The sequence below is a fragment of the Ancylobacter moscoviensis genome (genome assembly GCF_007559435.1).
GTDB lineage: Bacteria > Pseudomonadota > Alphaproteobacteria > Rhizobiales > Xanthobacteraceae > Ancylobacter > Ancylobacter moscoviensis.
Window position 1 is genome coordinate 336282 of the sequence record NZ_VMBP01000004.1, and the last position, 54430, is coordinate 390711.

A 54430-nucleotide genomic window follows, 5' to 3' on the forward strand; every position below is an offset into this window, starting at 1 on the left:
GCAGCCTCGGAGCCAACATTCTCGAGGTCGAGCACAAGCGCCACTTCCTCGACGTCCACGCCAAGGGCGCCCGTCTCGACGTGACGGTCGAAACCCGCGATCGCACCCATGCCGACGCGGTCTACCGGGCGCTGATCGAGAACGGCATGGATGTCGAGCGCATCGACTGGCGCAGCGGCAACTGACGTCCCGATGGCCGTCGTGGAGCGCGGCGGGGCTTGTTCCCGCCACGCTCCACCACCACCTGAGGCTCGCAAGGAGACCGGCATGTCCGACGCGCAGTATTATGGCGAGCCCAAGCCCTACGCCTTCAGTCCGGTGTCCGAGCCGGAGTACTTCGAGGGCGTGCTGTTCCGCCGCTTCGTGGCCTTCCTGATCGATGCGCTGATCATCTGCGTGCCGATCGGGCTGGCGGCGCTGCTGATCTTCGTCCTTGGCTTCGTCACCTTCGGCGTGGGCTGGTTCCTGTTCGGCCTGCTGAGTCCCGGTTTCGTGGTGTGGGGGCTGGTCTATACCGGCCTCACTCTCGGCGGCCCGCACTCGGCGACGATCGGCATGCGCACCATGGGCATCGAGATGCGGCTCTGGTACGGCGCGCCGATGTATCCGCTGCTCGCCGTGGTCAGCGTCGTGCTGTTCTGGGTGTCGACGAGCGTGCTGACGCCGCTGGTCGCCATCGTCGGCCTGTTCAACAGCCGTCGCCGGCTGCTCCACGACCTGATCATCGGCACCGTCGTCACCAACACCGAGGAGCGGGCGGCATCCCTGCGCCGCTACCGCTGACACGAAAGCGCGAACGGGAACAAAAGGGGCTTTGACGTCCGGGCCGGCTCGCGCGATCCTTGGCGCAGCCGCTACGTGAAGCACCCGTGACAGAGCACCCGCGCGATACACCGCAGTTCTACCTCACCGCACCGTCGCCCTGCCCCTATCTGCCGGGGCGCTCGGAGCGAAAGGTCTTCACGCATCTCGTGGGCGAGCGGGCGACCCAGCTCAACGACGTGCTGACCCATGGTGGCTTCCGCCGCAGCCAGTCGATCGCCTATCGTCCCGCCTGCGAACAGTGCCGGGCCTGTGTCTCGGTTCGGGTATGCGTCGACGATTTCCACGAGACCCGCAGCTTCCGCCGCGTGCGGCAGGCTAATGAGGACCTCATAGGCGATATCCGCGCCGCCGTGCCGACGGCCGAGCAGTACTCGCTGTTCCGCGCCTATCTCGACAGCCGCCACAGCGATGGCGGCATGGCCGACATGACCGTGCTCGATTACGCGATGATGGTGGAGGACAGCCACGTCCGCACCCGTCTCATCGAATATCGCCGGCGGGGCCCGGCCACCGCCGTCAACGGGCGCGGCCAGGGGGCGCTCCACGCCGTGGCGCTGACCGACGTGCTCGCCGACGGATTGTCGATGGTCTACTCGTTCTACGATCCCGACGAGGCGGCGCGCTCGCTCGGCACCTTCATGATCCTCGACCATGTGACCAAGGCCAGAGCGATGGGCCTGCCCTATGTCTATCTCGGCTACTGGGTCGAGGGATCGGACAAGATGGACTACAAGCGTCGCTTCCTGCCGCAGGAACGGCTCGCCCCGGCCGGCTGGATACGCGCCGACGAATAGGCAGCGGCCGGCGATGGCATGGGGTGTCATGCCCCTGTGATCGGACGGGCCTAGCAAGTTGGAAGACCTCTAATCCAGAGATGTCCAGACTTGCCGGAGCCCTGCCATGACCGACGATACGCTCGATCCCGTCCCCGAGTCGCCGTTCCGCACCAGCCTGCTCGAAGAAGCGGAAGGTGACGGCAGCAACCCGACGGTCAACCCGACGATGGGCGAGCTGATCTCGATCCGCTTCTCGCGGCGTGGTCTGCTGAAAGGCTCGCTCGCCGTCTCCGCCATCGCCTCGACCGTCGGTCCGATGGCGCTTCTCTCCGCCGAGAAGGCCCGGGCGGCGAACAATTCCGCCAGCAGCGGCTCGGCGTTCAGCTTCGTCGAGGTGGAAGCCGGCGTCGACGAGACCCATCACGTCGCCGATGGTTATGACGCCGACGTGCTGCTGCGCTGGGGCGACGGGCTGTTTCCCGATTCGCCGGCCTTCGACCCGAAGAACCAGAGCGCCGAAGCCCAGCGTCGCCAGTTCGGCTACAACAACGACTATGTGGGCTTCATCCCGCTCGACGGCTCGTCCGAGCACGGGCTGCTGGTGGTGAACCACGAATACACCAACGAGCACCTGATGTTCCCCGGCATCGTCAGCGTCGCCGAGGGCAAGCTGAAGGTGGCGCCGGCCGATCTGAGCCGCGTCGACATCGAGATGGCGGCCCATGGCGGCACCATCGTCGAGATCCGCAAGGTCGACGGCAAGTGGCAGCCGGTGCGCGAGGGCAAGCTGAACCGTCGCATCACCTCCACCACGCCGATGCAGCTTTCGGGCCCCGTCGCCGGCCATGACCGCGTGAAGACCAAGGACGACCTGACCGGCAAGCAGGTGCTTGGCACGCTCAACAACTGCGCCGGTGGCGTGACGCCCTGGGGCACCTATGTGATGGCCGAGGAGAACTTCCACGGCTATTTCCTCGGCCAGCTGCCGGAAGGCCACCCCGAAGCCGCCAACTACAAGCGCTACGGCGTGCCGGAAGGCACCTATGAGTGGGGCAATTTCTACGACCGCTTCGACCTCTCGAAAGAGTCGAACGAGCCGAACCGCTTCGGCTGGATCGTCGAGGTGGACGTGAACGACCCCAATTCGGTGCCGAAGAAGCGCACCGCGCTCGGTCGTTTCAAGCATGAGGGCGCCGAGTCGATCGTGGCCAGGGATGGCCGCGTGGTCTTCTATCTCGGCGACGACGAGCGCTTCGACTACGTCTACAAGTTCGTCACATCAGGCACGTTCAACCCGAACGACCGCGCGGCGAACATGGACCTGCTCGATTCCGGGACGCTCTACGTCGCCAAGTTCGAGGCCGACGGCACGCTGAACTGGCTGCCGGTGGTCTTCGGCGAAGGTCCGCTGACCGCCGCCAACGGCTTCAACAGCCAGGCCGACGTGCTGATCGAGACCCGCCGCGCCGCCGACCTGCTCGGCGCCACCAAGATGGACCGTCCCGAGGACATCCAGCCGAATGGCGTGAACGGCAAGGTCTACGTCATGCTGACCAACAACACGAAGCGCAAGGACGAGCAAACCGACGCCGCCAACCCGCGCGCCAAGAACGCCTTCGGCCACATCATCGAGATCGCCGAGACCGATGGCGATTTCGCCGCGACCAAGGGCAAGTGGGAAGTGCTGCTGAAGTGCGGCGATCCTTCTGTCGCGGCGGTCGGCGCCTCCTTCTCCACCGACACCACCCGGAACGGCTGGTTCGGCATGCCGGACAACTGCGCGGTCGATTCCGCCGGCCGACTGTGGGTGGCGACGGACGGCAACAACCCGAAGGATACCGGTCGCACGGACGGGCTCTGGGCGGTCGACGTGGACGGCGAAGCGCGCGCCACCTCCAAGCTGTTCTTCCGCGTGCCGGTCGGCGCGGAGATGTGCGGCCCGCTGTTCACGCCGGACGACCGCACCGCCTTCGTCGCCGTCCAGCACCCGGGCGATGGCGGCACCGACTGGGCGCCGTTCGGGCGGCCCTCCTATTACGAGGACCTGTCGACCCGCTGGCCGGACTTCAAGAACGACATGCCGGTACGCCCGGCGGTCGTCGTGATCACCAAGAAGGACGGCGGCAAGATCGGCGTCTGACGGCGCCGGAAGCCGACCAGCCTGAAAGGATGCCGGTCGACCCGCATGGGCCGGCCGGGCGTTGCGTCCCCCGCCGGACCGAAGACAACCTGGCCGCCGGCCTTACGCCGGTGGCCTTTTTCATGCGAATTTGTTGTTGCGGGGGAAGCCCTTGGGCGGCAGGCGGCCGGCCCCGGCGCGCTCGCCGCGCCATTCGGTGAGATCCGTCACCGTCCAGGTGCGGCCGGAAGTGTCGGTCCAGGTCAGCCCGTCGGCCGCGGCGAACACCTTCACATCGCTCATCGCGCCGTCCTTGTAGCGCTGCAGCCGCACGCCGCGCCCGCGCGCCATCTCCGGGATCTGCGACAGCGGGAAGACGAGGAGCTTGCGGTTCTCGCCGATGACCGCGACGCTGTCGCCGACCGCCGGCACCACCGTGGCGGCGTCCTGCCCATCGACGCCGAGCACCTGCTTGCCCTTGCGGGTATTGGCGAGGCAATCGTCCTCGGCGACGACGAAGCCCCTGCCCTCCTTCGCCGCGACCAGCAGCTTGCGCCCGCCCTGATAGGGCAGCACGTCGACGATGTCGGCCTCCTGCTCGAGGTCGATCGACAGGCGCAGCGGCTCGCCATGGCCGCGCCCGCCCGGCAGCTTGGAGGCGTCGAGCGTGTAGAAGCGGCCGTTGGTGGCGAAGACCAGAAGCTTCGAGGTGGTCTCGGCGAAGAAGCTGATCTTCAGCTTGTCGTCGCCCTTGAAGGCCAGTGTCGAGAGATCCGCGACATGGCCCTTCAGCGCCCGCACCCAGCCCTTTTCCGACACCACGACCGTCACCGGCTCGCGCTCCACCAGCGCCTCGATCACCGCGTCGGCGTCATGGGCGGCTGCCTCGCCGAAGCCGGTGCGCCGGCGGCCGAGCGGGGTGTCGGGCGCGAACATCTTGCGGGTCTCGCCCAGCTCCCAGGCGACGGTCTTCCACTGCTTGGCCTCGGAGGCCAGCAGCTTCTCGATGCCGTCCTTCTCCTTGGTGAGGGCGTCGTGCTCCTTGCGGATCTCGAATTCCTCGAGCTTGCGCAGCGAGCGCAGGCGCATGTTGAGGATCGCCTCGGCCTGCACGTCGGTAAGCTCGAAACGCGCCATCAGCGCCGGCTTCGGCTCGTCCTCCTCGCGGATGATGCGGATCACCTCGTCGAGGTTGAGATAGGCGATGAGGTAGCCGCCCAGCACTTCCAGCCGGTGCTCGATCTGCGCCAGGCGATAGCGCGAACGGCGCAGCAGTACCTCGCGGCGATGGTCGACCCATTCGCGCAGGGCTTCCAGCAGGCTGACGACCTTCGGCACCTGCCCGCCGACCAGCACGTTCATGTTCAGCGGGAAGCGCGTTTCCAGCTCGGTGAGCCGAAACAGGCTTTCCATCAGTAGCTCGGCGTCGACATTTCTCGCGCGCGGTTCGAGCACCAGCCGCACATCCTCGGCGCTCTCGTCGCGCACGTCGGCGAGCAGCGGCAGCTTCTTCTCGTTGAGGAGGTCGGCGATCTTCTCGACGAGGCGCGACTTGGGCACGCCGTAGGGGATCTCGGTGACGACGACCACATAGGTGCCGCGCCCGGTCTCTTCCTTGTGCCAGCGCGCGCGCAGGCGGAAGCCGCCGCGGCCAGTGGCATAAGCATCCGCCATCGAGGCCGGTGACTCGATGATGACCCCGCCGGTCGGAAAGTCCGGCCCCTTCACGAATTTCAGCAGGTCGTCGGTGGTCGCCTGCGGGTTCTCGATGATGTGCAGGCTGGCGTCGATCAGCTCAGCCGCGTTGTGCGGCGGGATCGAGGTCGCCATGCCCACCGCGATGCCGGTGGAACCGTTGGCGAGCAGGTTCGGGAAGGCGCCGGGCATGACGACCGGCTCTTCGGTCGTGCCGTCATAGTTGGGGCGGAAGTCGACGGCGTCCTCATCGATACCGTCGAGGATGAGCCGGGCCACATCGGTCAGGCGGGCCTCGGTGTAACGCTCGGCGGCAGCGTTGTCGCCGTCGATGTTGCCGAAGTTCCCCTGCCCGTCGACCAGCGGATAGCGCTGGGAAAAATCCTGCGCGAGGCGGACCATAGCGTCGTAGATCGCCATGTTGCCGTGCGGGTGGAACGAGCCCATCACGTCGCCGACGATCTTCGCGCTCTTGCGGAAGCCGCCTCCCGGATCGAGGCGCAGGAGGCGCATGCCATAGAGGATGCGCCGGTGCACCGGCTTCAGCCCGTCACGAGCATCCGGCAGGGCGCGATGCATGATGGTCGAGAGCGCATAGGCAAGGTAACGCTCCTCGAGCGCCGCCTTCAGGCCGATCGGTTCGATCGTGCCGTCATCGGTCGGAATCGGTGGCTCTCCCATGTCCTCTGGCTACATCGAAGCGATGCCGGGAACAAGACGCGAACGCGCAAGGCGGCGCCGTTGTCCGCGCACGATTTGCATGGCGCCACATTTCAAAGCCCGATCCCAAAGGACAGCAGGAGCGCCAGAGGCGCGAATGAAAACCACGCTCCGCTTCCCTCGGCATTCGTTCGGCATGAAATGAAACAATTTCTAATTTGAAAATAGATTCTAGGCAGAGTGCCGGACTCACGCTAGGGTTGCTGCACGACTATTCGGGGGAACAGTCGCAGTGAGAAAGACGTCTGTCTTCGGACTGGCCGTCGCGCTTGCCGGATGGTCGATCCTTCCGGCAAGCGCCCAACGGCCGACCTATCAATATCTCGGCCTGCGCGAGCAGGTGATTCAGGAACTACGGGAGCCGCAGGTCTCCACCGGCTGGATGAACGTCTGCCGCGAACGCCCTGTCATCCGGCAGGACTGGCGGGGGCAGCCGGTCCAGGTCCAGGTTCCCATGTGCAACATGGTGTGGGTCGGCAAGCGCTACTTCCACAACGGGAACTATTATGCCGACCCGAATTTCATGACGCCGCTCAACTAGCGTCCAGCCGGTGCAATGCGGCGATCAGCGCCGCGCGGGAATCCGGCAGGGCCGTGCCACGCGGCTCAAACACGCGCCGGGCGAGGAAGTGGCCGGTCAGTTCCAGCGCCGCTTCGACATCGTGCCGCGACGGGGGCTCGGCGACCTCCCCGATGAGGAAATAGGGCAGTTCGAAGAGCTGCGTGCGCCACGGCTCGCCGGCATCGCGGCTGACCGCCCGCCCCGATTTCGGGGAGACATAGAGCAGGTCGTTGCGCCCGCCGGTTGCAGCGCAGCGGTCGAGATCGAGCCCGAAGCCGAGTTCCGACAGCATCATCAGTTCCAGCCGGGCGATCAGCATGCCGGTGAGGCGCGGTTCGTCGAGATGCTCGACCACGGCGACCAGCGTTTCATGCAGCCCGGGATGCGGGTCGCGCTCCGGCAGCATGCGCACGAGGCTGCCGACATGGCTCAGCGCGAAGGCGGAATGGGCATAAGCCATCAACCGCCCCGCACGCGGCGCGACGACTTCCAGAGCGAAGGTGCCGAGATGCTCGTCAAGCCGCGCCCGCCAGACGACCCGCACGCCGTTGCCGGGCTGCAGGGCGGCTGCCTGCCGGCGCGAGCTCCCCCCGCGTACGAGGCCGAGATGCCGCCCGTGCGCGGCCGTCATCAGCTCGACGATGGCATTGGCCTCGCCGTGACGGCGCAGGCCCAGAATGATGCCCTCGTCGGACCACTCCATGGCGGCCTCAGTCGGATTGCGGGAAGTCGAGCCCCATCTCGCGGTAGCGTTCGGGGTCGTCGGCCCAGTTTTCGCGCACCTTCACGAAGAGGAATAGGTGCACCGGCGCCTCGACGATTTCGGTCAGCTCCTTGCGGGCGGCCATGGAGATCGCCTTGATGGTTTCGCCGCCCTTGCCGAGCACGATCTTCCGCTGGCTTTCGCGCTCGACGAAGATGGTCTGCTCGATGCGCACCGAGCCATCCTTGCGCTCCTGCCAGCTATCGGTCTCGACCGTCGAGCGGTAGGGCAGCTCCTCATGCAGGCGATGGAACAGCTTCTCGCGGGTGATCTCCGCCGCCAGCGAGCGCATGGGCGCATCGGAAATCTGGTCTTCCGGATAGAGCCAGGGACCGAGCGGCAGTGTCTGCGCAAGCCATTCGCGCAGCTCCTTGAGGCCGTCGCCGTTCTGCGCGGAGACCATGAACAGGCGGTCGAAGCTGATGAGCTCGGCCACCTTGGCGGCCAGCTCCAAGAGGCTGTCGCGCTTCACCAGGTCAATCTTGTTGAGCAGGATCGCCCGCGGCCGTTTTACGTCGGCGAGCCCCTTGATGATGGCCTCGACATCCTCGGTCAGGCCGGCACGCGCGTCGATGAGCAGCACGACGGCATCGGCATCGCCGGCCCCGCTCCAGGCGGAGCGGACCATGGCTTTCTCCAGCCGGCGCTTGGGGGCGAAAATGCCGGGCGTGTCGACGAGGATGATCTGCGTCGTGCCTTCGAGCGCGATGCCGCGCACCAGCGAGCGCGTGGTCTGCACCTTGTGCGAGACGATCGACACCTTGGTGCCGACCAGCGCATTGGTGAGCGTCGACTTGCCCGCGTTCGGCGCCCCGATCAGGGCAACGAAGCCGCAGCGCGTCTCTTCGGTGGTTTCGTTCATGAAGTAACCCGTTCGAGGAACGCCGCGGCGGCGGTCTTCTGTGCATTCTGCTTGGAGGTGCCGGTCGCCTCGACAGGCTCGTAGCCGGGCACCTCGACGGCAATTCGGAACTCGGGATTATGGTCGGGTCCCGAGCGATCGACCAGCCGGTAGTGTGGCGGCGGCAGTCCCCGCCCCTGCGCCCATTCCTGCAGCGCCGTCTTCGGATCGCGGGCCGAGCTGCCCGGAGTCGCCAGCCGTGGCCGCCAGAACCGTTCGATCAGCGCTTCCGCCGCCGGAAAGCCGGCATCGAGATAGACCGCCGCCAGCACCGCCTCGGCGACATCGGCGAGAATGGTGGAGCGATCGCGCCCGCCGGAACGCTCCTCGCCGGCGCCGAGGCGAAGATGCGGGCCCAGCCCCATCGCGCGGGCGACCTCGGCGCAGGCGTCCTCGCAGACGAGATCCGCCAGCCGCCGCGAGAGTTCGCCCTCCTCCGCATGCGGATAGGCGCGGTAGAGCATGTCGGAAACCACCAGCCCCAGCACGTGGTCGCCGAGAAACTCCAGTCGCTGGTAGGACCGCACGCGAGCGCGCGAGCCCTGAACCTCCGTCACGGAGCTGATATGGGTCAGTGCGAGACGCAGATGCGCGCGATCCGCGAAGCTGTGCCCGAGAGCCTCTTCGAGCGCGTCGAGGCCGATGTCGTCGGCGGGCCGCGCCTTGCTGCGCGTCATCGCACGAAGGAGAAGATGCGGTCCCAGCGCACCGTCCAAGGCCACTTCCAGAACTGCCAGGCGGCGTCGCCTTCCTTCACCGAGAAGAAGATGACCTGCGCCCGGCCGATGAGGTTCTCATAGGGCACGTAGCCGACCTGGCTGAGCACGCGGCTGTCGGTGGAGTTGTCGCGGTTGTCGCCCATCATGAAGTAGTGGTCGGCCGGCACCTTGTAGACCGGGGTGTTGTCGTAGAAGCCGTTGTCCACGAGATCGAGCGTGTAGTAGCTCACGCCGTTCGGCAGGGTCTCGGTCCAGCGCTTCACGCGCTCGACACGCCCGCCGCCCTCGTCGTCCATCCAGTAGCCGGCATCCTCGCGCTTCACCGGCTGGCCGTTGATGTGCAGCACGCCGCCGATCATCTGAATCTCGTCGCCGGGCAGGCCAATCACGCGCTTGATGTAATCGGTGCTCTCGTCGCGCGGCAGCTTGAACACCACCACGTCGCCGCGGTTCGGCGTCGAGCCGAGGATGCGCCCGTCGAAGAGCGGCGGCGAGAAGGGCAGCGAGAAGCGCGAATAGCCATAGCTGAACTTCGACACGAACAGATAGTCGCCGACGAGCAGCGTCTCCTTCATCGAGCCGGACGGGATGTTGAACGGCTGGAACAGGAAGGTGCGGATCAGGATGGCGATCAGGAACGCCTGGATGATCACCTTGACGGTCTCGCCGAGGCCGCCTTCCTTCTTCTTCGGTTCGGTCGTCGAAGTCATGTCGCCTTCCGGTGCGCTCGCGGCGCGGCATGCGCCGCGCAAGGCGGCCGTGCGGCTCCTATAACCGCTTGGCGAGGTCGCGGCAACGCGCGCCGCTCACGATCGCACGAGGTGACAGTACGTCAGCCACCGTCTTTTTTCGGTACGGCGCTGATGATGACGAAGGCCTGGGCCAGCGGACCGTCATCGGTGATGGTGAGGTCGATGCGCGCCTCGAAGCCTGCCGGCGTGATGGCGTCGAGCCGCACCTTCGCCCCGCCGGTCAGTGCCATGGTCGGCCTGCCGGACGGCATGTTGACCACGCCCATGTCCTTCCAGAACACGCCCTGCGCGAGGCCGGTGCCAAGCGCCTTGGCGCAGGCCTCCTTGGCGGCGAAGCGCTTGGCGTAGCTTTCGACGCGCCGGGCCCGCCGGTCGGATTTTGCGCGCTCGATCGGCGTGAAGACACGGTCGAGGAAACGCTCGCCATGGCGCTCCAGCACCTCGGCGACGCGCCGGGCGTCGGTGATGTCGGAGCCGATGCCGATGATCACGAGCGCCTCACGCCGCCTGCGGCGCGCCGAGACGCGCCCGCCCGCGCGACATCGCCTCGCGCATGTGCCGGATCGATTCCTCGAGCCCAGTGAAGATGGCCTCGCCGATGAGGAAGTGCCCGATGTTCAGTTCGCGCACGGAGGCGAGAGCGGCGATCGTCTCGGCCGTGGCGTAATCGAGGCCGTGGCCGGCGTGGATCTCCAGCCCGAGCTCGCTGCCCTGCACGGCCGCGCGCCGCAGACGGGTGAACTCGGATTCCGCCGCGTTCGCTTCGCCGGCAGTGAGGAAGTCGCACCAAGCTCCGGTATGAAGCTCGACGACCGCCGCGCCGATATCGGCTGCACGGGCGATCTGATCCTCGTCGGGGGCAACGAAGAGCGAGACGCGGATGCCGGCATGGCCGAGCTTCTCGACCTTGCGGGCGAGGTCGATGCCGCCGCCCAGCACGTCGAGGCCGCCCTCGGTGGTGCGTTCCTCGCGTCGCTCCGGCACGAGGCAGCAGGCATGCGGCTTCAGTTCCAGCGCCAGAGCGACCATCTCGTCAGTCGCCGCCATCTCGAAATTCAGCGGAACGGTCAGCACCTCGCGCAGGCGGCGCATGTCGGCATCGCGGATATGGCGACGATCCTCGCGCAGATGCGCGGTGATGCCGTCGGCGCCGGCCGCGCAGGCGAGCTGGGCCGCGCGCACCGGATCGGGCAGCGCACCGCCGCGCGCGTTGCGCACGGTCGCGACGTGATCGACGTTCACTCCGAGACGGATCGGCGGGACGATACGGGTCATGGCGGCTACGCCTTCGCGCCCTGGATGCCGCGGCTGCCGGGCTTCACCGGCGGCAGCGCCGCGAGTTCCGGCGGCAGGGCATCGGCCGGATAGGCGGGAATGTCGAGCTTGGCCAGCGAGACCAGCGGCACGCCGAGATCGGCCTTGCCGTTCGAGCGGTCGATCAGGCAGGCGGCACCCACGACGTTCTTCGTGTGCTCGGCGATGGCGGCAAGGCACTCGCGGGAGGAAAGACCGGTGGTCACGATGTCCTCGACCATCAGCACCTTCGCCTCCTCAGGGATGGCGAAGCCGCGCCGCAGCTGGAACCGGCCGTCCTCGCGCTCGACGAACACCGCCTTGGCACCGAGATGGCGTGCCGTCTCGTAGCCCGGCACGATGCCGCCGACCGCCGGCGAGACGACGTAGTCGATCTTGCCGAAGGCGGCCTCGGCCTTCTGCGCCAGCGCCTTGCAGAGCCGCTCGGTGCGCACGGGATCCTGGAAGATGAACATCTTCTGGAGGAAGACGGGACTGCGCAGGCCCGACGACAGAATGAAATGGCCCTCAAGCAGCGCACCGGCGGCACGGAATTCGGCCACGACCTCGTCTTGTGTCATCTGAATGCCCGGAAGTTTCTGAACGGTTGGGGTGATAGCCCATCCGCATTGCCGCGTCACGACCGATCCGCCCGGCGGGGCGGGTTCAGCCGTTGACGCGCTCGACGGATGAGACGACTTGGCGGGCCCTCAGATCGGCGATGATGCCATTGAGGTGGCGCAGATCGTAGACGCCGATGTCGATGACCATGCGCGTGAAATCCGCCGAGCGGGAGGACATGCGCAGATTCTCGATATTGCCGTCACGCTCGCCGATCACCTGCGCGATCTGCGCCAGCGAACCCGGCTCGTGGCTCGCCACCACGACGATCTGCACCGGGAAGCGCTGCGGGTCGTCCTCGTCCACATCCCAGCGCACGTCGAGCCAGCGTTCCGGCTCCTCCTCGAAGTCCTGCAGCGCCGGCGACTGGATCGGGTAGATGGTGATCCCCTCGCCCGGCGTCAGGATGCCGACGATACGGTCGCCGGGCACCGCGCCGCCATTCGGGGCGAAGCGCACTGGCAGCTCGCGGTTGATGCCGCGGATCGGGATGGCCGTCTTGGGATCGGGATCGCTCTCGATGCCAGGGATCTTGAACTTGAGGCTCTGGCCCTTCTCCAGCTCGAACCAGCCTTCGCCCTTGAGCGCCGCGCGCTCCTCGGGGCGCGGGCCGGTCCATTCCGGGTAGATCGCCTTCACCACGTCGTCCGAGCGCATCTCGCCGCGCCCGACGGCGGCATAGACGTCCTCGGTCGAAGGGCGCGCCAGGCGGCCGATCGCGCTGGCGAGCTTTTCCTCGGAGAAGACCTTGCCGGCGCGCACCACGGCCCGCTCGACGATCTTCTTGCCGAGCCCGGCATATTGCGCGCGCACCGCCGCCCGGGTGGCGCGGCGGATCGCGGCGCGGGCCTTGCCGGTGACGACGATGGATTCCCATGCCGCCGGCGGTGTCTGGCCGGCCGCGGTGATGATCTCCACCTCGTCGCCGTTCTGCAGCTCGGAAACCAGCGGCGATACCTTGCCGTTGATCTTGGCGCCCACCGCCCGGTCGCCGACGCCGGTGTGGACGGCGTAGGCGAAGTCGATCGGCGTCGCCCGGCGCGGCAGGGTGATGAGGCGCCCCTTGGGCGTGAAGCAGAAGACCTGGTCGTGGAACAGCTCAAGCTTCGTGTGCTCGAGGAACTCCTCCGGGCTCGACCCTTCCGCCAGCAGTTCGATGGTCCGCCGCAGCCATCCATAGGCGTTGGAGTCGCGGGTCAGCACGTCGGGGCCGCCATTGTCCTTGTAGAGCGCATGCGCCGCGATGCCGTACTCGGCGATCTCGTGCATCTGGCGGGTGCGGATCTGCAGCTCGACGCGCTGGCGGCCCGGTCCGACGACGGTCGTGTGGAGCGAGCGGTAGTCGTTCTGCTTCGGCGTCGAAATGTAGTCCTTGAAGCGGCCGGGCACGAGCGGCCACTTGGTATGGACGACACCGAGCGCGGCGTAGCAGTCCTCGACCTTCTCCACGAGGATGCGGAAGCCGTAGATGTCGGAGAGCTGTTCGAAGGCGATCGATTTCTGCTCCATCTTCCGCCAGATCGAATAGGGCCGCTTCTCGCGTCCCCTCACGATGGCGGCGATGTCCTTGTGAGCGATGGCGTCCGAGAGCTCACGCTCAATCGCCGCGACCAGCTCGCCGTTCTTCTCCTTCAGCGCCTGCAGGCGGCTGCGGATGGACTCATAGGCCTCCGGCGAAAGCTGGCGAAACGACAGGTCCTCCAGCTCCTCGCGCATGTCGTGCATGCCCATGCGTCCCGCGAGCGGCGCATAGATGTCGAGCGTCTCCTGCGCGACGCGCGAACGCTTCTCCTCCGGCACCCATTTCAGGGTGCGCATGTTGTGCAGCCGGTCCGCGAGCTTGACCAGCAGCACCCGCACATCGTCGGCGATGGCCAGCAGCAGCTTGCGCAGGTTCTCGGCCTGCTTGGCCTGCTTGGAGACGAGATCGAGCTTCTTGATCTTGGTGAGGCCCTCGACCAGCGCGCCGATCTGCGGGCTGAAGAGCCGGTCGATCTCCTCGCGGGTGGCGTCGGTATCCTCGATGGTGTCGTGCAGCAGAGCCGCGACGATAGTGGCGTCGTCGAGCTTCAGGTCTGTCAGGATGGCCGCGACTTCGAGCGGATGCGAGAAGTAAGGATCGCCCGAGGCGCGTTTCTGCGTGCCGTGGGCGCGCATTGCATAGACGTAAGCGCGGTCAAGCAGCGCTTCGTCGGTATTGGGATTGTACCGGCGCACGCGCTCGACGAGCTCGTACTGCCGCATCATGACAGGGACTCGCGAGAATGGTCGGCCGACAGGGCCGATCCGCTAGATATCATCCGCGGCGCCCGGCCGCGCAAGCCGCATGTCGCGGAAAAGGCAGGAGAACTCGGCTCCAAAACGCAAACGGCCCGGCACAGGGCCGGGCCGCTCGATCGGATCGATGGTCGATCAGCCTTCGTCGTCGTCGCTCGGCTCCGGCGGCACGAGACCCTGAAGACCGGCGAGCAGCTCTTCCTCGGTCATGCGGTCGAGCATGATGTCGGAATCGTCCGCGCCTTCCGAGCCGCCCGAAGCGATCATCGGAACGGTCTCGGGCTCCGGCTCGTCCACCTCGGTGAACTTCTGGAGCGAATGGATCAGCTCTTCCCGCAGGTCTTCCGGCGAAATCGTCTCGTCGGCGATCTCGCGCAGAGCCACAACGGGGTTCTTGTCGTTGTCGCGGTCGACCGTGATCGGCGAACCCGACGCGATCATCCGGGCGCGGTGGCCGGCAAGAAGAACGAGCTCGAAGCGATTGTCGACCTTGTCGATGCAGTCCTCGACGGTGACGCGAGCCATGCCTCGGCACTCCTGACGGTGTAAGGGAAGCGGCCTCCTTAAACCAATGCGGACGATGGAGCAAGCCTTGCGTGCGGCGGCGCATCAACCTGCGCGGCAAACGAGGCGACGGCGGCTTTTCGCTGTCCACCACAAAACGCACGACGGTCCGCCGCTTCGTCTCGCGGGTGCCACAAATGGGCTATGTCTATGGCGGGGGAAGGCGGCGTGCTTCGCGGTGCGCCGCAACATGTTTCAACCCCTCTTGTCCCCGGGTATTGCCTCGTATGGTTCAGGGTATGGAAAAGATCGCGCTTTTCATTGACGGCGCCAACCTCTATTCAGCCACCAAGTCGCTCGGTTTTGATATTGATTACAAGCGTTTGCTGAAGGAATTTCAAGGTCGCGGCTACGTCCTGCGGGCCTTCTATTACACGACGTTGGTCGAGGATTCCGAGTACTCATCGATCCGCCCGCTGCTCGACTGGCTCGATTACAATGGCTATTCGGTCGTCACCAAGCCGGCGCGCGAATTCACCGACAGCCAGGGCCGCCGGCGTGTGCGGGGCAACATGGACATCGAGTTGGCGGTCAACGCCATGGAGCTCGCCTCCCATGTCGACCATATCGTGATCTTCTCCGGCGACGGCGATTTCCGCTCGCTGGTGGAAGCGATCCAGCGCAAGGGCGTCCGGGTCACCGTGGTCTCCAGCATCCACACCCAGCCGCCGATGATCGCCGACGAACTGCGCCGGCAAGCGGACGTGTTCCTCGACCTCGTCGACCTCCAGTCCCGCGTCGGTCGCGACCCGGCGGATCGTTCCGGCCGCATGCAGGAGACACCGCGCTTTCTGGAGCGCCGCGCGGCGCCGCCGGCGGCTGACGAAAACGACGAGATGTCGGATTCCTGACGAAGATGGCCACTCCCGCGCGCGAACGGCTTGCCCCGGCCGAGGCCGAGCCGGACCGGGACTGCCCGCTCTGCCCGCGCCTTGTCGCCTTCCGCGAGCACTGGCGCGCGCAGGAGCCGTCCTGGCACAACGCGCCCGTGCCCTCTTTCGGCCCGGTCGACGGCCGGCTTCTCATCGTCGGGCTGGCGCCCGGCCTGCGCGGAGCCAACCGCACGGGACGGCCCTTCACCGGCGATTATGCCGGCGAACTGCTTTATTCGACGCTGATCCGCTTCGGTTTCGCCACCGGCACCTTCGAGGCGCGGCCGGACGATTCGCTGCGGCTGGTCGATTCGCGCCTCACCAATGCCGTGCGCTGCGTGCCGCCGGAGAACAAGCCGACCACCGAGGAGATGCGCACCTGCCGCCCCTTCCTCGCGGCCACCATCGGCCTGCTGCCGCGGCTCAGCGCCATCGTGGCGCTGGGCAAGATCGCGCATGACCAGGTGCTGGCCGCCCATGGCGAGAAGCTCTCGCGGCACAAATTCGCCCATGGCGCGGTGCACCGGCTCGGCGAGGTGGTGCTTTTCGACAGCTACCACTGCTCCCGCTACAACACGAACACCGGCGTGCTGACGCCGGAGATGTTCCATGCCGTGTTCGCCAAGGTGCGCGCCCATATCGACGCGCTCGGCTGAGCGGCGGAAAACTCAGGGCGCCACGGGCGCCCAGAGTACATCCTCGATCCGCCGCGCACCCGCTGCGAGCATCACGAGCCGGTCGAATCCCAGCGCGATACCCGAGGCTTCCGGCATGACCACCAGCGCGGCGAGGAAGTCCTCGTCGATCGGGTAGCGCTCGCCATAGATGCGCTCCTTCTCGTCCATCCACTGCACGAAGCGGCGGCGCTGCTCGGCGGCGTCAGTCAACTCGCCGAAGGCATTGGCGAGTTCGACGGCGCCGACATAGAGTTCGAAACGCTCGGCGACACGTGGGTCGGTCGGCTTCGGCCGCGCCAGCGCCGCCTCCGAGATCGGGTACTCGCACAGGATGGTCGGCCGCCCAATGCCGAGATGCGGCTCGACCTTCTCGACCATGACCCGGGTGAAGACATCCGCCCAGCCGTCATCCGCCGCCACGCGGATGCCGCGCGCCTGCGCCGCGTGCCAGAGCGTGTCGCGGTCGTTGCCGTCGGCGCCGACGCTTGCCATCAGATCGATGCCGGCGAAACGGTCGAAGGCTTCCGCCACGGTCAGCCGCTCCGGGGCCTCGCCGACATCGCAGACATGTCCGCCGAAATGGAACTCCCGCGCGCCGACCGCCTCGGCGGTGATCGCCAGCAGGGTCGTGCAGTCGCGCATCAGCGCCTCATAGCCCTCACGAGCGCGATACCATTCCAGCAGGGTGAATTCGGGATGATGCAGCGCCGTACGCTCGCCGTTGCGGAATACGCGAGCGAAAGTGAAAAGCCGCCGCTCACCCGCCGCCAGCAGCTTCTTGGCGGTGAATTCCGGCGAGGTGTGCAGATAGCGCGGCGCGCGCGCCCCGTCCGGCCCCTCAAGTTCCGTGGCGAAGGCTTTCAGATGCGTCTCGTTGCCCGGCGAGACCTGCAGGATCGGTGTTTCCACCTCGATGAAGTCGCGTGCAGTGAAGAACGCGCGCAGCGCGCCCTGGATTCGCTGGCGGGCCAGCAGGAACGGGCGCCGGTCGGCGTGGCGCTCGGGCGACCACCAGGGAGAGGCGGAAAGGGACATTGGCGATCCTCCGACAGTTCTCTTCGGTTGGCGCGGGTGGGGTTGGCGGATGGCGGGGGCGCTTGTATAGGAGGCGCCCAACGGAATCCCACGGTGCCCCGCGCGATGTGGCGCACCCAACAGCCAGAGGACCGCAATGGTCAAGGTCATCGCCAGCACGCTGCGCAAGGGCAACGTGGTCGATATCGACGGCAGGCTCTATGTCGTGCTCACCGCCGACAACATTCATCCCGGCAAAGGCACGCCGGTCACGCAGCTCGACATGCGCCGCATCTCCGACGGCACGAAGATCTCGGAGCGCTACCGCACGACCGAGCAGGTCGAGCGCGCCCATGTCGAGGACCGTCCCTTCACTTTCCTCTATTCGGACGGTGAAGGCTATCACTTCATGAACCCCGAGACTTATGATCAGGTCGCGGTGCAGCCGGACGTGATCGGCGACCAGGCGGCCTATCTGCAGGAAAGCATGCAGGTCATGCTTTCCGTCCACGAGGGCAACGCCATCGCCATCGAGCTGCCCCAGCGCGTGGTGCTCGAAGTGGTCGATACCGAGCCCGTCGTGAAGGGCCAGACTGCCTCCTCCTCCTACAAGCCGGCGGTGCTGTCCAACGGCGTGCGTTCGGCGGTACCGCCGCATGTCGGCATCGGTACCCGCATCGTGGTGATGACCGCCGACGGCTCCTATGTCGAGCGCGCCAAAGACTGAGGCTGGTCTCCGACATTTCGAATCAAAAAGCCCGGCCAAGTGCCGGGTTTTTCTTTTGAATTCGGCGTTCTGGGTAGCGCCATGGCCGGGACGACGGCGAGATCGGGCGCCCTCTATCCCCGGTCGCGCATCAGCCGCTGCTTGTCGCGCGCCCAGTCCTTCTCCTTGAGCGCCTCGCGCTTGTCGTGCGCCTTGCGGCCGCGGGCGATGGCGAGCTCGACCTTTGCGCGGCCCTGCTCGTTGAAATAGATGCGCAGCGGCACCACGGTCATGCCCTCGCGCTCCACCGCCTGCCAGAGCTTGGCGATCTCACGCTTGTGCATCAGCAGCTTGCGCGGCCGGCGCGGCTCGTGGTTGAAGCGGTTCGCCTGCAGATATTCCGGGATGAAGGAATTGTAGAGGATGGCCTCGCCGGTCTTGGCGGAGACATAGCTCTCCGCCACCGTCGCCTTGCCGCCGCGCAGGCTCTTCACCTCCGTGCCGGAGAGCGCGATGCCGGCCTCGAACACCTCACCGATGTCGTAGTCGAACCGTGCCCGCCGATTGTCGGCGACGACCTTGCGTGTCTGTGATTTTTTCTCGGCCATCGCTGTTGCTCCGAACCGGAGCGAACGCCCCGATCTAGGTCAGTTGAGCAGTCCGGCGTGGCGCATGGCCGCGCGGACGGTTTCCTTGGTCTTGTCGGTGACGGGCACCATGGGCAGGCGCGCCTCGTCAGCGATCTTGCCGAGGACGCTCAGCGCATATTTGGTGGGGCTCGGGTTGGTTTCAACGAACAGCGCCTGGAACAGCGGGAACAGGCGATCCTGCAGCTCCAGCGCCTTGCTGTAGTCGCCGGCGATGCAGGCGTTCATCAGGTCGGAGCAGAGGCGCGGGGCCACGTTGGAGGCGACCGAGATGCATCCGTCGCCGCCATGGGCCATGAAAGCCAGCGCCGTGGCATCCTCGCCGGAGAGCTGGTTGAAGCTCGGCCCCATCGCCTGACGCTGCATGCTGACGCGGGCGAGATTGGCGGTCGCGTCCTTCACGCCGGCAATGTTCTTCAGCTCGGACAGCCGGGCCATCGTCTCCACCGACATGTCGACCACCGACCGGCCGGGGATGTTGTAGATGTAGATCGGAATACCGACCGCATCGTTGATGGCCTTGTAGTGCTGGTACAGGCCCTCCTGCCCCGGCTTGTTGTAGTAGGGCGTGACGACGAGCACCGCGTCGGCGCCGGCCTTCTCGGCATGGCGCGCGAGGTCGATGGCCTCGATGGTGTTGTTCGAGCCGGCGCCGGCGATCACGGGCACGCGGCCGCGCGCCTGCTCGACGGTCCATTCGACCACGAGCTTGTGCTCGTCATGCGAGACCGTCGGGCTTTCGCCCGTCGTGCCGACGGGCACGAGGCCGTGGATGCCTTCCTCGATCTGCCAGTCGACGAGGTCCCGGAACGCTTTCTCGTCCAGCGCGCCGTCGCGGAACGGCGTCACGAGCGCCGTAAAGGATCCACGGAAGGGCAGCGAATGGGGCATGGAGCGCTCCTGAAGCTTTTCTCGTCGTTCTCGCGCACCATAACCGGCATGGCGCAGCAAAGGGGCCATCAGATATCGCGTCGGCGGCGCCGAAGAAAGAACATTGTTGGCGCACCGACCCGCGGCGCCTTGGCAGAGCCGGCCGGGTGCGGCACCCTGCCCCGGTTTCGCCGGGTTGATCGCCTATTGGCCAAGACAAGCGCAGCGGTTGAGCATAGGCTGGGCGCAAGCGTGGGGTTGTGGTTAGCAATTCGTCAATAAGATCGCGGGACAACAGATAGGTATGGTCCTGCCTGCACCGTCGCAGGATCACACGTCGTCTGTTGGGCGGGAAATGCGAGAACCCATGAGCGAGTCCGAGAACGAATATGCGGTCCAGCGTCGCCGGACGGGCGGCCTGATTCTGCCGCTCGCCGCCGCACTGCTGCTGGGCTCCGCCTCGCTCCTGACACCCGTCGCTTCCTCCGTCGTCCACGCGACGCCGGTGCCGACACCGGCCCCCAAGCCCGGCGCAAAGCCGGTGGCGAAGCCTTCGACCGCCAGCAAGGACAAGGCGAGCGGCAAGACCGCGGCCGCCAAGCCGGCGCCGAAGCCGAGCGCCAAGCCGACGGCCGCCGCGACGCCTGCGGCGAAGCCCACCATCACGCCCTCCCCCAAGCTCACGGCCGCTTCTGCCGCCTCCGCCGGTGCGGCGAGCCTGATGCCGACGCGCGTGCTGGGCGGTGCGTCCGGAGATCTCCAGCAGGCGGTGAGTCTGGTGGAGAAGGGGCAATCCGCCCAGGCGCTGGCCATGGCCGATTCCATGCGCGATCCCGGTGCCCAGGCGCTCGTACGCTGGCTGGCGCTGCGCGTCACCGCGCGCGACGTCGGCTTCGACCGGGCCGTCGCCATCCTGCGCGCCCACCCCACCCTGCCGACGCCCGTCGTGCTGCGCCGCCGGCTCGAATATCTGCTCTACGTCGAGAACAAGGATCCGCAGACGATCCTCAGCTTCTTCGCCGAGCAGGCGCCCTATTCCGGCGAGGGCAAGATCGCGCTCGCCCGCGCGCTGTTCGCCGCCGGCGACCAGAAGGCTGGCGCGGCGTGGCTGCGCAATGCGTGGCAGGAGGATCCTCTGTCCGCCGACACCGAATCGACGGTGATGGTGGAGTTCGGCGGACTGCTGACGCGCGGCGACCACAAGCGCCGGGCCGACAAGCTGCTCTATGCCGAGGATGCCGAACGTGGCCTGCGCGCCGCGCAGCGCGCCGGGGACGACGTGGTCGCCCTCGCTCGTGCCCGTATCGCGCTGGCTTCCGGCAAGGGCGACGTCGCCAAGGCCCTCGCCTCCGTGCCGATGTCGCTGCGCTCCGACCCGGCCTATCTCTATACGCTCGCCAAGGTGCAGCGCCGCAAGGACGACCATGCCGGCGCGGCGCGCACGCTGGCCAGCGCGCCGAAGGACGCCGATGTTCTGGTCGATCCGGATGAGTGGTGGATCGAGCGTCGTCTCGTCGCCCGCGGCCTGCTCGACAAGGGCGATGCCCGCGGCGCCTACAAGGTCGCCCGCGACGCGGCGGTGCCGGATGACGAGCATCTGCGCGCCGAGCAGCAGTTCACTTCTGGCTGGATCGCGCTGCGCTTCCTCAACGATCCGAAGACCGCGCTCCAGCATTTCTCCAAGATCCCTGAGCGGCAGACCCACCCGGCGACCGTTTCGCGCGGCTATTACTGGCAGGGCCGCGCGCTCGAGGCGATGGGGTCCACCGCCAATGCCCGGGCACAGTACGCCGCCGCGGCCGAATACGGCACGGCCTATTACGGCCAGCTCGCCAGCGCGCGGCTGGGCAATTCCCGTGTGCGGATCAATGCCGCGCCGGCAGCCTCGGCCGCCCAGCGTACCGCCTTCTCGCGCGATGAAGGCGTGATGATCTTTAAGCTGCTGGACCGGCTGGACAAGTCCGCGCTGTCGCTCGCCCTTGCCTACGATCTCGCCGAGCGTCTGCCGGATTCCGCCCAGCTCGGCTTGCTGGCCGAACTCGCCAAGCAGCAGGGCGACGCTCGCGCGATGACGACGATCGGCAAGGTCGCGCTCAATCGCGGCATTCCGTTGGAGGCCGAGGCCTATCCCACCATCGGCATCCCGAACTACCAGCCGATCACCACCGACGTGGACCGGTCGCTGGTCTATGCTATCGCCCGGCAGGAAAGCATGTTCAACCCGTCGGCGGTTTCGCGGGCGGGCGCGACGGGCCTGATGCAGGTCATGCCGGCGACCGGACGCACCATCGCCCAGCGCACCGGCGCCGCCTACGATCCCAAGCGGCTGAGCCACCCGACGGTCAACGTCCAGTTCGGCGCCGCCGAGCTGCGCAGCCTGCTGGACAACTACCAGAACAACTACGTGCTGACCTTCGCCGGCTACAATGCCGGACGGGGCAACGTCTCCAAGTGGATCGCCCAGTATGGCGACCCGCGTGACCCCTCGGTCGATCCCATCGACTGGGTGGAGCGCATCCCCTTCTCCGAGACGCGCAATTACGTTCAGCGCGTGATGGAGAACGCTCAGGTCTACAAGTCACGCTTCGGAACGCGCGACACCCTGCAGATCGAAGCCGACCTGCGCGGCTCCCGCTTCTGAGGCGGGACCGATAGATAGGGTAATCAGCCGGCGCGACGCTGCGTGATCACGCGTCGGAGCCAGCAGCCGCCGATACAGCCGACAAGATAGGCCGCCGTCAGCAGAATGGCGACGTCGATGGCGAAGGAGGTCACGATACCGCCTCCTCCGCCTCGACGGGGGCCGCCTTGCGCCGCGCCGGTTTGCAGCCGCCGAACCATCCGGTAACGAGCCCGATGGCGAGTGCGCCGAGGAGATAGGGCCACAATTCGAGCGCCAGGAACCACATCGGCGTCACCTCACGATCAGCTGGATGCCGGGCTCGCCGATACGGCCCGGTACGGTGGCCTGCGCGGCAAGCGCCGGGCGCTCCCCGGTGGCGAGGCGGTCCGGCGCGATGCCGGCGCCCGCCAGATACTTCGTTACCGATTGCGCCCGTCCCGCCGCCAGCGCGGCGCTGGCTTGCGGCTGCCGGACGGCGATCTCGATCATCGAATCCGAGCAGCTGGCCGCGACGGACGCCACATGGTCGAGCAGCCCATAGCTCGCCGGATCGATACGCGTGCCGTCATCGAGAAAGGCGATGGTGCCTTTCTCCAGCAGGTCGTCGATCGCCTTCTGGCAGGCGGCACGGTCGACCATCGGGTGTGGCGCCGCCACCTCAAGACCGACATCGAGCGAGAAGCCCGAGGGAAGCGCCGAAGCCAGCGTCGAACGAATCGACGCCACAGCCGCCGGATAGAGCGCCGCGCCGGTCACTCGCAGCCTGCCGTCATCGAAGCGGGCCTCACCCGTCTCCAGACGCGAGAGCTGGCGCATGGCGGCCATCGCGGCGGCCGTGAAGCCCTGAGGCGCGCCCTGCGCCACGGCCGAGACGTCGTTCACCGGCGCCCCGAGGAACTGTGCCTTTGCCGCGGCGACTAGCCGTTCGTGCTCGGTCGGCGACGGGAAGAAGCCGGAAATCGTCAGCCCATCGGCATCCTTGCGCAGGCTGAAGACATAGGGCGAGACCACTGGGGGGCGCACATCCGCCCGTAGCGTGAAGCCACGCGGCGGTGATTGCGCGAGTGCGGCGAGCACCGTGTTGAAAGCGGCCGAATCCTGCGCCTCGCCGGAAACCGAGAGCGTGGTGCCGTCGCCGCGCACCGCCCCGGTCAGCAGTTTCGAGAGCTGGTCGATGCCGAAGGCCGTCGCGGTGACCCAGGCTTCGGCCGCCGGGCCGCCCGAGGCGATCCGCATTTCGTCGCTCAAAGGCACGCCGGGCAGGTCGCCGCGTACCGCATCGAGCACGAGGCGCTTGGCGTCCTCGGAAGGCGCATAGCCGGTCAGGCGCACGCCGTTGGCGTTGCGCTGAACGCTCCAGATAAACGGGTTGGCGGTCGGCGGCTCCACGGCGAAGCGCGTCAGCGTGTAGCCTTCTGGCACACTGCGGCGCGCGCCGGCAAGCGCGTCATAGGCCGCGAAATCCGGCGCGCTACCCTCCACCGAGATGGTGGTGCCCGAGAGCGAGACCTTGCCGTTCGGCAGCCGCCCGAGCTGGCCAAGGGCGAAGGACACGGCCTTCAGCCAGCCCTCGGTCTGCGGCGCCCCGTCGGCCAGCCGCAGCCGGTCGGAGATCGCCGCGCCCGGCACCGCCGCGCGGACCATGTCGAGCAGGGAGCGACGTGCATCGCCGAGCGGGATGTAGCCAGACAGCGTCACGCCATCCGGCTCGCGCGAGGCCGACCAAACGAAGGGCGACACCGCCGGCGGCAACACCGCGAAGCGCGCCAGCTTGAAGTCGCCGGGCAGTTCGCTGCGCACCGTCACCTCGAGCGCGTCATAGGTCGTGAAGTCGGGCGCGCGCCCCTCGATCGAGAAGGCATCGTCGGAGATCGTGATGCGCCCGGACGGCATCTTGGCCAGTTGCCGGATGCCGAAGGCGACGACGCCGATGAAGTCGCCTGCCGGCACGCCACGGGCACGCACCAGCTCCTGATCGCCGCTCACCACGACGCCGGGCGCCATCTCGGCGGCGGCTTCGGCGATGCGGCGGCGGGCGTAGTTGGAAGGCACATAGCCTTCCAGATGCAGCTTGTTGCCGTCGCGGATGGCGCCGAAGGTGAACGGCCGGCGCTCGGGCAGCAGCGTCGTGCGATCCTCGACCAGACGCACGCCGGAAAGGCGACCGAGCTCGGCGCGCACCTTGATCCGCGCCTCCTCGGACAGCGCCTCGCCTTCGAGCACCGCGCTGCGCCCCTCAAAGCGCGCATGCGCCCAGGATTCGCCGATTTCGGACAGCAGCGCCTCGGCCCGGCTCGTCAGGTCATGCTCCACCGGAGCCCGGCCAAAGAAAATGGCGGCAGCGGCCAGCACGGCAAGGGCCGGCAGCCCCTTCCACCAGGCGCGCCAACGACACATCAGTCTGCCCTCCCGTCCGATGGCCGGATTCGACCGGCCACGAGGCGGCGCGACTTCATCATAGTTCGGCGGCATCAGGAAGCCGCCCGTTCCTGCCGGCGGACCATCAGGCCCATTCGCCCTTGCGCATCACCGGTTCGGCCTCGCCGGACGCGGTGATGCCGTCGACGTCCACCTCGCCGGAACCGATCATCCAGTCGATATGGATCAGGCTCGAATTCGCGCCGCGGGCCGCGAGTTCCTCCAGGGTGAGCGACGAGCCATTGATGAAGCACTTGCTGTAGGACTGGCCGAGCGCGATATGGCTGGCGGCGTTCTCGTCATACAGCGTGTTGTAGAACAGCAGGCCGCTCTTCGAGATCGGCGAGGAATGAGGCACCAGCGCCACCTCGCCCAGCCGGCGCGAGCCCTCGTCGGTATCGAGCACCTTGTTCAGCACATCGGCACCCGTGCGGGCCGTCGCCTCGACGATTCGGCCACCCTCGAACTTCACCGCGATGTCCTGGATCAGCGTGCCCTGGTAGGAGAGCGGCTTGGTGCTCGCCACATAGCCGTGCACCCGGTCCTTGTGCGGGGTGGTGAACACCTCCTCGGTCGGGATGTTGGCGTTGCAGACAATGCCGTTCTTGGCCGTCGAGGCCCCACCCGCCCATTCATGCTCGTCGGCGAGACCGACCGTGAGGTCAGTGCCGGGGCCGCGGAAACGCAACGCGGCATAGCGCCGGCCGTTGAGCCGGGCGGTGCTCGCCTGCAGCTCACGATTATGCGCCTCCCATGCGGCCACGGGATCGAGCGTGTCGACGCGCGAGGCGGCGAAGATGGCGTGCCAGAGCTTGGCGACCGCGATGTCCTCCGGGTCGTCCGGGAACATGGCCTTCGCCCAGGCGGGCGATGCGTAGGAGACGATCGTCCAGTTGATGTCAAAGCCCGCGATCAGCGAGAGCGCCGGCATATACGCCTTCGACCGGGCACGGTTCGCTCGCGAGACCTTCTCGGGATCCTCATGGGCGAGCAGCGAGGGATTCTCGCCGGAGATGGCAAGGCGCGCCGCACCGGACTTGAAAGCATTGGCCATGCCCTCATAGAGCCAGCCGGAGGCCGCGTCGAAGCTGTCGTCCGGCGCGTTGCGGAAGCGCATGAGGGTCGTCTCCTCGTCGCTGAACAGCGTCGTGACGAGGCTCGCGCCGGCCTTGTAGGCATGCTCGGTGATGCGCCGCACCAGCGGCAAGGCGTCGATCGAGGCGGTGATCACCAGTTCCTGCCCCGGACGCAGCCCGAGACCGACATGCACCGCCACCTGCCCCAGCCGGTCCAGCCTCTCCTCATGGGAAGACGTGTCGAGGGGAAACCCGGCGTGCTTGGTCATGTCTGTCTCCGAATGCTTGGCGTCGATCATCGCCATCCCGCGCCGCGTTCGGCGCCGGTCCGCAGCCGTCATTCAAGAGACCCCGGGCACCGCGCGTCAAGGTCGACACGATGCACGACGAAAAGGGCGGGCCGATGGCCCGCCCTTCACGAGGGTGCTGAGCGAAGCGGCATCAACGGCTGCTGCGCTCGTTGATACGCTCCTGATTGATGATGGCCTGATCGCCGGGCATGTACCAGGGATCGGCGTAGCTCGGCTCATAGCCGTAGCTCGGGCCCAGCGGCGCGGTCCGCATATAGCGGTTGCCGTAGACCACGACGCCGCGCGGCTCGGCCATGTAGACGTTGCGCCCCTCATAGACGGGGCCGCGATAGACCGGCCCGCCATACATCGGTTCGCGATATTGCGCCGTCGCGGTCGCCACGCCGGCGGCGGTGAGGATGCCGAGAGTGGCGGTAGCAAGAATCAGCTTGCGCATGATGTGTCTCCGTCTGTCACTCACGAGGCGGCAGGCAAGAAAATGCCCGCCGGTTCATGGGCAACAACGACGTCGGCGCGCTTAGGGTTCCGGTCACGACTTGTTGTGGTGGCGTCGCAGGCCCGAGCGGCTACCAGCCGACGATGCGGTTGACGATGGCGCCAGCGGCAAGCGCCGCCGCAAGACTGACGACGAGAGCGACGGCTACCGCCGCCCGCGTCATGCGCTGGAGCTGGCGATTCTTCACCGCGAATCCCAGCGCTCCCACGGCCTCGGCGATCGCTTCTTCCGCGCTGGCCCGGACCGGGCGGCCATTGGGTACGATCATCAGGTTCTCCGGCCTGCCGAAGTCCTCGATCAGATGTCCGTCACTGTCGCGCCCGTCGGGATTCGGCGGCAACCGCTCGGTCAGTGGGCGTGGATCGTCCGACCACAGGAAGGTCGGTTTGCCCTGCGCTTCCGCGTAGCCGATCTCGAACGCGGTGCCCGGATCCATATGGACGCCGCGAAAGGGCGAGATGTTGGCGACCAGGGCATCGGCCGCGTCGATCATGTCGATGCAGGCCTGACGGATGTCCACGCCCTCGGCATGGAGTGGAAACAGCCCCTCCGCCCCTGCGGCCTCACACAGCGCCACGAGCCGCGCACCCTCCTCGGCGGCGTCGGCACGGAACACTTCGGGTCCGGCGAGGTAGAGGCGAAGGCGTGCGGGCATGAGCTAAGGATTCGCGCGTCGGGGACAGGCGGCAGAGTTAGCCTTCCTGCCCCAAGGGGCGCAACAGCGTGAGCCGCTCGCCGGGAATCAGCCGGCGAGCATCGTCCCGCGCTCGCGCAGCCGCGCGTGCCAGCTCAGTGCTTCCTCGATCACGTGCGGAGTATGCCCGCCGCGCGCCAGTGCTCGCTGGAAATAGTCCGACAGCGCATCCCGATAGCTCGGGTGCACGCAGTTGGCGATGATGACCGCTGCCCGCTCCCGCGGCGCCAGTCCGCGCAGGTCCGCCAGTCCCTGCTCGGTCACTACCACGTCGACGTCATGCTCGTTGTGATCGACATGGCCGACCATCGGCACCACGCTGGAGATCGCGCCGTTCTTGGCGATCGACTTGGTAACGAAGACGGAGAGGTAGGCGTTGCGGGCGAAATCACCGGAACCGCCAATACCGTTCATCATGTGGGTGCCGCCCACATGGGTGGAGTTGATGTTGCCGTAGATGTCGAACTCCAGCGCCGTGTTGATGGCGATGACTCCGAGGCGGCGGATCACTTCCGGATGGTTGCTGATCTCCTGCGGGCGCAGGATGAGTTTCGGCTTGTAGCGGGCGAGATCCGGCAGCACTTCCTGATATTTGGCCTGCGACAGGGTGATCGACGAGCCGGACGCGAAGTCCATCTTCCCGGCATCGAAAAGGTCGAAGGTCGAATCCTGCAGCACCTCGGAATACATGGTGAGGTTGTGGAACGGGCTCTCGATCAGCCCGTGCATCACCGCATTCGCGATGGTGCCGATGCCCGCCTGCAGCGGCTGGAGCGTGTTCGTCAGCCGGCCGAGCTTCACCTCGCGCTTCAGCAGGTCGGTCAGGTGCCAGGCAATGGCCTTCGTCTCCTCATCCGGCGGCAGCACGGTGGAGGACGAATCGAGCTTCGAGGTGACGACGATAGCCGCGATCTTTTCCGGATCGACCGGGATGAACGGCAGCCCGACGCGATTTTCCGGCGCCACGACCGGAATGGGATGGCGCACCGGCCGGCGCGTCGGGATGTAGATGTCGTGCAGCCCTTCCAGCAACAGCGGCTGGGAGAGGTTGATCTCGACGATCACCTTCTTGGCCAGGATGGCGAAGCTCGCCGAATTGCCCACCGAGGTCGTAGGGATGATGCCGCCCTGCTCGGTGATCGCCACCGCCTCGATCACCGCCACGTCGACCGGGCCGAGCTGCTGCGTGCGCAGCAGTTCCACCGTCTCGGACAGATGCTGGTCGACGAACATCACCTCGCCGGCATTGATCGCCTTGCGGAGCGCCGGATCCGACTGGAACGGGATGCGGCGGGAAAGCACGTGAGCCTCGGCGAGTTGCTTGTCGAGGTCGTTGCCGAGCGAGGCGCCGGTGATGAGGGTGATCTTGAGCGGCTCGGTCTTCGCCCGCTGGGCCAGTGCCATCGGCACGGCCTTGGCCTCTCCCGCGCGAGTAAAGCCGCTCATGCCGACCGTCATGCCGTCGCGTATGTGCGAAGCCGCTTCTTCCGCGCTGACGACCTTGGCGAGAAGCGACGGCTGGCGGATACGCTCACGATGCATGACGGAAACCTTCCGTTTCGGAAAAACGACGTTCCGATAGCGCGCAGCCGCCTTGGCCGCGATTCGACTTTGGTGCCCCTCTCCACCCTGTCATGCGCGCGACGCAGGGCTCGCACTGGCCCGTTCCGGCGCGATCATTGGGGAAAGAGGCAGCAGGCGATCGCCTCATGGATCATCGTCCAGCCTACGACATGGCGAGGACGCGGGGCCCATCTTCTCCCGGGCTCGTGACGCCACTCCGGCACCGCTCTTGCCGCCGGCAGCGATTCTGTGCCATTTCATCGCCGCTGTAGCAGGCGTGCAGATTTCCAGAATCGAACATCTGTAACGTTTACACGGCGTCGGGGCATAGCGCAGCCCGGTAGCGCGGAAGTTTTGGGTACTTCAGGTCGCAGGTTCGAATCCTGCTGCCCCGACCATTCGGACGTGCGAAGCTGAGCGGCCCGTGGGGCGAGGGAGCGAAGGAAATGGTGGCACGCATCTACAAGCCGGCGCGCAACGCCATGCAGTCCGGTACGGCGAAGACCAAGCTCTGGGTGCTCGACTACGAGCCCGAACAGCCGCGTCAGGTCGAGCCGCTCATGGGCTACACCAGTTCCGGCGACATGAAGAGCCAGCTTCGCCTGCGTTTCGACACCAAGGAAGAGGCGATCGCCTACGCGGAGCGCCATGGCATCGCCTATCAGGTGCAGGAGCCGCAGGAGCCGATCCGGCGCCGCATCGCCTATGCCGACAATTTCAGCTTCCGCCGCGTCGGCCAGTGGACCCACTGACACGCGTCTGTTGCCGGTGGAGCGGGGCCGCGTAGCTCAGCTGGATAGAGCAGCCGCCTTCTAAGCGGCAGGTCGCTGGTTCGAGCCCAGCCGCGGTCGCCACTGCCTGCCTATATCACGACATGATCGCTCGTTTGCGCGCCGGGACCTTCGCCGACACGTTCCCGTCGAAGCCCGCCAGTGGAAGGTCCTGGATACCCCCTGGGCGCTGTGACGACTTCGGTTAGCCTCCGGCGAACAATCGATGTTCGATACGGTCGCCGACGGCGATGCCCCGTGCTTTCGCCGTGCCCGCTGGCAGTTCCAGCACTGCCCGCACCGGCGCGCCGGAGGAAATCGTGGCCGTCGAGAGGGGGACGGTGTTTGCCGCGATGCTGGCCACACGGCCATCGGAACGGATGAACACCATGTCGAGCGGTAAGTAGGTATTCTTCATCCACATATAGACCGGCTGATCGACCCCGAAGTCGAACAGCATGCCGGCGTTCGGGGCCAGTTCGGTGCGATACATCAGACCCTTGGACCGCTCGGCCGGCGTCACGGCGAGCTCGACCTCGAAGACCACCGGCCCCGCCTTGGTCGAGACGGTCAGCTTCTCGAAGCTGGCCGCCTGGGCGGACAACAGGGCGGCGAACAGCAACGTGACGGCGGCAAGGCCCGCCACGCACTGCCGGAGAAGGCCGGCATGCGGGAACACGGCGGCGCGTGCGCCAGCCACGGAACGGGCGATGATCATGCGGTCAATGGCGCGGCGAGCGCTTCCCTAGTGAGACGACGGCGTGGCGGCACCATCCGGCCGCACTTCGGCAGCCATAAGGCCTTTCGGCCCCGGCCCGAAACGCACCAGCACCATCTGGCCCGGCCGCAGCTCGGTCAGCCCATGGCGGCGCAGCGTTTCCATATGGACGAAGATGTCCTCGGTCCCCTCGCCGCGCGAGAGGAAGCCGAAGCCCCGCAGCCGGTTGAACCATTTCACCCAGGCGCGCTCGAAGCCGCCGACCGGCTGCACCGTCACATGGGTGCGCGCCTGCGGCAGCTGCGAATGATGAAGGGCGGTCGACTCGTCCATGGACAGCACGCGCAGCGCCTGGAAGCCGCGCTCGCGCGCCACCGCCTCGCACACCACCCGAGCGCCTTCCTGCGCCGTGTTGAAGCCGCCGCGCCGCAGGCAGGTCACGTGCAGCAGCACGTCGCCGCTGCCGTCATCCGGCACGACGAAGCCATACCCCTTGGAGACGTCGAACCATTTGATGGTACCGGCGATCTGGACGAGGCCGCCATCGGCACGATCGGCGACATCGGCGTCCTGGTCGAGCGCGTTCCGCGAGACCAGTCCCGTCCGTGGCAGAGAACCGTCCGATACCATCGGCTGTCTACCTCCAGGAACGCTTCGCTCCGCACCAACGGCAGAGACTTATGATTCTGACCGGCCGAGCATAGCATCCGATTCCGCCACGAAAACACCCAAATTGATTCGGGTGCGCGATTGGCCGCGGCGATCAGGGCCCGGTCGCCGCCTCGAACACGTCGCCTATGTCCGCATGGATCACGAGATCGGCCATGTCGTCGAACTCGGTCGGCTCGCGGTTGATGATCACCAGCCGGGCACCGTTGCGCTTGGCCTGCACGGGAAAGCCCGCCGCCGGCCACACCACCAGCGACGAGCCGATGGCGAGGAAGACGTCGCATGCGGCGGTCAGTTCGCCCGCGCGCGTCATCGCCTCGCCCGGCATGGGCTGGCCGAAGGAGACGGTGGCGGTCTTGATCGGCCCGGCGCAATCGAGGCAGTCCGGCGCCGTCTGCGCCCGCGTCTCGAAGCGCTCGCGCACCCAGCCGAGCTCATAGCGCTCGCCGCAGTCGAGGCAGGTCGCATAGGTGCTGTTGCCGTGCAGTTCGACGAGACGGTCGTCCGGCACGCCGGAGGCCTGATGCAGCCCGTCGATGTTCTGGGTGACGATGCCGGCCAGCCTGCCCTCCTCCAGAAGCCGGGCGAGCGCCCGGTGGCCGCGCCCCGGCGTGGCGCCCCCAAAGGCGGCCTCCATCGCGAAGCGCCGGCGCCACGCTTCGTTGCGCATCTCGCGGCTGGTCAGGAACGCCTCGAAATCGATCGGGCGATTGCGCGTCCACAGGCCGCCGGGCGAACGGAAATCGGGAATGCCGCACTCGGTCGAGATGCCCGCACCGGTGAAGGCGACACCCCGCCGCATGCCGGCGAGAATGTCCGTCAGATCGACACACGCCGCCTTGATGTCATCGTCCATCGTCATATGTTGCGCTCCCATCCTGCCGGCCGCGCGGCCGCCGAAGCTTGCGAGAGGACCCATGAAATATCTTCACACCATGGTGCGCGTCACCGACATCGAGGCCTCGCTCGACTTCTACTGCAACAAGCTGGGCCTCGTGGAAGTGCGCCGCAAGGAGGTGCCGCAGGGGCGCTACACGCTGGTTTTCCTCGCCGCCCCCGGACAGGAAGGCCTCGCCGAGGTCGAGCTGACCTACAACTGGGATCCGGAAGCCTATGGCGAAGGCCGCAATTTCGGCCATCTCGCCTTCGAGGTCGACGACATCTACGCAACCTGCCGGAAGCTGCAGGATGGCGGCGTCACCATCAACCGCCCGCCGCGCGACGGCCGCATGGCCTTCGTCCGCTCGCCCGACAACATCTCCATCGAGTTGCTCCAGAAGGGCGACGCCCTGCCGCCGCAGGAGCCCTGGACGTCTCTGCCGAACATCGGCAAATGGTGAAGTGGTGGGGCCGGCTCATACGCCTGTGGACGACACCGCGCGCGACGTCTTGTGCGCCGGCCCGCACGCCCCTATAAGGTCCGCGCCTGCGCGCCCTTCGTCTATCGGTTAGGACGCCACCCTTTCACGGTGGAGAGAGGGGTTCGACTCCCCTAGGGCGCGCCACTTCCGTGCAAAATCGCGACACCCGGTTGGGTGAACCGGTCGGCTAGCACGGCTCTCTCCAAGACTGTCTTTGATCCGTGGATGCGCACGACGTGCTGGTCGACTTCGACCGCGTCGATCAGCGAGCGCAAATAGGCTTTGCGGAACGGTATCCCGCCATTCGTAATGTTTGAACGCATGAGCTGCCCGAAGCGGACTAGCTTGTCCAGATCGAGCCGGCTTGCGGCTGCACCCTGATTCTCGATCCTCTCAAGCGCTGAATGCGCCCGTTCCCGGTCTGCCTTGAGCTTTCCGATCTGCTCCTTGAGCATGTCGTCTGGCTCGGCGATGCCGTCAGCGACGAGTTGGTAGAGCCGCCGGAGCTTGTCTTCCGCTGTCGTCCTTTCGCGAGAGAGTTCATCGATCCGCACCTGAACCTCGGCATCGGCTTTCACCCGCCGGTCGACGACAGATTGCTGCAGCGCCTCCAGTCGCTCGGGCATCAGGACACGTTCGGTCACATGGCGTGTGACCAGATGGCGAGGTTCTCCATCGGCACCGTTCGTCCCTTGCAGGCGGACTTGCCGACCCGGCCGGAGGCGGAGCAACTGTAGTAACGATAGACCCTACTGCGCTTGGATGTGCCGGTGCGCAGCGTCATGGCGCTGCCGCAACAGGTGCAAATCGGCAAGCCCGGTCAGAAGGATCGGGTCGGAGATGACCCGTGGCGGGCTGTTGTGCGGGCCCACTGGCGCCGACGGGACATGCGCTGCTGGACGCGATCCAAGCTCAAGCGACGAACCTCGGCTATTCGATGGTCGACGTAGACGAGTTGGCACGGACCCGGACTTATTTTTCGCAAGGCTGGTTGGTGGACTCAAGCCACGGATAAACTGACGGCAAACGCCCGGCGTCGGCGATGGTTCCGGAGAAATCGAATTGATTTTGCGGTGCGAGGAACACTGCATTCACAACGCCGCCCGCCCTGGCACTCAGCTGGGGCGGGCGGCGAGCAGACGCCCGCGTTAGCGCTGGCCGCCCTTGTGCTGCTGGTTCGGGTCGCGGCGCTCCTCGCCCTGCTGCCTCTGGCCGCCGGGGCTCTGGGTGTGCTGCTTGTCAGGGTTATTGAGCTGGCTCGACTTGTGGCCCTGATCGCCCTGGCGGGTATCGTGGTGCTCGCCCATTCCCTGCTTGTTTTTCGGATCGTTCGTCATTGTCGTTCTCCCTATGCGGTCCTTGCCGCAGCAGTAGAACCGAAAGCCGGCGACTTCGTTCCTGACCATTTCCCCTTCATAGCAACTGATGGACGAAGGCGTTTTCGAGTGTGAGTCCCCCTCCGTGCCAGACGAATCCTGCTGACGTGAAAGCTGCCGATCCCGATCCGGCAAGACGAACAGCGATCCGCCAGGGCTTATAATTCAGGTACCATTTCGCCGGTCGAGGGTGTCGCGCCTGCGTAGATGACGCGATTCCGACCAAGCGCTTTGCCTTCGTACAGCGCCGCATCCGCCGCTTTCATCAGGGAACTCATAGTGTCCCAAGTGGGGGAGCGCGTCGCAACGCCGATCGTAACCGTCAGGCTGATCCTATGACGAGCGACGAACTCGAGTTCGGTTTCGCATCGTCGCCTCAGTCGCTCGGCTATTTCGAAGGCCGCGGCCTCGGTACACAGAGGAAGAATGATGCAGAACTCTTCGCCGCCCAGGCGGCCGACCACGTCGCACGTGCGTACCGATCTCAACATCACCGTTGCGAAGGCCTTCAGAGTCTGATCGCCTACATGATGGCCAAAACGGTCGTTCACGCGCTTGAAGTGGTCCAGATCCAGCAGGAGTACCGACAGAGGATGGTTGCGTGACAGCGCTTCCTTCAGCCGGTCTTGCCCAACCGACAGTGTTGCCTTGTGATTGAAAAGCCCCGTGGGGCCATCCACAGACGCCGCCCGATCGAGCGGTAGGAATAGCGAGCAAAAACTCCAGGTAACGGCCATCGTGAGGGCCAGCACACGCGCCCAGCCGCCGCCGAAAGGGTCTGTGGGATCGATCACACCGAAATAAACACCCACGCCCCGCGCCAGATAGACCGCGGCGAAGAGGGACATGACCCCGGCGCACAGTACCTGCACCCCGTCGAGGCGGTGTACTTTCAAGCGCAGCAACAGGGTCACCGCGAGCAAGGTGTAAAAGGTAACGCCCAGTGAAGAGATCAGGATCCGCTCGGCGGGCTGATCACCGCCGGCAACCGAGACCGCGAGCATTGCTACAGCGACCACAGGTCCAGCAAACAGGAGGCCGAAGCGCGGACGTCGGCCATCAAAGGCCGCGATGCCTCCAGCGATGAGGCCGATCCCGAGGATGAGCAGCCCGCTGCCAGCGACCGAAGGCGCAGAGAGAGGGAGCACGTCGCGCATGGCGAAGAGCGTGCATCCGAGGCAGAAGACGAGATTGGAAGACGCCCAGAAGCGCAGCGCAGCCGTGCGCAGCCGCTTCGAGAGAATGAACTGAAGCCCGGCAATTAACCCGAGAATGATCGCGGCAATAAGAAAAAGGGTGGACGAACTCGGCGTTATCAAGGCGGCTGCAATCCCTTCGGCCGTCATCGCTTCATTGGTCTCGCACCACGCATTGCTCAGATCAGTTTCATTGCGCGTCGCGGTCGCAGGTTGAGAAAGGTTTCGCTGGCCGCCGTCTAAGAAAACGATACGACAAACTCTCGAACTCCGGAGGCGATGAATTGCACCGCGACACATGTAAGCAAGAAGCCCATGATCTTGGTCACAGCTTGGATGCCATGTTCACCGAGGAACTTCGCAAGCCAGTTCGCTGATGCCAAGGCCGCGTAGGCGACCATGATACAGAGGAAGATGCCGATCAGAACGACGACATAGCCGAGTATTCGGTGGTCTGCCGGCACCTGTGATCCATAGCTCATGACGATGGCGATGGATCCCGGACCAGCAAGGCTAGGCATGGCGAGTGGCGAGAAGGAGAAATCGATCTCAGCTTGCTTGATCTCGGCAGGAGCGGACTCGATAGAGGCGGCTTCACCTTCGCCAGCGAACAGCATGCGAAAGGCCAGCACGAGGATGATCAATCCTCCGGCCACGCGGATACCCGGCAAGGAAATGCCAAACAACGCAATGATGCCGTGACCGAGAAAGAGAAAAGAGGCCAGTATCGCGAACGCATATAGCGATGCTCGCAAGGCCTGTTTCCGTTTGTGCTGCACGGACATCCGCTTGGTCAGCGCCAGAAACAACGGCACGGTGCTGAGGGGATTCATGATCGGCAGCAAGCCAATCGCGACAAGTGGGATGTACTTGATAGCGGTGATGAACGTTTCCATCCGCCATCCCTATCAGGCGTTGCCCTTCAGGTGAATGACGCGGGTGCCGGAGCAGCATTTCACGCATGTGCCGATCGTCTGCCCCGGCTTGAGAAACGGCTCGGGCTGGGCCACCCGGACCGTTTCCCCACGGCAGCGGGACGCGAACTCGGCACGACGGCACCTACCGCATCGACAACGTGACGCGGAGCTCCGACCGGAGCTCAGGGTGGACCACCCGGCTAGACGTCAAGCAGCCGCAGGACGGCGCCGAAACGGACAGCCGCAGCGGGTAACGGCCGAACCCCTTCCAACCAACGGAACCTATCCCTGGAGCATCCGCCTCATACTGCCGTCCGGCCTCGAAGCCGTCCTGCCGTTCTTCGGCGACGTGCTCACGATCCCGCCGCGCGCGCTGAAGCCGAGCTCGCGAAGCGCCCGCCGGATCGCCGCGGCGACCTTACTGCCGATGATGTGTGCGGGGTGCGCGGCGCCCCCCTAAGCCGGAGCCGGTGAAGCTGCCGGCCCTCAAGGTCAGCATGGATGCCCTCATCGCCCTGGCGCGGACCTATCTGCCCTTGCGCTCGCGAACGGCCGGCTGGAGCAGGGCCGCGACTGGTATGCCGGCGTGCGCGCCGAGACACGTCATGACCATGGGCTCGGTGCCCACCACCATGGTGGTGGGCTATGCCTCGCTCAGCACCCGCATGGGCGTGGTCGACGCCCAGATCGCCACCATGACCAGGCTGATGGAGCGCTCGATCCGCGCCGACGAGCAGCTTCAGGTGATGCGGACGCAGGCGACCAAGCTGGAAGAACGCCTTGAGCGACTTGAGCAGTGGTGAGCGCGATCGGATAGCGCGCCTCGGCGGGGTGCTGCCGCCCTCCGCCGATGGCGTGCGCGCCGTGCTCGACCTGAATCAGGTTGAGCCGACCGCAGCGGAGATGCCGCCAGCTCAGCCCACCACTTTTGACGTTCTGGTCATGATGGCAATCGTCCCTTCGCGCCTCTGAAAGTCTGAAAAAGATAGGCGGTGTCAAGCGCTCCCTTTCCTTCGTCGACGGGCACCTTCATGACATCGAGGAGTGCCTGCGCGAACGCCGGATCGACACCGAGTTCGCTCGAACAGGTGAGCCACATCCTCGCTCCAGCCAGATCGGTTTGCAGCGCCGACTGCACATTGGCGAAATCCCGCGCCCGAATGGCTTCGCGAAAGGACACCGAGCGCCGGTTCACGTCGGCTGAAAAGGATGGAAGGGCAGCGAAGAAGAGATCGGGGTCGAGACCCGCCGCCTCGCAAATCGCCGCACCGTGCAACATCGCCATAGGCGCCGCGAAGCAGTAGCTGAGGAAGGCGCAATCGAGCATGGTCGGATTGGTGACGTTTTCACCCGCGTAGATCGATTTGCCCGCCAGCGCTACGAGCGTCCCGACATGTGTCTCGAAAGTAGCTGTGTCGCCACCGTAGTAAATCACAGCGTCAGGTCGGCCTATCGTGGCGGGAAAGCAGCAGATTCGGCCATCGAGATAACGGATACCATGTCGCCCGGCCCATTCGGCTAGCTCCGTCGCGTCGGCCGGCAACCCCGTCGCAAGCTGCACGAGCGTCTTCCCCTTCAACGCCTCGATCACCTCCGGTCGGTCGAGGCTGGACCGGGTCGCTGCATAGTTGATCAGGCAGGAAATCACGAGGTCGGAGCGTTCCACCGCATCGACAATACTGTCGGCGAGGTTGGCTGAGGAGGCAAAGGGCGCACCGCGCGCGGGCGAGCGGTTCCACAATGTCGGACGAATTCCGGCCGCGATGAGGGCGCGAGCAAGAGCGCTACCCATGGAGCCAAGCCCCAGTAGAGAGACGGATGACGGCATTGCATTCTCCCGATTTGCCTGGGAACGAATGGCAAGCGCCGTGCCAGCTAGAACAAGGCGCAACATCGCATCGCTGCAGCTTCAAGAAGCGACTGCCGTCGATCAGGCGAACCGCCGAGGGTATGTCAAAAATGAGATTCTCCGACTGCCTGTCTGTGACAGGTGAGACATCTGCGACACGTCAGCCCTTGAGCGCCGGACCGTCGCCAGGATGCGGGCTAACCGGGAATCCGGCTCAATGACACGCACAGCGCTGCCCTGCTGATCCGGGCGGCGTATGAGGCCCCGAAGGGCCATCACGACGCTCCGCCTCCGCCCAAGCGCCGCCCCTCCCAGACGGAATTCGCGCTGGGCGCGCGGGTTGCCGCCGGCCCCTTCGAATATCTTCTCTATCAGAGGGGCATAGCGCCGAATGAGGCCAATGGTGATGATTGATTCCTGCGCTCCGGAGTCACCCTGCCGCCGCCTCCGGAGCCGGAACCACCGGCTCCACCGCTACCACCGCCGCCGGTTCAGACGCCCCTCATTCGCGGGGAGGTTCCCGGCTATGTCCTTACGCCCGCGATGGCGCAGCAAATGGGAACGGCGTCGCTCGGCACGTTCCACGAGCGTCGCGGCGACCAGTCCCTGCTGGATAATCTCGGCATCGCCACGGCCGCCTGGGGCCGCGTATTCGGCGGCACGCATGATCAGAGCTGGAGCTCGACCGTCGCCGGCCCCAACTATCAACTCGCGCCAGAGATCGACGGCGATATCTGGGGCCTTCAAGTCGGTCTCGACCTCATAGCCTATGAGTCGGGATGGGGGCAGGAGCGGCTTGGCCTCTTCTATACGCATGCCGATGCGAGCGGATCAGTCTATGGCAACACGCTCGCCATCGTCGGCAACCGTGCCGGCAGCCTGTCGCTGCAGGGCGACAGCATTGGCGGGTACTGGACCCATATAGGACCGACCGGCTGGTACCTCGACGCCGTTGCCATGTACACGTGGCTCGGCGGAAGCACATCCTCGATCCAGGGCGTCGGCATAGACACCGACGGGAACGCGATAGTCGCCTCGCTCGAAGGCGGCGTTCCCTTCACGATCACGGATAATTGGACGTTGGAGCCGCAGGCCCAGCTCATCTGGCAGCGCGTCGACTTCGATGACACGCGCGACCTCTATTCCGCCATCGACTTCCAGAGCTTCGATGCGGTCACACCAATGTGGGTACGGAGCTCGAAGGCACCTCCCTCGAGGTGCGCGGCGGTGTCTCGATCCGGTTGATGCCCACCGTCGCGGCCTTCGGATCGGTCGATTACACGACCGGTCTGAGCGGCGAGACGCAACGAAGCGTCGGCGGCAATCTGGGCATTCGTGTGCGATGGTAACGCCAAGGGGCGCTGGGTGGCTTGCGTTACCGAAGGACATTATCGGCAGGGAGGGGTTCGGTACGACGCTCGTCTGCTGATGAAGTAGCCGCGGGCTTTCATGGAACACCGATTGTGTACCGTACCGCGCAGCTTGCTGCGCTCGGCGCGCGGGTCGACCATATCACGGCGTCGACCTTCCGCGCGGCCTTCATCGCGGCAGCGGCCGAGGCGGGTATCCCGGTGGAAGATGAGCCGTCAAACGGCGGCCAAGCGGCGATCAGCGCGCTACGACCCCGATGGCGACGAGGCTTCAGGGGCTGAGCGAGGCCCCGTTCATGCAGGACGTCGAGCGCTGGGGGGTGCTGACCATCGGCACCGGCCTCGGCAATGCCCGCTTCACCAACCGCGCCCGGCCCGATGGCGGGAAGGCTGCGACCAAGCGGGCGAGGAGCGGCAAGAAGGACAAAGCGGCCGGAAGAGGCTGATCGTCCCGCCGACGCCGGCCTAGCCGCCGGGCTCGGCCTTGCCCTTCCGGCTGGCGGCCACCGGCGCCCTGCCCTCGCGCTCGGCCTGCGCCATCTGCTCATATTCGCCGCGGATCTCCTCCAGCGCGCCGTCGTCGAGCTCCTCGAGGTCCAGCAGCACGTTGCGCGTGAGGTCGTTCTTGGCGATCAGCTCGTCGAGCTTGATGTGCAGCGCCGCCGTGTCGCGGTTCTGGCTGTTCTGGATCACGAACACCATCAGGAAGGTGATGATGGTGGTCGAGGTGTTGATCACCAGCTGCCAGGTATCGCCGAAGCCGAAGAACGGGCCGCTGATCGCCCACAGCACGATGATCGCGGCGGCGCCGGCGAAGGTGGTCGGCTTGCCCGCCTGGACGGCGACCCATTGCGCGAAGCGGGTGAAGAAGGACCTTGAAGGCCGGCCCGACCGCATGCTGCGCGATGCCATGTCCTAACCCCCTGCGCGGTTGCGGGGCATGAACGCGGCAGCTTGCGTCTTCGTTCCCTCTCAGAGGAACGGCTGTCCGCCGGTAACCGCGATGGTGGCGCCGGAAACGTAGCTGGAGAGCGGGTCGGCCAGCATCACATAGGCGGTCGCCAGCTCGGCCGGCTGGCCGGGCCGCTTCATCGGCACCTGCTCGCCGAAATGCTCCACCGATTCCGGCGGCAGGGTGGAAGGGATGAGCGGCGTCCAGATCGGCCCCGGCGCCACGGCGTTGGCGCGGATGCCCCTGGGCGCCAGCATCTGGGCGAGACCGGCGGTGAAGTTCTGGATCGCACCCTTGGTCGTCGCGTAGGCGAGCAGCGAGGGGTTCGGCTTGTCGGAATTGATCGAGGCGGTGTTGATGATCGAGCCGCCCGGCTTCATGTGCGGGACCGCCGCCTTGGTCAGGTAGAACATGGCGTGGATGTTGACGCGGAAGGTCAGCTCCCATTCCTCGTCGCTGATGTCGCCGATGTCCTTGAACGTGGCCTGATGGGCGGCGTTGTTGACGAGGATGTCCACCCCGCCGAACTCGCCGGCCGCCGCCTCGACGACGGCGCGGCAGTTCTGCGCGTGCTGGATGTCGCCGGGCACCAGCACCGCCTTCCGACCGGCTTCCTCGACCAGGCGCTGCGTCTCGGCCGCGTCGTCGCCCTCGTTCAGATAGGAGATCAGAAGGTCGGCGCCTTCGCGGGCGAAGGCGATGGCCACCGCCCGGCCGATGCCGCTGTCGCCGCCGGTGATGATGGCGCGCCGGCCTTCCAGCCGGCCGGACCCCCGGTAGCTCGTCTCTCCATGGTCGGGCCGCGGCAGCATCGCGGCGGTCATGCCGGGCATGGGCTGGGGCTGGCGCGGAAAGGGCGGCGTGGGATGGGCGGTGCCCGGGTTGACGGCGTCCATCGTGGTCCTCCTGTGCAAGGGGGGAACGGATTGTGGCTCAGCGGCGGTCGACGTGCTCCGGCTTGCCCTTGCGCTTGGTCGAGGCAAGCTCCTCGAGCTCCTTCTCGCTCATCGACTTCTCCATCGACTTCGAGGCGCCGCGGAGCTCGCTCTTGCTGGTCTCGCCGCGCTTGGCGGCCAGCGCGGCGCCGGCGGCCATCTGCTGGGCCTTTGACTTGGCAGGCATGGCGTCCTCCATGGTTCGGAAACGGCCGGCGCCGGAGGGAGAAGGGGGAGCCTCCGTCCGGCGCCGGCCGACGCGCGCCTTACTCGGCGGCGTGCAGGTTCACCCGCGCCTCCGCCAGCTTGGTCAGCTTGGCGTCGGTGTTCTTTTCCTCGTCGAGGTTCTTCATCAGCACGCCCGCGCAGTCCGGCCGGCCGAGCAGCTTCGCCCAGGAAACGAGGGTGCCGTAGCGCGTGATCTCGTAATGCTCCACGGCCTGCGCGGCGGCGATCAGCGCGGCGTCCAGGACCTCCGCGTCGCCCACGTCGCCGGCGACGTCCTCGGCCTCCTCGACGATGCCGTCGATGGCCGGGCAATTCACCGCCTTGGCCTCGGCGCCATGCATCTTGAACACCTCCTCGACACGCAGGATGTGATTCTGCGTCTCGGAGAGATGGCGCTGGAAGTCGGCCTTCAACTGCGGGTCGCTGGCTTTCTCGATCATCGCCGGCAGCGACTTCGCGATCTTCTTCTCCGCATAATAGATGTCCTGCAGCGTGTGCACGAAGAGGTCATCCATCGTCTTGATGTCTTTCGAGAACAGACCCATGGTAAATTCCTCCTGCTGGAGCCGGCATCATCTGATGTCCTAGGTATATTGATCCGCGCGGTCGCAATGCGGCGCGGTTGAGCAGATGGAAAACCGGTGAAGGAGATGAACGTTCCCGAAATTATCTCATCTCTTCTCGTCTCGCCCCGCAGCCGTTCACAGAGACGGCGCGTGACCGGATCTTCGATCTCCGGGATGCGGCGATCGAGCGGCGGCTCGGGAGAGCTGGGCTTTTTGCGATTGCTGCGCGGGTCAGGTGATCTTGCTGCGACAGGCGGCAAGCGCCGTCTCTAGATCTGCAAACGATTGGCGTGGGGTCATATTGACCACTCCCGCCTTCAGCTCGACCGCGAACACCGGCCAGTAGCGGTCGACGGCGTCTGTCAACTCGCGGCCGGCGCTAAGGCCACTCGCCAGCAGTCCAATCTCGCATATCGCTCGGGCGCGATCCTCGATTTTGTTCATGGGACAACCTAGCACGGTTGGCAGACCCGCCGCTTCCTTTTTAAGGAGAGAGAGGGGCGGTCCCGGCATGCGGCTGTGGTCCTCAGAGTGAAGGCACCGGGCATGAACAACCGATCAGCGACCTTGAAGGCATCGTCGCCGAGCATCGCAGCCTGGCCGTTCTCCGCGCCCTGTACCAGCTTGATGGCTCCGCCAACGAGCACGTTCTTTTAGATCGTCTCGAACGTCTCGCCCTTGGGGGGACGCGGCGATTCGGGACTGCCTGATCAACTTGGCATGAAGGGGTTGTTCCGAACGACGTGGGCAGGATCAACACAGGTCGTCCACCTGACCGAACGTGGTGGGAACGTCACCGCTGGAAGAGAGGTCGTCGAGGGCGTGCTCAAGGCTGGGGCTGACGGCCCCTACTGAAACCCTTCACGGCTCTCGTCGGCGCCTGCCGTCTCGGGGATACTCTACGGAGCCCCGCGCGTTTTGCCCCATCGACGAGGATTACCATGGTCCCATTACCTCCTGCCTTTGGTCGGGCGATGTTGAACTCCATGCTTCGCATGGACGTAGAGGATTTCCGAGCGGCGTACCAAGCCGCCCTTGCGGGGCTCATTCACCGACAGGACGAAATCGAGGCCTATGCACGCGATCGTCTCGGCCTGGGGGCTGATGACCCATGGCCGGAGGCCAACCATCAACCCCTCTGCGATGACGGCGGGAAGACGAGCGAGCGGTGGAGCTGCGCGCCGGCCCACGCCCCATCGCCCACGGCAAGCGATACCGAATGGGGCACCCGCGCGGCGTCGCCGCAGGCGAAGGCACCCGCGACGGTCGTTTCCTTCATGGCATCGGTGCGGATCTGCGTGCCGAAGGGCGTGTCCTCGAGCGCGCAGCCGAGCGCCTGCGCGATGGGCGTGGACGGCGCGGTGCGGGAGCCGGTGAAGAGGCCGGCGAAGGACAGGCGGCGCCCGTCGACCAGCTCGACATCGGCGTGGCCGGCGAGTCGTGCGACAGGGGTCGTTTCGATGCTCACGCCACGCGAGACGAGATCGGCCCGGCCGGGTTCGTCGAGAGCAAGTGCGCCGTTGGTGAAGAACGTCACCTCTCCCCATTCGGTGAGAAGCTGGGCCTGATGCGCCGACATCGGGCCGGTCGCGATGACGCCGACGCGCCCCCGGTTCAGCTCGTAACCGTGGCAGTAAGGACAGAGAAAGACGCTCCGGCCCCAGCGTTCGGCCAATCCATCGATCTCCGGCAACGCATCGCTGACGCCGGTGGCGAAGAGAAGGCGCCGGCCGTCATAAGAGGCACCGTCCGACGTGACGACGGTGAACGCGTCGCTCCGGCCGTTGGCCGTTTCGGCCAGGGCTTCGACATGGGCGTAGGTCGGGTAGGCTTCGAGCTGCCGCCGCGCCTCGCTGGCGATCCGTGCGGGATCGGCACCGTCATTGCCGAGGAAGCCGTAGGAGTGGCTGGCGAAACGGTTGCGGCGCAGCCCGGCATCGATGATCAGCACCTTGCGGCGCGCACGCAGGAGCTGGAGGCTCGCCGCCATTCCGGCATAGCTGCCCCCGACGACGATGACGTCGTATTGCATGGCTAGTCCTTCTGTAGACGCCTGACGGCGGCGCGCCGGGCGAAATCCGCCACGAGAGCCGCAAGCGTGACGTTGGCAAATCGGTCGAGCAGCAGCGTCTCGGCGTCCGCGAAGGCCTTGTCGAGAACCGCATTCACCGATTGCTCGACAAGGCATTCCGGCGTTTCGTTGCGATTGCCGATGGCGAAAATCGCCGGTTCGCCCAAAGCCTCGTGCAACTGGCGCAGGGTGACCTTTTCAAGGTCGGCGACGATCGCCCATCCACCGGCATGGCCACGGCTCGACGCCACGATGCCGGCTTCGCGCAGCAGGCCCATGGTACGGCGAACCACCACGGGGTTCGTGCACAAGCACTGCGCGAGGGTTTCCGATGTCATCGGCTCGCCGCGTTCGGCCATGTGCAGGAGAGCGTGGAGAACGGATGAGAGGCGGCTGTCCCGTTTCATGTAACTTCGTTTATTACAAATAAGCGCGCCCTTCAAGCCGGGCCGGCTTTGTGCCTGAGTAGCGGCTCTCCGATTCGTCGGTTCCGCTCCCTCAGACAGGGCTTTGATCATGCAATTCGTTCTGACCGCCTATGACCGCCCGAACGCTCTTTCCGTGCGTCTTGAAGCCCGCCCCGCGCATCTCGACTATCTCAGGGAAATCGCCTCCAGCCTCGTCTTCGCCGGCCCCATGCTGGACGAAGAGGGCAAGCCCTGCGGCTCGGTCATCGTGTACGAGGCGGAAGACCGGACCGCTGCCGAGAAGCTGGTCGCCGGCGACCCCTACAGCAAGGCCGGCCTGTTCGAGAAGGTGGAGCTGAAGGGGTTCCGGATCGTGGTGAAGGACGGCGTCGTGGGGGCCTGAGAGCCCCTGCCCTTCAGGAACGGACCAGGCTTGGCGCGAGGGGCGGTCAGGACGCCGTCACTTCGCCCGAGCGAAATCCTCCGCCCAGGCTGAAGCCGTTGCGGCCTTGCCGCTTGGTCTCGTAGAGAGCCTGATCCGCCTCGTCGATCAGCCTCTCCAGCGTGCAGGCGGGGTCCGCATCCGTCACCGCGATGCCGATGCTCACCGTCATCGGGATGCTCTCGCCGAGCCAGAGCAGCGGCGTACGCGCGACCAGTTGCACCAGCCTTTCGGCGTTCGCCCGGGCCGCCACGGCATCGGCGCCGACCAGAAGCGTGGCGAATTCGTCGCCACCCATGCGCGCCACCACGCGATTCCCCTCGCTCCCGGCACAAAGCATGGAGAAGTGACGCAGGCAGGCATCGCCTGCGCCATGTCCCAGCCGGTCATTGATCTCCTTGAAATTGTCGACGTCGATCATGAGCAGCGAAAAAGGCCGGCGTGCCCTCTGCGCCTGCCTGAGACCGGCCTCGGCCGCCTCGAAGAACGCGCGACGGTTCGGCAGGCCGGTGAGATCGTCGAGCAGGGCAAGGCCCGCCAGCCTGCCGTGCAGATGATCGATGGCCATCAGCAGGAAGCCGATATTCCACAGGCCGGCGCCGAAGATCGCGGCAACCAGCAGGAAGGCCGCGACCGAATAGTAGCCGTCCGTCGAAAGATCGCCCATGAGCCGCAGCGTGTTCAGGATCGTCTCGGTGCCCTGCCCCGCCATGGCCACCAGCACGCCGGCCGCGGCGACGAGCGCACCGAGGCCTCCTCCTCCCTTGCGGATCAGCGTCACCAGGGAGAAGCCCAGGGGCACGAGCTGCGGGACGGCATAGGCGATGTTCTGGCTTGCCCGGCTCTCGTCGGCCAGAATGCCGGCCAGCACCGTCACAGCCAGCATGAAGCCTCCAGCTCGCCGGTTCGGCTCTGCGCCATAGAAAACGCGGATGCCGGTCCAGACGAAGAAGAAGCCCCACACGACGAAGACATTGCCCGCGACCATCAGGAGGCGGCCATAGGCGCTGCCGTCACCCGACATCAGCAGGCCGCCCAGCGTCGTCATCAGCGATGAACCGAGCCAGTAGCGCGCTCCGGGAATGCCGCGATGGACGTAGCAGAACCCCGCCCAGACGACGCAGTAGATGAGGGAATTGAGGAGGATGACCAGATAAAGGGTCAGGAAGTCGAGCTTCATCTCAGCTTCCGATCACGGCGGGATGCCGGGTGCTCACCCTGGCTGCCATATCATAGCAACGCGGGCTCTCCGGCACATCCTTCACTGACGGTCAAACAGCCACGCTCGGCGGTGGGCGCCCTGCAGCGCCGCTCCTACCCCGAAGATGCCGCGCCCGCAATCTCGCGCCGCCCCTTCTCCTTCAATGCAATGTTACTCTCCCGCCACGGGCGTCGGCCGCGCCGTTCCACGCAGGAACCGGCCGACGAGGACGAGGCTCCTCATGGCGATCCAGCCGATGATGAGGTTGGCGGCGATGAACATCGGCACGGCCAGCGCCTCCACCGGCATGCCCGCGCCCTGCTCGATGAGCCGCAGCGCCGCGAGCGGCAGGGCGGAGATGCCGAAGGTGTAGCCCCAGGCGCCGGGCCCGAAGGGCTGCTGGCGCAGCCATGGCATCAGCCGCAGCATGACGAGGGCGAGAAAGCAGCCATAGCCGAACAGCGCGAGCGCCACGCGGTCGACCGGTCCGGGGGACAGCGACAGATAGGCCACGCAGGCGACCGCCCCCGGCGCCAGCTGCATGCCGAGCGTCGTACGGAGTTCGGCGGGCAGGCCGTGCTGGAAAAGCCGCGTCAGGAAGACCGACTCCATCGAGATCCACGAGAAGAATCCCATGCCGAAGAACATCCAGCCGAGGCCCGGCTGACCAAAGGTGGCGCTGGCCATGGCGGCGACGAAACCGCCGCCGACCGTCGGCAGGTAGAGCACCGGCGTCATCGCCTCGGTGTTGCGCCCGCCCTGCCAGAGGCCCCCGACACTCCACGCTGCGTAGGCGAGAACGCCGAGCGCCCCGCAGGCGAACAGGCTCCAGCCGAGCAGCGGGACATGAGGGCCGATGGCCATGCTCGCGATCAGCGTCGCCACTGGCGCGAGGGCTGCCACCAGTCCCTGCGCGGGATGGCCGATCTCGCGGCGGGCATCTTCGGGGTATCGCAGCCACTTGCCGGCATAGAGCGCGGCCCAGAGCAGCCAGAGAACGAACGCCGCCACGGCGAGCGTCTCTCCCACGAGGGGGGATACGCCCCACAACCGGCTGACCGCCCGCCAGCCATTGGCGAGGCCGCCAACGCCGAGGACGGAGCCGAAGAACATCGGACGCATATGGAGGAAAGGAGATTTCACGCGCGCACCTGACTGCTGGAGCCGTGCTAACTACAGCGAGCGGGTGCGCAAATGAATGCCCCCCTTCGTCTGCCTGAAGCCTCGGCGTGACGGCCGGTCTCACCGTCCGTCAACCGATATCGCCATCGAATCCGAGCAGAGGCGTTTCAACAAAGGCTCGCAATCCTCTGACGTTCCGAGCTTTTCGCTATAAGCCAGCTTCCCGCCCGGACGGCGGCACTCAGTCGACCGCCGATTCCACGATCGTGCACAGGCCCTTCCGCACGATGTTGCTGTCGGCGATCTGGCCGGCCTGGATCTCGAAGACCGCGTCAACGCGCGTGCCGCCGCCGCGCTTGCGGGCCACCACGCGCAGGGTCTGCAGGCGGCCGGAACCCGCCGTGTCCTGATAGGCGTCGACCGAGCTCAGGGTCTTGTCGACCTTGATGCCGTGGAAGCCCTCGGCGGCCACGCCCTGCGCGAGCTTCGCCAGCGCGACGTCCGGCCGGAGCTTTGGGAAGTCCTGAAAGGTCTTGAAGGCCACGGCCGTCACCATCGGCACGCCGCTGACCGAGAAATTCTGCTCGCAGCTCTGAGCCGCGGCGTAGGACATCCCCGCCGCCATCATGGCCGCACCCAACCCAAACGTCCGCAACATGCGAAGCCTCCCCAGTTTTTCGATGCCGCCTAGATAGCCGCGCAGGCGGCGTTTTACCATCGGGGACAGACGACCGGGGATGCGCCTAGTGCTTGCGGCCGTATTCGCCGTCGAGCCAGTTATCGGTCAGCGCCATACGCTGGAAGACATAGGCGATAGCCTTGAACCGGTTCACCGACGGCCCCTGCTCCCAGATCTCGCCGTGCTCGAAGCCCATAAAGATCGTGTAGCGCGGCAGCACGATGCCGAATGGGAAACGGAGCCGAACCGACTTCACCACCACGAATTCCATATGGAGCTGCGGCGCGGCGAGGTAGCAGCAGCCATCCGCCGGCTCGAACTTGGGCGACAGCTTCGGCGCCACGGCCGGGGTCGCCCGGCGTATCGTCGCGAGCTCCGGCTCGGTGAAAGGAAGGCGCTGGAGATGCCGGACACTGGCCTGCATCTCGTTCAGGGTCATTCTCTTGGCCATGGCGCCGCGCCCCCATCGTTGAGCGGCCTATCTGCCGCAAGCCTGCCGTAGGGGCAAGCCTCCCGGCAGATCCCTCGTCCGCTGGCGGCGCGCCTACTCGGCCCCGACCTCCGCCATCTCGGCACCCTTGTAGGGGTCGGCGAGAGCGGCGTCGGGCCGGCTGACCTCAATCTTGCCCGAGGTGAGAGCCGCGAGCTTCTGCGGGCCCGACCGGCGCAGGATTTCGCGGAAGCTCTGATGCATGCCGCCATCGACATAGGCCGCGCTCACCGTCGGCTGCGACACCGCGAGCTGGGCGATGGTCTGGTCGTCGCGCACCCGCTTGCTGACGGCGGCCTCCGCCACCGGGTCCGGCAGGCTGACCGGGCAGGCCGCGAGCGGATCGGCGGCCTCCTCGCCGGGCTGCGTGCCCGGCGTGAAGCGGTAGCGCCCGCCACAGGCGGAAACGTGCGGCGGAACCCGCGTCACCGCGAACAGGTCCGTGCCTTCCTTGAGGTTGCGCCAGAAAGGCATGTTCGGGTCGTCGCGGTGCTTGGCGAAATTGGCCGGCGTCATGCGGAAGGGCAACGCCTGCACCTGAAAGCTCTCCTGCCCGCCCGCGAGCGCCTCGCGCGCCACCGCATAGACCTCGGCGATGCCGTCATTGGTCATGGCGTAGCAGCCGGCGGAGGTGCAGGCGCCATGCACCATCAGCGCGCTGCCGCTATAGCCGAGCGCGCTCTCGAGCTGGTTCGGATAGCCGAGGTTGAAGGCCAGATAGAACTGCGAGCGGGGGTTCATAAGACCCGGGGTCACGGCGTAGAAGCCTTCCGGCGCCTGCCGGTCGCCCTCGCGCATCTTCGGTCCGAGACGGCCGGACCAGCGGCACATCGGATAGGTCTTGAGCAGCGCATAGCGGCCGGAGCTGTTGCGCTTCCACACCTCCAGCTCGCTCTCCTGCTTGTAGAGGCGCACCATGATGGGATCGGCCGGGCTCATGCCCTTGGCCGCCATCTCCTGCTTCAGCTTCGGCGGGATCGGTACCGACGCGCGGTCGTCATAGTCTCCGCCCGCGCAGCCGGCGACCAGCGCGGCGAGGCAGAACAGGAAGGCGGTACGCAACAGGTTCATGGCAGACGCCCTGGTCTCACAACAGGGGATCGACGATCGCGGCGAACTGCTCGACCGTCATGAAACCCTGATACTTCTTTCCGTTGACAAAGAATGTTGGCGTAGAGTTGACGCCCGCGACCGATCCGTTGCGGGAAACCGTCAAAATTTTCTCCTGCAGCGCCTTATCGCCAAGGCAGCTGTCGAAGCGCTCCTTGCTCATGCCATTCTTCAGCATCAGCGCGCGCAGCCCGTCGAGCGGGTTCTGAGCATGAGCCCATGCGTCGTCGTTGCGGTAGAGCAGGTCGGCGGTTGGATACCAGTTCCCCTCACCCGCGCATCGGGCGAGCGCGAAACCGGCAAGGGCGAGCTGATCGAGCGGAAACTCGCGGAGGATGAAACGCACCTTGCCGGTGTCGACATAGCGCGCCTTCACCTGCGGCCAGGTCTTGATATGGAAGTCGCGGCAGTGATGGCAGGTCAGCGACGCGTACTCGATGACCGTCACCTTGGCATCGGCAGGGCCGAAGACGATCTCCGGCAGTGGCCCGGGCTCGCCGAGGATCTTGTCGGACATGCGCTGCGCCGACGCCGCTCCTCCCATCCCGAGGAGCGAGACGGCGGATACGGCGCCGAGAAGCGCGAATTGGCGGCGATCGATACGGCTATACGCGATCCTGCGGCGATTCATGGCGAGAACTCCCTGCTACACGCCGAATCTGCCATCTCCAGCGACTAGAGGAGCAAGGGGCGATATCGAGCCCGCTCCTGTCCACCTATTAGGTAGCGCCGTTAAGGTATCCAAAGCGTTACGGACGCAGGCCATCGGGACGCCGCCACTTCCCTCGTGGCGTCCATCGTGCTTCACCGTCGTACGGCGCGGGGCGTCGAGCGATTGACGGGAGTTTGCGGTGTCGAAAGCGACGCGCGCCACGAGGGCGCTGGAGCGGGCGGGGGTGGCCTTCACCGTTCATGTCTACGACTACGATCCCGACGCGGACCGTATCGGCCTCCAGGCCGCCGAGGCGATCGGCGAGACGCCGGATCGCGTGCTGAAGACCCTGATGACGCTCGTCGACGGCAAGCCGGCCTGCGCGATCGTGCCTTCCGACCGCGAGATCTCGATGAAGAAGCTCGCCGCCGCCCTGGGCGGCAAGGCCGCGCAGATGATGAAACCGGCGGATGCCGAACGGATCACCGGCTACAAGGTCGGCGGGATCAGCCCCTTCGGGCAGACGCGGCGGGTGCCGGTGGTGATCGAGGCGGCGGCGCTGGCTCATGCGCTGGTCTATCTCAATGGCGGCCAGCGCGGCCTTCAGGTGCGGCTGAAGCCGCAGGACGCAGTGGCTGCGCTCGGCGCGGTCGCCGCGCCGGTCGTGGCCTGAGCGGCGAACGGTCTTTACCGGCCGCTTATGCCGCAAGGTCACATTTCCAATCGCGATCTTACGGCCTCGCGGCCCAATCTCCTCCAGAGCCGATCCCGGCCATGGAGGAGACCATGCTTCTGAATATCCTTGTGCGAAAGCTGCTGACGGCCCTTCGCCATCTCGACGCTCGCCTGACGGATGCCACCTACCGGCACGGGCGCTACTGCGTTGCCGACGGCAAGCTGCGTGCCCGCACCGTTACGCAATCCGGGGTGCCGGCGGCTGGCCGTTGACCAGCAACAGGTCGCTCTCGTCTTTCAGCGCCACACCCGTCAGCCGCCGCGCCAGTGCCTCGCGCAGCAGCCAGGCCAGCTTGAAGGCGGCATGGGCGTGGGAAAGCCCCTCGCTCCGCACATTCGAAATGCAGTTGCGCTCGGCGTCGGTACGCCCGGCCTTTGGCGCGAAAGTGAGGTAGAGGCCAAGGCTGTCGGGCGAAGACAGCCCGGGGCGCTCGCCGATCAGCACCACGACCGCGGAGGCCTTCATCAGCTCGCCCGCCTCGTCCCCCAGTGCCACGCGCGCCTGACTGGCGATCGCCACGGGGCCGACGCTCCATCCCCCTTCCGCCAGCCGCGCCTTGAACTCGGTCAGGAACGGCACGGCCTGCGCGTGGATGGCGGTCGAGGAAAGCCCGTCTGCGACGACGATCGCGACATCCACCGGATCTCCGGCCCGGTCGCGCAACATGGCGCGGCTCTCTTCCGACAGGCGCCGTCCGAGGTCGGGTCGGCGCAGATAGGCGTCGCGCGCCGGCGCCGCCGAGGCGATCTCGACCGTCTCGAAGCCGAGCGTGGCGATCTCGCCGGCCATGCGGGCGGAATCGAACGGGGTGTGCACCGCGTCGCGCGCCTGCGCATGGGCCAGAGCGAAACGCAGCACCTCACGCGTCGGCAGCCCCGCCCCTGCCCGGCCGAGCGCGATGCGTGCCGGCGTGGTGCCGGCGAGCTTGTGCCAGGCATCCTCGATCACGTAGTCGGCCGGCAACGCCTCCTCGTTCACGCGGTTGCTCATGCCGCCAGCTCCGGTGCGGCGGCGAGCAGGGGATGGTTGCCGCGATGGGCTTTCAGGCGCCCGTCCGGCCCGGTGATGCCCATCCGCTGCAGCCAAGCCTCGAACTCGGGCGCCCGCTTGAGGCCCAGCACCTCACGCAAGTAAAGCTGGTCGTGAAATGAAGTAGATTGGTAGTTCAGCATCACATCATCCGATCCGGGGATGCCCATGATGTAAGTTACGCCCGCCGCACCAAGCAACGTCATAAGCGTATCCATGTCATCCTGGTCGGCTTCGGCGTGGTTGGTGTAGCAGACGTCGCAACCGAGCGGCACGCCCATCAGCTTGCCGCAGAAGTGGTCCTCCAGTCCGGCGCGAATTATCTGTTTTCCGTCAAAGAGATATTCCGGCCCGATGAAGCCGACGACGGTGTTCACCAGCAGTGGCGAAAAGGGTCGCGCTACGGCGTAGGCGCGCGCCTCCAGCGTCTGCTGGTCGACCCCGTGATGGGCGTTCGCCGAGAGAGCCGAGCCCTGCCCGGTCTCGAAATACATCACGTTGTCGCCGAGCGTGCCGCGCTTCAGCGAAAGGGCGGCTTCACGACCCTCCTTCAGGGTCGCGAGGCTGATTCCGAAGGAGGCGTTCGCCGCCTGCGTGCCGGCGATGGATTGGAACACCAGATCGACCGGCACACCGCGATTGATCACCTCGGTCGAGGTGGTCACATGGGTGAGCACGCAGGCCTGCGTCGGGATGTCGAAGCGCTGGATGATGCCGTCGATCAGCTTGAGCAGCTCGCTGAGCACCGGCACGCTGTCGGAGGCGGGATTGATGCCGATCACCGCATCGCCGCAGCCATAGAGCAGGCCGTCGAGGATGGAGGCGGTGACGCCGGCGGGATCGTCGGTCGGATGGTTCGGCTGGAGCCGCACCGCCATCGTGCCAGGAAGCCCGATCGTGTTGCGGAACTTCGTGACCACCCGGCATTTTCGGGCGACGGCGATCAGGTCCTGATTGCGCATCAGCTTGGAGACGGCCGCCGCCATCTCCGGGGTGACGCCCGGCGCGATGGCGGAAAGGACCTCGCTGGTCGCCACGCCCGACAGCAGGAAGTCGCGGAAATCGCCCACCGTCATGTGCGAGATCGGCCGGAAGGCGACCTGATCATGCGTGTCGATGATCAGCCGCGTGACCTCGTCGTCTTCGTAGGGAACCAGCGCCTCGCTGAGAAAGGCCGTCAGCGGCACCTCGGCGAGGCACATGCGGGCGGCCACGTTTTCCTCCGCCGAGGCGGCGGCGATGCCGGCCAGCATGTCGCCGGAGCGGATCGGGGTCGCCTTCGCCATCAGTTCCCTGAGATCGGCGAAGACATAGGCATGCGGCCCGACCACATGACGATACGGCATGTTTCAACCACCTCTGTCGGCGCTCTGTGCTCATTCCGGCGCCATGACCAAAACGTACTCCGACGCAGCATGCCGTGAAAGCGCAACTTCCGTCCTTCATCGGCGGTACGTCGTGGCATACCAGGCTGGACGGCACACGCCGCGCCCGCTACCACGCGGGCAAAGAGCACCGGACGATACGGGGAGACACGCCATGGCGACCTTCATTCTCATCCACGGCTCCTGGCAGTGGGGCGGCTGCTTCATGAAGGTGGCGAACATCCTCGCCGCCGCCGGCCACGCCGTCATCACCCCGGACCTCGCCAGCCACGGCTTCGACACGACGCCAACCGCCGCCGTCACCGACATCTCGATCTACGCCGCCCCCGCGCGCGCGGCGCTGGAGGAGATCGAGGGCAAGGTGATCCTCGTCGGCCATTCGGTGGGCGGGGCGACCTGCACCTGGCTCGGCGAGGAGATGCACGAGCGTATCGAGGCGCTGGTCTACCTGACCGGCTTCATGGCGCCGAACGGCAAGACCGCCCGCGACTTCGTGATGACGCCGACCTATCTCAAGGACCCGGCCATCGTGGAGACGCAGGGCATGCTGCGGCTCGGCAAGGAGGGGCTCGGCCTCGACCTCGCCCGGCGCGACCTCATTTCCCGCTCGCTCTATTCCGACTGCACCGAGCACGACATCGACCGCGCCATGGCCAATGTCGTGCGCGTCACCCCGCACGCGCCCTTCACGGCGGTCTCGGCGATCACGCCGCGCCGTTTCGGCCGGCTGCCGCGCCACTATGTCGAATGCCTTCAGGATCGCGGCCTGCCGCTCGCCGTGCAGCGCGAGATGCAGGCGGCGGTGCCGGGCGCGCAGGTACACCAGCTCGACACCGGCCACTCGCCCTTCCTCAGCGCGCCGGAAGAGGTGGCGGAGATCTTATTGAACATCCGCTGAGCCCGCCGGGACACACTCAGCGTCATCCGACGAAGGACGGCCTCGTGCCCCCTCCCCGATGACGCCGGGTCCGGGTAGCCTCACCGGACTTCCAGAAGCACGAGGCAAGAATGTCCGATCGGGAAAAGCTCGAAAAGCTGCGGGCCAAATATGCGGGCGTGGGCGGCGGTGTCGTCTACGACCCAACCTTCAAGCGCGTCGCCGAACTCCAGTTCAAGGACGGCGAGAAGCGCGTCTGGCCATGGGCGAATGCGGCCACGCTGCTCGACGCGCCCTACCGGCCCGACGCGCCGGAGCTGCCGGATTTCGCCGGGCTCGACGTGGCGCTGATCGGCGTGCCGATGGACCTTGGCGTCACCAACCGAGCCGGCGCCCGCGTCGGCCCGCGCGCCGTGCGCTCCATCGAGCGTATCGGGCCCTATGAGCACGTACTGAACATGGTGCCGGCGGCGGAAGTGAAGGCGGCCGACATCGGTGACGTGCCGTTCCGCTCCCGCTTCAGCCTCGATAGCTGCCACGAGGACATCGAGGCCTTCTACAAGAAGATCGTCGGCGCCGGCGTCGTTCCGCTCTCGGTGGGCGGCGACCATTCGATCACCGGCTCGATCCTCAAGGCGGTCGGCGAGAAGCGGCCGGTCGGCATGCTGCACATCGATGCGCATTGCGACACCAGCGGCACCTATGAGGGCGCCAAGTTCCACCACGGCGGTCCCTTCCGCAACGCGGTGCTCGACGGCGTGCTCGATC

At 66.4% G+C, this 54430-nt stretch carries 61 protein-coding genes, 3 tRNA genes and 1 pseudogene (2 of these 65 only partly in view); 22 read left to right on the top strand and 43 right to left on the bottom strand.

All coding sequences use genetic code 11. The features are described 5' to 3' along the window. From FO470_RS14010 to FO470_RS14025, 4 genes are all read left to right on the top strand, one after another. Positions 1–185, top strand: the end of a protein-coding gene (locus FO470_RS14010; protein ID WP_144343579.1) for a threonine ammonia-lyase. The gene continues 1042 nt to the left of window position 1, outside the view; 185 of the gene's 1227 nt are visible here — the last part of the coding sequence; its start codon lies off the left edge, out of view; the stop codon is at positions 183–185. An 82-nt stretch (positions 186–267) separates the two neighbouring features. Further along, a complete protein-coding gene (locus FO470_RS14015) occupies positions 268–783 on the top strand; it encodes an RDD family protein (protein WP_144343580.1) in 516 nt (171 codons plus the stop codon). Positions 784–869: 86 nt separating this feature from the next. Next, complete coding sequence (locus FO470_RS14020) at positions 870–1619, top strand: arginyltransferase (protein ID WP_144343581.1); 750 nt, start codon at positions 870–872, stop codon at positions 1617–1619. Between the two features lie 106 nt (positions 1620–1725). Next, on the top strand, positions 1726–3741 hold the full coding sequence (locus FO470_RS14025) for a PhoX family protein (protein ID WP_144343582.1): 2016 nt from the start codon (positions 1726–1728) through the stop codon (positions 3739–3741). Between the two features lie 120 nt (positions 3742–3861). Here FO470_RS14025 and parC read toward each other — a convergent pair whose 3' ends face one another. Beyond that, positions 3862–6096 carry a DNA topoisomerase IV subunit A gene (gene parC, locus FO470_RS14030; RefSeq protein ID WP_144343583.1) on the bottom strand — a complete coding sequence of 745 codons (2235 nt, stop codon included), beginning with the start codon at positions 6094–6096 and terminating at the stop codon, positions 3862–3864. A gap of 271 nt (positions 6097–6367) precedes the next feature. Here parC and FO470_RS14035 point away from each other — a divergent pair, with 271 nt between their 5' ends. Further along, complete coding sequence (locus FO470_RS14035; RefSeq protein ID WP_144343584.1) at positions 6368–6676, top strand: hypothetical protein; 309 nt, start codon at positions 6368–6370, stop codon at positions 6674–6676. Here FO470_RS14035 and recO read toward each other — a convergent pair. From recO to rpoZ, 9 genes are all read right to left on the bottom strand, one after another. Continuing rightward, the gene (gene recO / locus FO470_RS14040; protein ID WP_144343585.1) at positions 6669–7400 is read right to left on the bottom strand and encodes a DNA repair protein RecO; all 732 of its coding nucleotides are present in this window, start codon (positions 7398–7400) and stop codon (positions 6669–6671) included. The genes FO470_RS14035 and recO overlap by 8 nt on opposite strands. Positions 7401–7407: 7 nt before the next feature. Continuing rightward, on the bottom strand, positions 7408–8322 hold the full coding sequence (era, locus tag FO470_RS14045; RefSeq protein ID WP_144343586.1) for a GTPase Era: 915 nt from the start codon (positions 8320–8322) through the stop codon (positions 7408–7410). After that, positions 8319–9038 carry a ribonuclease III gene (rnc, locus tag FO470_RS14050; RefSeq protein WP_144343587.1) on the bottom strand — a complete coding sequence of 240 codons (720 nt, stop codon included), beginning with the start codon at positions 9036–9038 and terminating at the stop codon, positions 8319–8321. The genes era and rnc overlap by 4 nt, the downstream gene beginning before the upstream one ends. Continuing rightward, positions 9035–9790 (bottom strand): signal peptidase I, encoded by a 756-nt coding sequence (gene lepB, locus FO470_RS14055; protein WP_144343588.1) that lies wholly within the window; start codon positions 9788–9790, stop codon positions 9035–9037. The genes rnc and lepB overlap by 4 nt, the downstream gene beginning before the upstream one ends. A 122-nt stretch (positions 9791–9912) precedes the next feature. Continuing rightward, positions 9913–10323, bottom strand: a complete 411-nt coding sequence (gene acpS, locus FO470_RS14060) for a holo-ACP synthase (protein WP_144343589.1) — start codon at positions 10321–10323, stop codon at positions 9913–9915. A 7-nt stretch (positions 10324–10330) separates the two neighbouring features. Next, positions 10331–11107 carry a pyridoxine 5'-phosphate synthase gene (locus FO470_RS14065; RefSeq protein ID WP_144343590.1) on the bottom strand — a complete coding sequence of 259 codons (777 nt, stop codon included), beginning with the start codon at positions 11105–11107 and terminating at the stop codon, positions 10331–10333. Positions 11108–11112: 5 nt separating this feature from the next. Next, positions 11113–11706, bottom strand: coding sequence for an orotate phosphoribosyltransferase (pyrE, locus tag FO470_RS14070; RefSeq protein WP_144343591.1), 594 nt, complete (start codon positions 11704–11706; stop codon positions 11113–11115). Between the two features lie 85 nt (positions 11707–11791). Further along, positions 11792–13993 carry a RelA/SpoT family protein gene (locus FO470_RS14075; RefSeq protein ID WP_144343592.1) on the bottom strand — a complete coding sequence of 734 codons (2202 nt, stop codon included), beginning with the start codon at positions 13991–13993 and terminating at the stop codon, positions 11792–11794. 165 nt (positions 13994–14158) lie between these two features. Then, a complete protein-coding gene (gene rpoZ / locus FO470_RS14080) occupies positions 14159–14548 on the bottom strand; it encodes a DNA-directed RNA polymerase subunit omega (protein ID WP_144343593.1) in 390 nt (129 codons plus the stop codon). Positions 14549–14814: 266 nt separating this feature from the next. On the opposite strand from rpoZ, the gene FO470_RS14085 reads away from it, so the two are divergent. Then, positions 14815–15438, top strand: a complete 624-nt coding sequence (locus tag FO470_RS14085) for a LabA-like NYN domain-containing protein (protein WP_144343724.1) — start codon at positions 14815–14817, stop codon at positions 15436–15438. A gap of 5 nt (positions 15439–15443) precedes the next feature. Then, on the top strand, positions 15444–16115 hold the full coding sequence (locus FO470_RS14090) for a uracil-DNA glycosylase (protein WP_144343594.1): 672 nt from the start codon (positions 15444–15446) through the stop codon (positions 16113–16115). Positions 16116–16127: 12 nt separating this feature from the next. Here the strand turns inward: FO470_RS14090 and epmA are convergent, their stop codons facing one another. Beyond that, entirely contained in the window at positions 16128–17171 is a 1044-nt protein-coding gene (epmA, locus tag FO470_RS14095; protein ID WP_144343595.1) for an EF-P lysine aminoacylase EpmA, read from the bottom strand. Between the two features lie 136 nt (positions 17172–17307). Here epmA and efp point away from each other — a divergent pair, with 136 nt between their 5' ends. Beyond that, positions 17308–17877, top strand: coding sequence for an elongation factor P (gene efp, locus FO470_RS14100; protein ID WP_144343596.1), 570 nt, complete (start codon positions 17308–17310; stop codon positions 17875–17877). Between the two features lie 113 nt (positions 17878–17990). Here efp and smpB read toward each other — a convergent pair whose 3' ends face one another. After that, entirely contained in the window at positions 17991–18464 is a 474-nt protein-coding gene (smpB, locus tag FO470_RS14105; RefSeq protein ID WP_144343597.1) for an SsrA-binding protein SmpB, read from the bottom strand. Positions 18465–18503: 39 nt separating this feature from the next. Next, complete coding sequence (dapA, locus tag FO470_RS14110) at positions 18504–19394, bottom strand: 4-hydroxy-tetrahydrodipicolinate synthase (protein ID WP_144343598.1); 891 nt, start codon at positions 19392–19394, stop codon at positions 18504–18506. 346 nt (positions 19395–19740) lie between these two features. Between dapA and FO470_RS19785 the strand changes: the two genes are divergently transcribed. Next, complete coding sequence (locus FO470_RS19785; RefSeq protein ID WP_144343599.1) at positions 19741–22014, top strand: lytic transglycosylase domain-containing protein; 2274 nt, start codon at positions 19741–19743, stop codon at positions 22012–22014. A 130-nt stretch (positions 22015–22144) separates the two neighbouring features. On the opposite strand, the gene FO470_RS19560 is transcribed toward FO470_RS19785, so the two are convergent. The 6 genes from FO470_RS19560 to FO470_RS14140 form a co-directional block, all read right to left on the bottom strand. After that, positions 22145–22282 (bottom strand): hypothetical protein, encoded by a 138-nt coding sequence (locus tag FO470_RS19560; protein WP_186291962.1) that lies wholly within the window; start codon positions 22280–22282, stop codon positions 22145–22147. Positions 22283–22287: 5 nt separating this feature from the next. After that, positions 22288–24393, bottom strand: coding sequence for a flagellar motor protein MotB (locus tag FO470_RS14120; RefSeq protein ID WP_246659591.1), 2106 nt, complete (start codon positions 24391–24393; stop codon positions 22288–22290). Positions 24394–24499: 106 nt separating this feature from the next. Then, the gene (locus FO470_RS14125; RefSeq protein ID WP_144343600.1) at positions 24500–25759 is read right to left on the bottom strand and encodes an aminopeptidase; all 1260 of its coding nucleotides are present in this window, start codon (positions 25757–25759) and stop codon (positions 24500–24502) included. 172 nt (positions 25760–25931) lie between these two features. Continuing rightward, the gene (locus FO470_RS14130; protein WP_144343601.1) at positions 25932–26237 is read right to left on the bottom strand and encodes a hypothetical protein; all 306 of its coding nucleotides are present in this window, start codon (positions 26235–26237) and stop codon (positions 25932–25934) included. Positions 26238–26367: 130 nt separating this feature from the next. Then, positions 26368–26952 (bottom strand): nucleoside 2-deoxyribosyltransferase, encoded by a 585-nt coding sequence (locus tag FO470_RS14135; protein WP_144343602.1) that lies wholly within the window; start codon positions 26950–26952, stop codon positions 26368–26370. Positions 26953–27039: 87 nt separating this feature from the next. Continuing rightward, a complete protein-coding gene (locus tag FO470_RS14140) occupies positions 27040–28533 on the bottom strand; it encodes an acetyl-CoA hydrolase/transferase family protein (protein ID WP_144343603.1) in 1494 nt (497 codons plus the stop codon). A 342-nt stretch (positions 28534–28875) separates the two neighbouring features. Between FO470_RS14140 and FO470_RS14145 the strand changes: the two genes are divergently transcribed. The 3 genes from FO470_RS14145 (at position 28876) to FO470_RS14155 (ending at position 29408) form a co-directional block, all read left to right on the top strand. Continuing rightward, positions 28876–28952 (top strand) — tRNA-Pro (locus FO470_RS14145). A 48-nt stretch (positions 28953–29000) separates the two neighbouring features. Beyond that, positions 29001–29306: an ETC complex I subunit gene (locus FO470_RS14150; protein ID WP_144343604.1), complete on the top strand. Its 306-nt coding sequence runs from the start codon at positions 29001–29003 to the stop codon at positions 29304–29306. Positions 29307–29331: 25 nt separating this feature from the next. Beyond that, positions 29332–29408 (top strand) — tRNA-Arg (locus FO470_RS14155). A gap of 121 nt (positions 29409–29529) precedes the next feature. Here FO470_RS14155 and FO470_RS14160 read toward each other — a convergent pair. The 3 genes from FO470_RS14160 to FO470_RS14170 form a co-directional block, all read right to left on the bottom strand. After that, positions 29530–30042 (bottom strand): DUF192 domain-containing protein, encoded by a 513-nt coding sequence (locus FO470_RS14160; RefSeq protein WP_144343605.1) that lies wholly within the window; start codon positions 30040–30042, stop codon positions 29530–29532. 27 nt (positions 30043–30069) lie between these two features. Continuing rightward, positions 30070–30672, bottom strand: a complete 603-nt coding sequence (locus FO470_RS14165; protein ID WP_144343606.1) for a cold-shock protein — start codon at positions 30670–30672, stop codon at positions 30070–30072. Positions 30673–30805: 133 nt separating this feature from the next. Then, positions 30806–31573 (bottom strand): SIR2 family NAD-dependent protein deacylase, encoded by a 768-nt coding sequence (locus tag FO470_RS14170; RefSeq protein ID WP_144343607.1) that lies wholly within the window; start codon positions 31571–31573, stop codon positions 30806–30808. A 55-nt stretch (positions 31574–31628) separates the two neighbouring features. Here FO470_RS14170 and FO470_RS14175 point away from each other — a divergent pair, with 55 nt between their 5' ends. Beyond that, the gene (locus FO470_RS14175) at positions 31629–32051 is read left to right on the top strand and encodes a VOC family protein (RefSeq protein ID WP_144343608.1); all 423 of its coding nucleotides are present in this window, start codon (positions 31629–31631) and stop codon (positions 32049–32051) included. Between the two features lie 90 nt (positions 32052–32141). Beyond that, positions 32142–32216: transfer RNA gene (locus tag FO470_RS14180), tRNA-Glu, on the top strand. Here FO470_RS14180 and FO470_RS14185 read toward each other — a convergent pair. From FO470_RS14185 to FO470_RS14205, 5 genes are all read right to left on the bottom strand, one after another. After that, positions 32204–32698 carry a hypothetical protein gene (locus FO470_RS14185; protein ID WP_144343609.1) on the bottom strand — a complete coding sequence of 165 codons (495 nt, stop codon included), beginning with the start codon at positions 32696–32698 and terminating at the stop codon, positions 32204–32206. The two genes, FO470_RS14180 and FO470_RS14185, sit on opposite strands and share 13 nt — an antisense overlap. Positions 32699–32712: 14 nt before the next feature. Next, positions 32713–32856, bottom strand: coding sequence for a hypothetical protein (locus FO470_RS19870; protein WP_144343610.1), 144 nt, complete (start codon positions 32854–32856; stop codon positions 32713–32715). A 364-nt stretch (positions 32857–33220) separates the two neighbouring features. Beyond that, positions 33221–33409 (bottom strand): hypothetical protein, encoded by a 189-nt coding sequence (locus tag FO470_RS14195; RefSeq protein ID WP_144343611.1) that lies wholly within the window; start codon positions 33407–33409, stop codon positions 33221–33223. 197 nt (positions 33410–33606) lie between these two features. Next, entirely contained in the window at positions 33607–34794 is a 1188-nt protein-coding gene (locus tag FO470_RS14200; protein WP_186291963.1) for a GGDEF domain-containing protein, read from the bottom strand. An 89-nt stretch (positions 34795–34883) separates the two neighbouring features. Continuing rightward, positions 34884–35540 (bottom strand): MarC family NAAT transporter, encoded by a 657-nt coding sequence (locus FO470_RS14205; RefSeq protein ID WP_144343613.1) that lies wholly within the window; start codon positions 35538–35540, stop codon positions 34884–34886. 626 nt (positions 35541–36166) lie between these two features. Between FO470_RS14205 and FO470_RS19565 the strand changes: the two genes are divergently transcribed. Both FO470_RS19565 and FO470_RS14210 read left to right on the top strand, forming a co-directional pair. After that, on the top strand, positions 36167–36364 hold the full coding sequence (locus FO470_RS19565) for a hypothetical protein (protein WP_186291964.1): 198 nt from the start codon (positions 36167–36169) through the stop codon (positions 36362–36364). Continuing rightward, entirely contained in the window at positions 36342–36533 is a 192-nt protein-coding gene (locus tag FO470_RS14210; protein ID WP_144343614.1) for a hypothetical protein, read from the top strand. The genes FO470_RS19565 and FO470_RS14210 overlap by 23 nt, the downstream gene beginning before the upstream one ends. Here the strand turns inward: FO470_RS14210 and FO470_RS14215 are convergent. Further along, positions 36502–37389 (bottom strand): NAD(P)-dependent oxidoreductase, encoded by an 888-nt coding sequence (locus FO470_RS14215; RefSeq protein ID WP_186291965.1) that lies wholly within the window; start codon positions 37387–37389, stop codon positions 36502–36504. The two genes, FO470_RS14210 and FO470_RS14215, sit on opposite strands and share 32 nt — an antisense overlap. 456 nt (positions 37390–37845) lie before the next feature. Between FO470_RS14215 and FO470_RS14220 the strand changes: the two genes are divergently transcribed. Further along, the gene (locus FO470_RS14220; RefSeq protein WP_272482976.1) at positions 37846–38655 is read left to right on the top strand and encodes an autotransporter domain-containing protein; all 810 of its coding nucleotides are present in this window, start codon (positions 37846–37848) and stop codon (positions 38653–38655) included. 394 nt (positions 38656–39049) lie between these two features. Next, a pseudogene (locus tag FO470_RS14230) lies at positions 39050–39226 on the top strand (ROK family protein); the annotation flags it as partial. Between the two features lie 19 nt (positions 39227–39245). On the opposite strand, the gene FO470_RS14235 reads toward FO470_RS14230, so the two are convergent. The 7 genes from FO470_RS14235 to FO470_RS14265 all read right to left on the bottom strand — a co-directional run bounded on the left by FO470_RS14235 (position 39246) and on the right by FO470_RS14265 (position 43939). Further along, positions 39246–39692, bottom strand: coding sequence for a low affinity iron permease family protein (locus FO470_RS14235; RefSeq protein ID WP_186291966.1), 447 nt, complete (start codon positions 39690–39692; stop codon positions 39246–39248). Positions 39693–39752: 60 nt separating this feature from the next. Next, positions 39753–40628 carry an SDR family oxidoreductase gene (locus tag FO470_RS14240; RefSeq protein ID WP_144343618.1) on the bottom strand — a complete coding sequence of 292 codons (876 nt, stop codon included), beginning with the start codon at positions 40626–40628 and terminating at the stop codon, positions 39753–39755. A 37-nt stretch (positions 40629–40665) separates the two neighbouring features. After that, the gene (locus FO470_RS14245; protein WP_144343619.1) at positions 40666–40854 is read right to left on the bottom strand and encodes a DUF3008 family protein; all 189 of its coding nucleotides are present in this window, start codon (positions 40852–40854) and stop codon (positions 40666–40668) included. 79 nt (positions 40855–40933) lie between these two features. Continuing rightward, entirely contained in the window at positions 40934–41440 is a 507-nt protein-coding gene (locus FO470_RS14250; protein WP_144343620.1) for a YciE/YciF ferroxidase family protein, read from the bottom strand. Positions 41441–41692: 252 nt separating this feature from the next. Further along, positions 41693–41905, bottom strand: coding sequence for a hypothetical protein (locus FO470_RS14255; RefSeq protein ID WP_144343621.1), 213 nt, complete (start codon positions 41903–41905; stop codon positions 41693–41695). A 685-nt stretch (positions 41906–42590) separates the two neighbouring features. Next, positions 42591–43493: an NAD(P)/FAD-dependent oxidoreductase gene (locus FO470_RS14260; RefSeq protein WP_144343622.1), complete on the bottom strand. Its 903-nt coding sequence runs from the start codon at positions 43491–43493 to the stop codon at positions 42591–42593. A 2-nt stretch (positions 43494–43495) separates the two neighbouring features. Further along, a complete protein-coding gene (locus FO470_RS14265; protein WP_144343623.1) occupies positions 43496–43939 on the bottom strand; it encodes an RrF2 family transcriptional regulator in 444 nt (147 codons plus the stop codon). Between the two features lie 109 nt (positions 43940–44048). On the opposite strand from FO470_RS14265, the gene FO470_RS14270 reads away from it, so the two are divergent. Beyond that, the gene (locus FO470_RS14270) at positions 44049–44342 is read left to right on the top strand and encodes a YciI family protein (RefSeq protein ID WP_144343624.1); all 294 of its coding nucleotides are present in this window, start codon (positions 44049–44051) and stop codon (positions 44340–44342) included. Between the two features lie 46 nt (positions 44343–44388). Here FO470_RS14270 and FO470_RS14275 read toward each other — a convergent pair whose 3' ends face one another. The 6 genes from FO470_RS14275 to FO470_RS14300 all read right to left on the bottom strand — a co-directional run bounded on the left by FO470_RS14275 (position 44389) and on the right by FO470_RS14300 (position 49614). After that, positions 44389–45561 (bottom strand): GGDEF domain-containing protein, encoded by a 1173-nt coding sequence (locus tag FO470_RS14275; protein ID WP_144343625.1) that lies wholly within the window; start codon positions 45559–45561, stop codon positions 44389–44391. 192 nt (positions 45562–45753) lie between these two features. Further along, positions 45754–46725, bottom strand: a complete 972-nt coding sequence (locus FO470_RS14280; RefSeq protein WP_308676863.1) for a TDT family transporter — start codon at positions 46723–46725, stop codon at positions 45754–45756. Positions 46726–46945: 220 nt separating this feature from the next. After that, on the bottom strand, positions 46946–47362 hold the full coding sequence (locus tag FO470_RS14285) for a hypothetical protein (protein WP_144343728.1): 417 nt from the start codon (positions 47360–47362) through the stop codon (positions 46946–46948). An 85-nt stretch (positions 47363–47447) separates the two neighbouring features. Further along, positions 47448–47834 carry a hypothetical protein gene (locus FO470_RS14290; protein WP_186291967.1) on the bottom strand — a complete coding sequence of 129 codons (387 nt, stop codon included), beginning with the start codon at positions 47832–47834 and terminating at the stop codon, positions 47448–47450. Positions 47835–47927: 93 nt separating this feature from the next. Next, positions 47928–48944, bottom strand: a complete 1017-nt coding sequence (locus FO470_RS14295) for a L,D-transpeptidase family protein (protein ID WP_144343626.1) — start codon at positions 48942–48944, stop codon at positions 47928–47930. Between the two features lie 16 nt (positions 48945–48960). Further along, on the bottom strand, positions 48961–49614 hold the full coding sequence (locus FO470_RS14300) for a DsbA family protein (RefSeq protein ID WP_144343627.1): 654 nt from the start codon (positions 49612–49614) through the stop codon (positions 48961–48963). A gap of 220 nt (positions 49615–49834) precedes the next feature. On the opposite strand from FO470_RS14300, the gene ybaK reads away from it, so the two are divergent. Next, positions 49835–50308, top strand: a complete 474-nt coding sequence (gene ybaK / locus FO470_RS14305) for a Cys-tRNA(Pro) deacylase (RefSeq protein WP_144343628.1) — start codon at positions 49835–49837, stop codon at positions 50306–50308. A 240-nt stretch (positions 50309–50548) separates the two neighbouring features. Here ybaK and eutC read toward each other — a convergent pair whose 3' ends face one another. Together eutC and FO470_RS14315 are read right to left on the bottom strand one after the other, a co-directional pair. Continuing rightward, complete coding sequence (eutC, locus tag FO470_RS14310; RefSeq protein WP_144343629.1) at positions 50549–51361, bottom strand: ethanolamine ammonia-lyase subunit EutC; 813 nt, start codon at positions 51359–51361, stop codon at positions 50549–50551. Continuing rightward, the gene (locus FO470_RS14315; protein ID WP_144343630.1) at positions 51358–52746 is read right to left on the bottom strand and encodes an ethanolamine ammonia-lyase subunit EutB; all 1389 of its coding nucleotides are present in this window, start codon (positions 52744–52746) and stop codon (positions 51358–51360) included. The genes eutC and FO470_RS14315 overlap by 4 nt, the downstream gene beginning before the upstream one ends. 193 nt (positions 52747–52939) lie before the next feature. Here FO470_RS14315 and FO470_RS14320 point away from each other — a divergent pair, with 193 nt between their 5' ends. Both FO470_RS14320 and speB read left to right on the top strand, forming a co-directional pair. Beyond that, positions 52940–53683, top strand: a complete 744-nt coding sequence (locus FO470_RS14320) for an alpha/beta fold hydrolase (RefSeq protein WP_144343631.1) — start codon at positions 52940–52942, stop codon at positions 53681–53683. A 110-nt stretch (positions 53684–53793) separates the two neighbouring features. Beyond that, on the top strand, positions 53794–54430 hold the 5' portion of the coding sequence (gene speB / locus FO470_RS14325) for an agmatinase (RefSeq protein ID WP_144343632.1). It continues 419 nt past the right edge of the window; 637 of the gene's 1056 nt are visible here — the first part of the coding sequence; its start codon is at positions 53794–53796; its stop codon lies beyond the right edge, outside the window.

Bases quoted from the DNA above. Each gene is read 5' to 3' on its own strand.
- FO470_RS14015 (WP_144343580.1), top strand. From the start codon at position 268: ATGTCCGACGCGCAGTATTATGGCGAGCCCAAGCCCTACGCCTTCAGT.
- FO470_RS14025 (WP_144343582.1), top strand. From the start codon at position 1,726: ATGACCGACGATACGCTCGATCCCGTCCCCGAGTCGCCGTTCCGCACC.
- parC (WP_144343583.1), bottom strand. From the start codon at position 6,096: ATGGGAGAGCCACCGATTCCGACCGATGACGGCACGATCGAACCGATC.
- recO (WP_144343585.1), bottom strand. From the start codon at position 7,400: ATGGAGTGGTCCGACGAGGGCATCATTCTGGGCCTGCGCCGTCACGGC.
- era (WP_144343586.1), bottom strand. From the start codon at position 8,322: ATGAACGAAACCACCGAAGAGACGCGCTGCGGCTTCGTTGCCCTGATC.
- rnc (WP_144343587.1), bottom strand. From the start codon at position 9,038: ATGACGCGCAGCAAGGCGCGGCCCGCCGACGACATCGGCCTCGACGCG.
- lepB (WP_144343588.1), bottom strand. From the start codon at position 9,790: ATGACTTCGACGACCGAACCGAAGAAGAAGGAAGGCGGCCTCGGCGAG.
- FO470_RS14065 (WP_144343590.1), bottom strand. From the start codon at position 11,107: ATGACCCGTATCGTCCCGCCGATCCGTCTCGGAGTGAACGTCGATCAC.
- pyrE (WP_144343591.1), bottom strand. From the start codon at position 11,706: ATGACACAAGACGAGGTCGTGGCCGAATTCCGTGCCGCCGGTGCGCTG.
- FO470_RS14075 (WP_144343592.1), bottom strand. From the start codon at position 13,993: ATGATGCGGCAGTACGAGCTCGTCGAGCGCGTGCGCCGGTACAATCCC.
- rpoZ (WP_144343593.1), bottom strand. From the start codon at position 14,548: ATGGCTCGCGTCACCGTCGAGGACTGCATCGACAAGGTCGACAATCGC.
- FO470_RS14085 (WP_144343724.1), top strand. From the start codon at position 14,815: ATGGTTCAGGGTATGGAAAAGATCGCGCTTTTCATTGACGGCGCCAAC.
- FO470_RS14090 (WP_144343594.1), top strand. From the start codon at position 15,444: ATGGCCACTCCCGCGCGCGAACGGCTTGCCCCGGCCGAGGCCGAGCCG.
- epmA (WP_144343595.1), bottom strand. From the start codon at position 17,171: ATGTCCCTTTCCGCCTCTCCCTGGTGGTCGCCCGAGCGCCACGCCGAC.
- efp (WP_144343596.1), top strand. From the start codon at position 17,308: ATGGTCAAGGTCATCGCCAGCACGCTGCGCAAGGGCAACGTGGTCGAT.
- smpB (WP_144343597.1), bottom strand. From the start codon at position 18,464: ATGGCCGAGAAAAAATCACAGACACGCAAGGTCGTCGCCGACAATCGG.
- dapA (WP_144343598.1), bottom strand. From the start codon at position 19,394: ATGCCCCATTCGCTGCCCTTCCGTGGATCCTTTACGGCGCTCGTGACG.
- FO470_RS19785 (WP_144343599.1), top strand. From the start codon at position 19,741: ATGAGCGAGTCCGAGAACGAATATGCGGTCCAGCGTCGCCGGACGGGC.
- FO470_RS19560 (WP_186291962.1), bottom strand. From the start codon at position 22,282: ATGTGGTTCCTGGCGCTCGAATTGTGGCCCTATCTCCTCGGCGCACTC.
- FO470_RS14120 (WP_246659591.1), bottom strand. From the start codon at position 24,393: ATGTGTCGTTGGCGCGCCTGGTGGAAGGGGCTGCCGGCCCTTGCCGTG.
- FO470_RS14125 (WP_144343600.1), bottom strand. From the start codon at position 25,759: ATGACCAAGCACGCCGGGTTTCCCCTCGACACGTCTTCCCATGAGGAG.
- FO470_RS14130 (WP_144343601.1), bottom strand. From the start codon at position 26,237: ATGCGCAAGCTGATTCTTGCTACCGCCACTCTCGGCATCCTCACCGCC.
- FO470_RS14135 (WP_144343602.1), bottom strand. From the start codon at position 26,952: ATGCCCGCACGCCTTCGCCTCTACCTCGCCGGACCCGAAGTGTTCCGT.
- FO470_RS14140 (WP_144343603.1), bottom strand. From the start codon at position 28,533: ATGCATCGTGAGCGTATCCGCCAGCCGTCGCTTCTCGCCAAGGTCGTC.
- FO470_RS14150 (WP_144343604.1), top strand. From the start codon at position 29,001: ATGGTGGCACGCATCTACAAGCCGGCGCGCAACGCCATGCAGTCCGGT.
- FO470_RS14160 (WP_144343605.1), bottom strand. From the start codon at position 30,042: ATGATCATCGCCCGTTCCGTGGCTGGCGCACGCGCCGCCGTGTTCCCG.
- FO470_RS14165 (WP_144343606.1), bottom strand. From the start codon at position 30,672: ATGGTATCGGACGGTTCTCTGCCACGGACGGGACTGGTCTCGCGGAAC.
- FO470_RS14170 (WP_144343607.1), bottom strand. From the start codon at position 31,573: ATGACGATGGACGATGACATCAAGGCGGCGTGTGTCGATCTGACGGAC.
- FO470_RS14175 (WP_144343608.1), top strand. From the start codon at position 31,629: ATGAAATATCTTCACACCATGGTGCGCGTCACCGACATCGAGGCCTCG.
- FO470_RS14185 (WP_144343609.1), bottom strand. From the start codon at position 32,698: ATGCCCGAGCGACTGGAGGCGCTGCAGCAATCTGTCGTCGACCGGCGG.
- FO470_RS19870 (WP_144343610.1), bottom strand. From the start codon at position 32,856: ATGACGCTGCGCACCGGCACATCCAAGCGCAGTAGGGTCTATCGTTAC.
- FO470_RS14195 (WP_144343611.1), bottom strand. From the start codon at position 33,409: ATGACGAACGATCCGAAAAACAAGCAGGGAATGGGCGAGCACCACGAT.
- FO470_RS14200 (WP_186291963.1), bottom strand. From the start codon at position 34,794: ATGACGGCCGAAGGGATTGCAGCCGCCTTGATAACGCCGAGTTCGTCC.
- FO470_RS14205 (WP_144343613.1), bottom strand. From the start codon at position 35,540: ATGGAAACGTTCATCACCGCTATCAAGTACATCCCACTTGTCGCGATT.
- FO470_RS19565 (WP_186291964.1), top strand. From the start codon at position 36,167: ATGACCATGGGCTCGGTGCCCACCACCATGGTGGTGGGCTATGCCTCG.
- FO470_RS14215 (WP_186291965.1), bottom strand. From the start codon at position 37,389: ATGCCGTCATCCGTCTCTCTACTGGGGCTTGGCTCCATGGGTAGCGCT.
- FO470_RS14235 (WP_186291966.1), bottom strand. From the start codon at position 39,692: ATGGCATCGCGCAGCATGCGGTCGGGCCGGCCTTCAAGGTCCTTCTTC.
- FO470_RS14240 (WP_144343618.1), bottom strand. From the start codon at position 40,628: ATGGACGCCGTCAACCCGGGCACCGCCCATCCCACGCCGCCCTTTCCG.
- FO470_RS14245 (WP_144343619.1), bottom strand. From the start codon at position 40,854: ATGCCTGCCAAGTCAAAGGCCCAGCAGATGGCCGCCGGCGCCGCGCTG.
- FO470_RS14250 (WP_144343620.1), bottom strand. From the start codon at position 41,440: ATGGGTCTGTTCTCGAAAGACATCAAGACGATGGATGACCTCTTCGTG.
- FO470_RS14255 (WP_144343621.1), bottom strand. From the start codon at position 41,905: ATGAACAAAATCGAGGATCGCGCCCGAGCGATATGCGAGATTGGACTG.
- FO470_RS14260 (WP_144343622.1), bottom strand. From the start codon at position 43,493: ATGCAATACGACGTCATCGTCGTCGGGGGCAGCTATGCCGGAATGGCG.
- FO470_RS14265 (WP_144343623.1), bottom strand. From the start codon at position 43,939: ATGAAACGGGACAGCCGCCTCTCATCCGTTCTCCACGCTCTCCTGCAC.
- FO470_RS14270 (WP_144343624.1), top strand. From the start codon at position 44,049: ATGCAATTCGTTCTGACCGCCTATGACCGCCCGAACGCTCTTTCCGTG.
- FO470_RS14275 (WP_144343625.1), bottom strand. From the start codon at position 45,561: ATGAAGCTCGACTTCCTGACCCTTTATCTGGTCATCCTCCTCAATTCC.
- FO470_RS14285 (WP_144343728.1), bottom strand. From the start codon at position 47,362: ATGTTGCGGACGTTTGGGTTGGGTGCGGCCATGATGGCGGCGGGGATG.
- FO470_RS14290 (WP_186291967.1), bottom strand. From the start codon at position 47,834: ATGGCCAAGAGAATGACCCTGAACGAGATGCAGGCCAGTGTCCGGCAT.
- FO470_RS14295 (WP_144343626.1), bottom strand. From the start codon at position 48,944: ATGAACCTGTTGCGTACCGCCTTCCTGTTCTGCCTCGCCGCGCTGGTC.
- FO470_RS14300 (WP_144343627.1), bottom strand. From the start codon at position 49,614: ATGAATCGCCGCAGGATCGCGTATAGCCGTATCGATCGCCGCCAATTC.
- eutC (WP_144343629.1), bottom strand. From the start codon at position 51,361: ATGAGCAACCGCGTGAACGAGGAGGCGTTGCCGGCCGACTACGTGATC.
- FO470_RS14315 (WP_144343630.1), bottom strand. From the start codon at position 52,746: ATGCCGTATCGTCATGTGGTCGGGCCGCATGCCTATGTCTTCGCCGAT.
- FO470_RS14320 (WP_144343631.1), top strand. From the start codon at position 52,940: ATGGCGACCTTCATTCTCATCCACGGCTCCTGGCAGTGGGGCGGCTGC.